General features: G+C 64.5%; 55 protein-coding genes (2 of these 55 cut by a window edge). 14 read left to right on the top strand and 41 right to left on the bottom strand.

Annotated elements, in window-relative coordinates:
* The 19 genes from urtE to cbiE all read right to left on the bottom strand — a co-directional run.
* On the bottom strand, positions 1 to 303 hold the start of the coding sequence (gene urtE, locus AC19YX_RS10070; RefSeq protein WP_201129228.1) for an urea ABC transporter ATP-binding subunit UrtE. 396 nt of this gene lie to the left of the window's left edge; only the first 303 of its 699 coding nucleotides appear in the window; its start codon is at positions 301 to 303; its stop codon lies off the left edge, out of view.
* 95 nt (positions 304 to 398) lie between these two features.
* The gene (gene urtD / locus AC19YX_RS10065; RefSeq protein ID WP_078469602.1) at positions 399 to 1,259 is read right to left on the bottom strand and encodes an urea ABC transporter ATP-binding protein UrtD; all 861 of its coding nucleotides are present in this window, start codon (positions 1,257 to 1,259) and stop codon (positions 399 to 401) included.
* Positions 1,256 to 2,335, bottom strand: a complete 1,080-nt coding sequence (gene urtC, locus AC19YX_RS10060; RefSeq protein ID WP_500606183.1) for an urea ABC transporter permease subunit UrtC — start codon at positions 2,333 to 2,335, stop codon at positions 1,256 to 1,258. The genes urtD and urtC overlap by 4 nt, the downstream gene beginning before the upstream one ends.
* Entirely contained in the window at positions 2,335 to 3,837 is a 1,503-nt protein-coding gene (gene urtB / locus AC19YX_RS10055; protein WP_500606182.1) for an urea ABC transporter permease subunit UrtB, read from the bottom strand. Before urtB ends, urtC begins: the two co-directional genes overlap by 1 nt.
* Positions 3,838 to 3,995: 158 nt before the next feature.
* Positions 3,996 to 5,261, bottom strand: coding sequence for an urea ABC transporter substrate-binding protein (urtA, locus tag AC19YX_RS10050; protein ID WP_020298745.1), 1,266 nt, complete (start codon positions 5,259 to 5,261; stop codon positions 3,996 to 3,998).
* Between the two features lie 226 nt (positions 5,262 to 5,487).
* Complete coding sequence (locus AC19YX_RS10045; RefSeq protein WP_201129232.1) at positions 5,488 to 5,787, bottom strand: 7(1) septoil knot domain-containing protein; 300 nt, start codon at positions 5,785 to 5,787, stop codon at positions 5,488 to 5,490.
* 97 nt (positions 5,788 to 5,884) lie between these two features.
* A complete protein-coding gene (locus AC19YX_RS10040; RefSeq protein WP_078469606.1) occupies positions 5,885 to 6,895 on the bottom strand; it encodes a FecCD family ABC transporter permease in 1,011 nt (336 codons plus the stop codon).
* On the bottom strand, positions 6,892 to 7,839 hold the full coding sequence (locus AC19YX_RS10035) for an ABC transporter substrate-binding protein (protein ID WP_078469607.1): 948 nt from the start codon (positions 7,837 to 7,839) through the stop codon (positions 6,892 to 6,894). The genes AC19YX_RS10040 and AC19YX_RS10035 overlap by 4 nt, the downstream gene beginning before the upstream one ends.
* Positions 7,836 to 8,624: an ABC transporter ATP-binding protein gene (locus AC19YX_RS10030; RefSeq protein ID WP_078469608.1), complete on the bottom strand. Its 789-nt coding sequence runs from the start codon at positions 8,622 to 8,624 to the stop codon at positions 7,836 to 7,838. Before AC19YX_RS10030 ends, AC19YX_RS10035 begins: the two co-directional genes overlap by 4 nt.
* 144 nt (positions 8,625 to 8,768) lie before the next feature.
* Positions 8,769 to 10,151: a PepSY-associated TM helix domain-containing protein gene (locus tag AC19YX_RS10025; RefSeq protein WP_500606181.1), complete on the bottom strand. Its 1,383-nt coding sequence runs from the start codon at positions 10,149 to 10,151 to the stop codon at positions 8,769 to 8,771.
* Between the two features lie 155 nt (positions 10,152 to 10,306).
* Positions 10,307 to 12,442 carry a TonB-dependent copper receptor gene (locus tag AC19YX_RS10020; protein WP_078469610.1) on the bottom strand — a complete coding sequence of 712 codons (2,136 nt, stop codon included), beginning with the start codon at positions 12,440 to 12,442 and terminating at the stop codon, positions 10,307 to 10,309.
* Between the two features lie 85 nt (positions 12,443 to 12,527).
* The gene (locus tag AC19YX_RS10015; RefSeq protein WP_500606180.1) at positions 12,528 to 12,938 is read right to left on the bottom strand and encodes a DUF2946 domain-containing protein; all 411 of its coding nucleotides are present in this window, start codon (positions 12,936 to 12,938) and stop codon (positions 12,528 to 12,530) included.
* Positions 12,939 to 12,993: 55 nt separating this feature from the next.
* Positions 12,994 to 13,488: a copper chaperone PCu(A)C gene (locus AC19YX_RS10010; protein ID WP_500606179.1), complete on the bottom strand. Its 495-nt coding sequence runs from the start codon at positions 13,486 to 13,488 to the stop codon at positions 12,994 to 12,996.
* Positions 13,489 to 13,536: 48 nt separating this feature from the next.
* Positions 13,537 to 13,935 (bottom strand): DUF2946 domain-containing protein, encoded by a 399-nt coding sequence (locus AC19YX_RS10005; protein ID WP_500606178.1) that lies wholly within the window; start codon positions 13,933 to 13,935, stop codon positions 13,537 to 13,539.
* Positions 13,936 to 14,033: 98 nt separating this feature from the next.
* On the bottom strand, positions 14,034 to 14,324 hold the full coding sequence (locus AC19YX_RS10000; protein ID WP_201129242.1) for an addiction module antidote protein: 291 nt from the start codon (positions 14,322 to 14,324) through the stop codon (positions 14,034 to 14,036).
* Between the two features lie 3 nt (positions 14,325 to 14,327).
* Complete coding sequence (locus AC19YX_RS09995; protein WP_078469615.1) at positions 14,328 to 14,630, bottom strand: type II toxin-antitoxin system RelE/ParE family toxin; 303 nt, start codon at positions 14,628 to 14,630, stop codon at positions 14,328 to 14,330.
* Between the two features lie 202 nt (positions 14,631 to 14,832).
* On the bottom strand, positions 14,833 to 15,549 hold the full coding sequence (locus tag AC19YX_RS09990) for a cobalt-precorrin-6A reductase (protein WP_500606177.1): 717 nt from the start codon (positions 15,547 to 15,549) through the stop codon (positions 14,833 to 14,835).
* Positions 15,546 to 16,643 (bottom strand): cobalt-precorrin-5B (C(1))-methyltransferase, encoded by a 1,098-nt coding sequence (locus AC19YX_RS09985; protein ID WP_421548841.1) that lies wholly within the window; start codon positions 16,641 to 16,643, stop codon positions 15,546 to 15,548. The genes AC19YX_RS09990 and AC19YX_RS09985 overlap by 4 nt, the downstream gene beginning before the upstream one ends.
* Before the next feature lie 54 nt (positions 16,644 to 16,697).
* Positions 16,698 to 17,903 (bottom strand): precorrin-6y C5,15-methyltransferase (decarboxylating) subunit CbiE, encoded by a 1,206-nt coding sequence (cbiE, locus tag AC19YX_RS09980; RefSeq protein WP_500606176.1) that lies wholly within the window; start codon positions 17,901 to 17,903, stop codon positions 16,698 to 16,700.
* A gap of 146 nt (positions 17,904 to 18,049) precedes the next feature.
* Here cbiE and cobG point away from each other — a divergent pair, with 146 nt between their 5' ends.
* Genes cobG through cobJ form a run of 4 tightly spaced genes read left to right on the top strand, consistent with a single transcriptional unit; the run spans position 18,050 to position 22,401 of the window.
* Positions 18,050 to 19,351, top strand: a complete 1,302-nt coding sequence (gene cobG, locus AC19YX_RS09975) for a precorrin-3B synthase (RefSeq protein ID WP_500606175.1) — start codon at positions 18,050 to 18,052, stop codon at positions 19,349 to 19,351.
* Positions 19,344 to 19,970, top strand: a complete 627-nt coding sequence (locus AC19YX_RS09970) for a precorrin-8X methylmutase (protein WP_078469620.1) — start codon at positions 19,344 to 19,346, stop codon at positions 19,968 to 19,970. The genes cobG and AC19YX_RS09970 overlap by 8 nt, the downstream gene beginning before the upstream one ends.
* Positions 19,970 to 20,701: a precorrin-2 C(20)-methyltransferase gene (locus AC19YX_RS09965; protein WP_020299137.1), complete on the top strand. Its 732-nt coding sequence runs from the start codon at positions 19,970 to 19,972 to the stop codon at positions 20,699 to 20,701. Before AC19YX_RS09970 ends, AC19YX_RS09965 begins: the two co-directional genes overlap by 1 nt.
* Positions 20,701 to 22,401 (top strand): precorrin-3B C(17)-methyltransferase, encoded by a 1,701-nt coding sequence (gene cobJ / locus AC19YX_RS09960; RefSeq protein ID WP_500606174.1) that lies wholly within the window; start codon positions 20,701 to 20,703, stop codon positions 22,399 to 22,401. Before AC19YX_RS09965 ends, cobJ begins: the two co-directional genes overlap by 1 nt.
* Positions 22,402 to 22,736: 335 nt before the next feature.
* Here the strand turns inward: cobJ and AC19YX_RS09955 are convergent, their stop codons facing one another.
* From AC19YX_RS09955 to AC19YX_RS09860, 20 genes are all read right to left on the bottom strand, one after another.
* Positions 22,737 to 23,180, bottom strand: coding sequence for an SMI1/KNR4 family protein (locus AC19YX_RS09955; protein ID WP_500606173.1), 444 nt, complete (start codon positions 23,178 to 23,180; stop codon positions 22,737 to 22,739).
* The gene (locus AC19YX_RS09950; protein WP_500606172.1) at positions 23,177 to 23,722 is read right to left on the bottom strand and encodes a CPCC family cysteine-rich protein; all 546 of its coding nucleotides are present in this window, start codon (positions 23,720 to 23,722) and stop codon (positions 23,177 to 23,179) included. Before AC19YX_RS09950 ends, AC19YX_RS09955 begins: the two co-directional genes overlap by 4 nt.
* A gap of 25 nt (positions 23,723 to 23,747) precedes the next feature.
* A complete protein-coding gene (locus tag AC19YX_RS09945; protein ID WP_500606171.1) occupies positions 23,748 to 24,719 on the bottom strand; it encodes a tetratricopeptide repeat protein in 972 nt (323 codons plus the stop codon).
* 58 nt (positions 24,720 to 24,777) lie between these two features.
* Positions 24,778 to 25,236 (bottom strand): hypothetical protein, encoded by a 459-nt coding sequence (locus tag AC19YX_RS09940; RefSeq protein WP_500606170.1) that lies wholly within the window; start codon positions 25,234 to 25,236, stop codon positions 24,778 to 24,780.
* A gap of 38 nt (positions 25,237 to 25,274) precedes the next feature.
* Positions 25,275 to 25,943, bottom strand: a complete 669-nt coding sequence (locus tag AC19YX_RS09935; protein ID WP_500606169.1) for a hypothetical protein — start codon at positions 25,941 to 25,943, stop codon at positions 25,275 to 25,277.
* 3 nt (positions 25,944 to 25,946) lie between these two features.
* Complete coding sequence (locus AC19YX_RS09930; protein ID WP_500606168.1) at positions 25,947 to 26,843, bottom strand: hypothetical protein; 897 nt, start codon at positions 26,841 to 26,843, stop codon at positions 25,947 to 25,949.
* Between the two features lie 33 nt (positions 26,844 to 26,876).
* Positions 26,877 to 27,473: a MarC family protein gene (locus AC19YX_RS09925; protein WP_020299145.1), complete on the bottom strand. Its 597-nt coding sequence runs from the start codon at positions 27,471 to 27,473 to the stop codon at positions 26,877 to 26,879.
* Between the two features lie 63 nt (positions 27,474 to 27,536).
* The gene (locus AC19YX_RS09920) at positions 27,537 to 30,326 is read right to left on the bottom strand and encodes a hybrid sensor histidine kinase/response regulator (RefSeq protein WP_500606167.1); all 2,790 of its coding nucleotides are present in this window, start codon (positions 30,324 to 30,326) and stop codon (positions 27,537 to 27,539) included.
* Between the two features lie 98 nt (positions 30,327 to 30,424).
* Positions 30,425 to 31,720, bottom strand: a complete 1,296-nt coding sequence (gene purD, locus AC19YX_RS09915) for a phosphoribosylamine--glycine ligase (RefSeq protein ID WP_078469629.1) — start codon at positions 31,718 to 31,720, stop codon at positions 30,425 to 30,427.
* Positions 31,721 to 31,909: 189 nt separating this feature from the next.
* Entirely contained in the window at positions 31,910 to 33,517 is a 1,608-nt protein-coding gene (gene purH, locus AC19YX_RS09910; protein WP_078469630.1) for a bifunctional phosphoribosylaminoimidazolecarboxamide formyltransferase/IMP cyclohydrolase, read from the bottom strand.
* A gap of 81 nt (positions 33,518 to 33,598) precedes the next feature.
* Positions 33,599 to 33,919 carry a DNA-binding transcriptional regulator Fis gene (gene fis, locus AC19YX_RS09905; RefSeq protein WP_003186237.1) on the bottom strand — a complete coding sequence of 107 codons (321 nt, stop codon included), beginning with the start codon at positions 33,917 to 33,919 and terminating at the stop codon, positions 33,599 to 33,601.
* Complete coding sequence (gene dusB, locus AC19YX_RS09900; protein ID WP_020299149.1) at positions 33,916 to 34,929, bottom strand: tRNA dihydrouridine synthase DusB; 1,014 nt, start codon at positions 34,927 to 34,929, stop codon at positions 33,916 to 33,918. Before dusB ends, fis begins: the two co-directional genes overlap by 4 nt.
* A 194-nt stretch (positions 34,930 to 35,123) precedes the next feature.
* Entirely contained in the window at positions 35,124 to 36,365 is a 1,242-nt protein-coding gene (locus AC19YX_RS09895; protein WP_500606166.1) for a DUF3426 domain-containing protein, read from the bottom strand.
* Positions 36,366 to 36,395: 30 nt separating this feature from the next.
* Positions 36,396 to 37,274 carry a 50S ribosomal protein L11 methyltransferase gene (prmA, locus tag AC19YX_RS09890; RefSeq protein WP_078469632.1) on the bottom strand — a complete coding sequence of 293 codons (879 nt, stop codon included), beginning with the start codon at positions 37,272 to 37,274 and terminating at the stop codon, positions 36,396 to 36,398.
* A gap of 201 nt (positions 37,275 to 37,475) precedes the next feature.
* Entirely contained in the window at positions 37,476 to 38,837 is a 1,362-nt protein-coding gene (gene accC / locus AC19YX_RS09885; protein ID WP_020299152.1) for an acetyl-CoA carboxylase biotin carboxylase subunit, read from the bottom strand.
* 17 nt (positions 38,838 to 38,854) lie between these two features.
* On the bottom strand, positions 38,855 to 39,313 hold the full coding sequence (gene accB, locus AC19YX_RS09880; RefSeq protein ID WP_500606165.1) for an acetyl-CoA carboxylase biotin carboxyl carrier protein: 459 nt from the start codon (positions 39,311 to 39,313) through the stop codon (positions 38,855 to 38,857).
* 24 nt (positions 39,314 to 39,337) lie between these two features.
* Positions 39,338 to 39,793 (bottom strand): type II 3-dehydroquinate dehydratase, encoded by a 456-nt coding sequence (aroQ, locus tag AC19YX_RS09875; protein ID WP_020299154.1) that lies wholly within the window; start codon positions 39,791 to 39,793, stop codon positions 39,338 to 39,340.
* Positions 39,794 to 39,937: 144 nt separating this feature from the next.
* Entirely contained in the window at positions 39,938 to 41,677 is a 1,740-nt protein-coding gene (locus AC19YX_RS09870) for a protein-disulfide reductase DsbD (RefSeq protein WP_500606376.1), read from the bottom strand.
* A 107-nt stretch (positions 41,678 to 41,784) separates the two neighbouring features.
* On the bottom strand, positions 41,785 to 42,828 hold the full coding sequence (locus AC19YX_RS09865; RefSeq protein ID WP_446739967.1) for a methyl-accepting chemotaxis protein: 1,044 nt from the start codon (positions 42,826 to 42,828) through the stop codon (positions 41,785 to 41,787).
* Between the two features lie 971 nt (positions 42,829 to 43,799).
* Positions 43,800 to 45,464, bottom strand: a complete 1,665-nt coding sequence (locus AC19YX_RS09860) for a response regulator (protein WP_078469635.1) — start codon at positions 45,462 to 45,464, stop codon at positions 43,800 to 43,802.
* A 281-nt stretch (positions 45,465 to 45,745) separates the two neighbouring features.
* On the opposite strand from AC19YX_RS09860, the gene AC19YX_RS09855 reads away from it, so the two are divergent.
* The 5 genes from AC19YX_RS09855 to AC19YX_RS09835 all read left to right on the top strand — a co-directional run bounded on the left by AC19YX_RS09855 (position 45,746) and on the right by AC19YX_RS09835 (position 51,092).
* Complete coding sequence (locus AC19YX_RS09855; RefSeq protein WP_020299158.1) at positions 45,746 to 46,813, top strand: DUF2333 family protein; 1,068 nt, start codon at positions 45,746 to 45,748, stop codon at positions 46,811 to 46,813.
* Between the two features lie 3 nt (positions 46,814 to 46,816).
* Entirely contained in the window at positions 46,817 to 47,353 is a 537-nt protein-coding gene (locus AC19YX_RS09850; protein WP_020299159.1) for an NUDIX hydrolase, read from the top strand.
* 197 nt (positions 47,354 to 47,550) lie between these two features.
* On the top strand, positions 47,551 to 47,922 hold the full coding sequence (locus AC19YX_RS09845) for a translation initiation factor Sui1 (RefSeq protein ID WP_500606164.1): 372 nt from the start codon (positions 47,551 to 47,553) through the stop codon (positions 47,920 to 47,922).
* A 223-nt stretch (positions 47,923 to 48,145) separates the two neighbouring features.
* On the top strand, positions 48,146 to 50,059 hold the full coding sequence (gene speA, locus AC19YX_RS09840) for an arginine decarboxylase (protein ID WP_020299161.1): 1,914 nt from the start codon (positions 48,146 to 48,148) through the stop codon (positions 50,057 to 50,059).
* Between the two features lie 157 nt (positions 50,060 to 50,216).
* Complete coding sequence (locus AC19YX_RS09835) at positions 50,217 to 51,092, top strand: alpha/beta hydrolase (protein ID WP_500606163.1); 876 nt, start codon at positions 50,217 to 50,219, stop codon at positions 51,090 to 51,092.
* Here the strand turns inward: AC19YX_RS09835 and AC19YX_RS09830 are convergent.
* Both AC19YX_RS09830 and AC19YX_RS09825 read right to left on the bottom strand, forming a co-directional pair.
* A complete protein-coding gene (locus AC19YX_RS09830; RefSeq protein WP_500606162.1) occupies positions 51,086 to 52,432 on the bottom strand; it encodes an MATE family efflux transporter in 1,347 nt (448 codons plus the stop codon). The two genes, AC19YX_RS09835 and AC19YX_RS09830, sit on opposite strands and share 7 nt — an antisense overlap.
* 95 nt (positions 52,433 to 52,527) lie before the next feature.
* Positions 52,528 to 52,821 carry a hypothetical protein gene (locus tag AC19YX_RS09825; protein WP_020299164.1) on the bottom strand — a complete coding sequence of 98 codons (294 nt, stop codon included), beginning with the start codon at positions 52,819 to 52,821 and terminating at the stop codon, positions 52,528 to 52,530.
* Positions 52,822 to 53,025: 204 nt separating this feature from the next.
* Between AC19YX_RS09825 and AC19YX_RS09820 the strand changes: the two genes are divergently transcribed.
* From AC19YX_RS09820 to AC19YX_RS09800, 5 genes are all read left to right on the top strand, one after another.
* On the top strand, positions 53,026 to 53,328 hold the full coding sequence (locus tag AC19YX_RS09820) for a MazG-like family protein (RefSeq protein WP_500606161.1): 303 nt from the start codon (positions 53,026 to 53,028) through the stop codon (positions 53,326 to 53,328).
* A complete protein-coding gene (locus tag AC19YX_RS09815) occupies positions 53,328 to 54,077 on the top strand; it encodes a methyltransferase (protein WP_078469639.1) in 750 nt (249 codons plus the stop codon). The genes AC19YX_RS09820 and AC19YX_RS09815 overlap by 1 nt, the downstream gene beginning before the upstream one ends.
* Before the next feature lie 11 nt (positions 54,078 to 54,088).
* A complete protein-coding gene (locus tag AC19YX_RS09810; RefSeq protein WP_078469640.1) occupies positions 54,089 to 54,697 on the top strand; it encodes a DUF4136 domain-containing protein in 609 nt (202 codons plus the stop codon).
* A 41-nt stretch (positions 54,698 to 54,738) separates the two neighbouring features.
* A complete protein-coding gene (locus AC19YX_RS09805; RefSeq protein ID WP_421548826.1) occupies positions 54,739 to 55,296 on the top strand; it encodes a DUF4136 domain-containing protein in 558 nt (185 codons plus the stop codon).
* A 133-nt stretch (positions 55,297 to 55,429) separates the two neighbouring features.
* Positions 55,430 to 55,501, top strand: the start of a protein-coding gene (locus tag AC19YX_RS09800) for a pilus assembly protein TadG-related protein (RefSeq protein ID WP_421548825.1). 1,923 nt of this gene lie beyond the right edge of the window; only the first 72 of its 1,995 coding nucleotides appear in the window; the start codon lies at positions 55,430 to 55,432; the stop codon falls past the right edge of the window.

The following is a 55,501-nucleotide window of genomic DNA, read 5'->3' as shown; positions in this document are numbered from 1 at the left end:
CAGCCCCATCAGCAGGTTCTCCTCCACCGTCAGGCGCGGAAAAATCTCCCGGCCCTGGGGCACATAGGCAATGCCGGCGTGCACCCGCTGGTGCGGTTTGTAGCCGGTGATGGCCTGGCCTTCCCAGGTGACCGTGCCTTCCTTGGTCGGCAGCAGGCCCATCAGGCACTTGAGCAGGGTGGTCTTGCCCACGCCGTTGCGCCCGAGCAGGCAGGTGACTTCACCCACCGTTACGTCAAAGCTCAGGCCACGCAGAATGTGGCTGCCGCCGTAGTACTGATGAAGGTGTTGGATCTGGAGCATGGAAGAACCTCAGATAGGAGAGCGGCAAGCTGCAGGAAAGAGCGGGTGTACGGTTTTGCTTTCAACTTGCCGCTTGAAGCTTTCAGCTGGCCGATTCATCGGCCCAAATAAACCTCGATGACGCGTTCATCGGCCTGCACCTGCTCCAGGGAGCCCTCGGCCAGTACGCTGCCCTGGTGCAGCACGGTGACGTGGTCGGCGATGGCGCCGACGAAGCCCATGTCGTGCTCCACCACCATCAGCGAATGCTTGCCCGCCAGGCTCTTGAACAGTTCGGCGGTGAACTCGGTTTCGGCGTCGGTCATGCCGGCCACCGGTTCATCGAGCAGCAGCAACTGCGGGTCCTGCACCAGCAGCATGCCGATTTCCAGGAACTGCTTCTGGCCATGGGACAGCAGGCCCGCCGGGCGCTGGACTGAGGCAGTCAGGCGAATGGTCTGCAGCACCTCGTCGATACGGTCGCGCTGTTCACCGCTGAGTCGGGCCCGCAGGCTGGCCCACACCGATTTGTCGGTCTTTTGCGCCAGCTCCAGGTTCTCGAACACACTCAGGGCTTCGAACACCGTGGGTTTCTGGAACTTGCGGCCGATCCCGGCCTGGGCGATCTGCACTTCGCTCATCGCCGCCAGGTCCAGGGTCTCGCCGAACCAGGCCTTGCCGTGGCTGGGCCGGGTCTTGCCGGTGATCACGTCCATCAGGGTGGTCTTGCCCGCGCCGTTGGGGCCGATGATGCAGCGCAGTTCGCCCACGCCGATGTACAGGTTCAGGTCGTTGAGGGCCTTGAAACCATCGAAGCTGACGCTGATGTCTTCCAAGGTCAGGATCGTCCCGTGGCGCGTGTTCAGGCCCTTGCCAGCGGCCTGACCGAGGCCGATGGCATCGCGGCTGCTGCCCTGGTCCTTGTTGGGTTCCAGGATAGGTTCGAGCATGAACTCCGCCGTCGCCGTGACTCTCATTGCTCACCTCGTTTTTTCAGCAGGCCGATCACGCCCTTGGGCAGGTACAGGGTCACCACGATAAACAGCGCCCCGAGGAAGAACAGCCAGCACTCAGGGAAGGCCACGGTGAACCAGCTCTTCATGCCGTTGACCACGCCGGCCCCCAGCAGCGGCCCGATCAGCGTGCCACGCCCGCCCAGGGCCACCCACACGGCAGCCTCGATGGAGTTGGTCGGTGACATTTCGCTGGGGTTGATGATGCCCACCTGGGGCACATACAAGGCCCCGGCCAGGCCGCACAGCACCGCGCTCAGCACCCACACGAAGAGCTTGAAGCCGCGCGGGTCGTAGCCGCAGAACATCAGACGGTTCTCGGCGTCGCGCAGGGCAGTCAGGACCCGGCCGAACTTGCTCTGCGCCAGGCGCCAGCCAATCCACAGGCTGGCCACCAGCAACAGTACGGTGGCGAAAAACAGCACCGCGCGGGTCCCGGGTTCGGTGATGCCGAAACCGAGAATGGTGCGGAAGTTGGTGAAGCCGTTATTGCCGCCAAACCCGGTTTCGTTGCGGAAGAACAGCAGCATCCCGGCGAAGGTCAGGGCCTGGGTCATGATCGAGAAATACACGCCCTTGATCCGCGAGCGGAAGGCGAAGAAACCGAACACCAGGGCCAGCAATCCCGGGGCCAGCACCACCAGGCACAGGGCCCAGAGAAAATGGCTGGTGCCGACCCAGTACCACGGCAGCTCGGTCCACGAGAGGAAGGTCATGAACGCCGGCAAGCCATCGCCCGAGGCCTGGCGCATCAGGTACATGCCCATGGCATAGCCGCCCAGGGCAAAGAACAGCCCGTGGCCCAGGGACAGCAGCCCGGCATAGCCCCAGACCAGGTCCAGGGCCAGGGCGACGATGGCGTAGCAGAGGATCTTGCCCACCAGGGTCAGGGTGTAGGCCGAGACGTGCAGCGGGTTGTCCGCTGCCAGCAGCGACAACAGCGGCAAGGCCAGCAGCACCAGGAGCAGCAGCGCACCGACGGTGAGCGTGACCCTGGGTCCGGCTTTCTGGCTGGCGGTAACGAGCAGTGGTTGATTCATCAGTCGATCACCCGTCCTTTCAGAGCAAAGAGGCCTTGCGGACGTTTCTGGATAAACAGAATGATCAGCGCGAGGATCAGGATCTTGCCGAGCACGGCGCCGATCTGCGGTTCGAGAATCTTGTTCGCGATGCCCAGGCCAAAGGCCGCCAGCACGCTACCGGCCAACTGGCCGACCCCGCCCAGCACCACCACCAGGAACGAGTCGATGATGTAGCTCTGGCCCAGGTCCGGGCCGACGTTGCCGATCTGGCTCAGGGCCACGCCGCCGAGCCCGGCGATCCCCGAACCGAGGCCGAAGGCAAGCATGTCGACGCGCCCGGTGGGCACGCCGCAGCAGGCGGCCATGTTGCGGTTCTGGGTCACGGCGCGCACGTTCAGGCCCAGGCGTGTCCGGTTCAGCAGCAGCCAAGTGAGCACCACGACAAACAGCGCGAAGCCGATGATCACGATGCGGTTGTACGGCAGCACCAGGTTGGGCAGCACCTGGATCCCGCCCGAGAGCCAGGCCGGGTTGGCCACCTCGACGTTCTGCGCGCCGAATACCAGGCGCACCAGTTGGATCAGCATCAGGCTGATGCCCCAGGTCGCCAGCAGGGTTTCCAGCGGGCGGCCGTAGAGGTGGCGAATCACCGTGCGCTCCAGGGCCATGCCGATCGCCGCGGTGACGAAAAACGCCACCGGCAGGGCAATCAACGGGTAGAACTCGATGGCCTGCGGGGCGAAGCGCTGGAACATCAACTGCACCACGTAGGTGGAGTAGGCGCCGAGCATCAGCATCTCGCCGTGGGCCATGTTGATCACCCCCAGCAAACCGAAGGTGATCGCCAGCCCCAGGGCCGCCAGCAGCAGGATCGAGCCCAGGGACATACCGCTGAAGGCCTGGCCCAGCACCTCGCCCACCAGCAGCTTGCGCTTGACCTGGGCCAGGCTGGTTTCGGCGGCGGTGCGCACCGCAGCGTCGGCTTCGACCCCGGGCTCGAGCAGGCCTTCGAGGCGGGTGCGGGCCAGCGGGTCGCCGGTTTCGCCGAGCAGGCGCACGGCGGCCAGGCGTACCGCCGGGTCGCTGTCCACCAGTTGCAGGTTGGCCAGGGCCAGGCTCAGGGCGGCATGTACGCTTGCGTCCGGTTCCGCGGCCAATTGCCGATCAAGGAATGTGAGTTGCGCCGGCTTGGCGCTCTTTTGCAATTGCTGGGCTGCCGCGAGGCGGATCTTGCTGTCGGCGGCAAGCAATTGGTGGCTGGCCAGGGCGGTGTCGATCAGCCCCCGCAAGCGGTTGTTCAGGCGCAGGGTCTTGGCTTGGCCATCGACCGTCAACTGGCCTTGCTGCAAGGCGTTGATCAGTTCGACGCGCGCCGGGTCGGGCTGCGCAGCCCAGGCTTCCAGCAGTTGAGCCTGCTGAGACGGGTTGGCCGCGACGAAGTCTTCGGCGTCACCGGCCCTGGCTGCCAGCGGCAACAGCAGCAGGCAGGCGAGGATAAAACGGTAGAGGGCAGTGGGCATATCGTTGGCCTTGCGCGGACAGGCCGGGGCCTGTGCGTGATCCTGTCGCCGTTGCCGAAGGCTGCGCTGACCCGGTTGGCCCGGGCTGGTCACAGCTTTCGGCAGCGGCGACAGAGGTTGTGCCGGACCGCAGACGGCGTCCGGCTTCCATCCCTTGCTTAGTTGCTCTTGACCGCGTAGTCCGGCTTCTTGTCGTTACCCGGAATGAACGGGCTCCACGGCTGGGCGCGGATCGGGCCTTCGGTCTGCCACACCACGTTGAACTGACCGTCGGGCTGGATCTCGCCGATCATCACCGGCTTGTGCAGGTGGTGGTTGGTCTTGTCCATGGTCAGGGTGTAGCCGGACGGCGCGGCAAAGGTCTGGCCGGCCAGGGCTTCGCGGACCTTGTCGACGTCGGTGGATTTGGCTTTCTCCACCGCCTGGGCCCACATGTGGATGCCGACATAGGTGGCTTCCATCGGGTCGTTGGTCACGGCCTTGTCCGCCCCCGGCAGGTTCTTGGCCTTGGCGTAGGCCTTCCAGTCGGCGACGAATTTTTTGTTGGTGGGGTTATCCACCGACTCGAAGTAGTTCCACGCCGCGAGGTTGCCCACCAGGGGTTTGGTGTCGATACCGCGCAGTTCTTCCTCGCCCACGGAGAAGGCCACCACCGGCACGTCGGTGGCTTTCAGGCCCTGGTTGGCCAGCTCTTTGTAGAACGGCACATTGGAGTCGCCGTTGACGGTGGAGATAACGGCGGTCTTGCCCCCGGCGGAGAATTTCTTGATGTTGGACACGATGGTCTGGTAGTCGGCATGGCCGAACGGGGTATAGACCTCTTCGATGTCCTTGTCGGCCACGCCCTTGGAGTGCAGGAACGAACGCAGGATTTTATTGGTGGTGCGCGGGTACACGTAGTCGGTGCCCAGGAGGAAGAAGCGCTTGGCGCCGCCGCCGTCTTCGCTCATCAGGTATTCCACGGCCGGGATCGCCTGCTGGTTGGGCGCGGCACCGGTGTAGAAGACGTTGGGCGACATCTCTTCGCCTTCGTACTGCACCGGATAGAACAGCAGGCCATTGAGTTCTTCGAACACCGGCAACACCGACTTGCGCGACACCGAGGTCCAGCAACCGAACACCACCGCGACCTTGTCCTGGGTCAGCAACTGACGGCCCTTCTCGGCGAACAGCGGCCAGTTGGAGGCGGGGTCGACCACCACCGGCTCCAGCATCTTGCCGTTGACCCCGCCCTTGGCGTTGATCTCGTCGATGGTCATCAGCGCCATGTCTTTGAGCGAGGTTTCGGAGATCGCCATGGTCCCCGACAGCGAATGCAGGATACCGACCTTGATGGTCTCGGCGGCCTGGACGGTCCAGGTCAAGCCCATCGCGGCAATGCTTGCCGTGAGTGTGAAAGCCTTGATCAAGCTGCGACGCTTCATTGTGCGATCCCCATGACTATTTGAGTTTTTCAGGTGGCAGATGCGAGCTACTGAAAAGCTGTTTTGCAAGGGGTGTGCCGAGTCTCTGCAAGGCATGAAAACGTCGCCTTGCGCGCACAGGCAGGGCAGGCGATGCCCCAAGACGAGGCCTTGAAAAGGGGGTGGTGCGTCAGGGTGCTTCATTGTGGTGCTGCCGCAGGGCGGCAGCCGAGGTCGCCAAGGAGCCTCAATTCACGCCGGGGAAGGAATCCACATACTCGATGGTGAAATCGGGAAAGGAGTCGACAATCTGGACCTTGTAATCCGGGAAGCTGTTGACGATTTTCCACTTGCCTGCCGAGTCGGGGAAGGCGCTGACCTGCTTCACCTTCAGGTCGGGAAAGGAGTGCACCACTTTGACTTTGTAGTCCGGGAAGCTGTTGACGAACTGGATGTTGCCGTAGATTTTCGAGACATCGACCGTGGTGTCGGCCATTGCGCAACTGGAGCCGAACACCAGCAGCGACAGGCAAAGATTTTTCAACATGAGACTCATCCTGAGCAGTGTGAGGCGCGCATTCTAGGGCGCGCCGAGCCGTTGTGGGAAATCGTCCTATCGCCGCCTATCTGTATGCCGAAGGCCTTCAGCGCCGGCGCATCAGCCCGATAAAGAACAACCCGCCGATAGCCGCCGTGGCCACGCCGATCGGCAGGTCTTCGGGGGCGATCAAGGTGCGTGCCGCGACGTCGACCCAGACCAGGAACAGGCTGCCCAGCAGCACGCACACCGGCAGCAGACGCCGGTGTTCGGCGCCCACCAGGCGGCGGGCGATGTGCGGCACCATCAGCCCGACAAAACCGATGGAGCCGCTGATGGACACCAGCACGCCGGTCATCAGGGAGGCGATCAAAAACACCCGCAGGCGCACGTTGCGGGCGTTCAGGCCCAGGGTCACGGCGGTCTGCTCGCCGGCCATCAGCGCGTTCAGTGGGCGGGCCATGCCCAGCAGCAACACCAGGCCGAGCAACACGCTGATGGCGGGGATCGTCAACAATTCCCAGCGCGCCAGGCCGAGGCCGCCCAGCATCCAGAACATCACCGCCGAGCTGGCGCGGTGGTCGCCCAGAAACAACAGCAGATTGGCGATCGCCATCATCACAAAGGACACCGCGACCCCACACAGCAGCAGGCGATCGCTGTCGAGACGGCCGTGGCGCGCGGCGATGCCGAGCACCAGCAGCATGCTCAGCAAGGCGCCGATAAAGGCCGCCAGGGGCAGGGTCAAGAGACCGATCACTTGCCCCACATGCAGCACCACGATCACGGCGCCCAGGGTCGCGCCGGACGTCACCCCCAGCAGGTGCGGGTCGGCCAGCGGGTTGCGCGTCACCGCTTGCAGCACCGCGCCGATCAGCGCCAACCCGGCGCCCACCAACGCCCCAAGCACCATGCGCGGCACGCGAATCAGCCAGACGATATGTTCCTGTCCGGCACTCCAACTCACCTCACCGATACCCAGGGCCTTGTGCAGCAGGATGCGCCACACCACGTCCAGTGGCACCGGCGCCGGGCCGAAGCCGAGGGAGACCACGCAGGACACCAGCAACAGCGCGCCCAGGAGCATCAGCAGCCCGGCATAACGACGGTTGATCATGGGCCGTGGAAACCCTTGGCCAGGGTCTGCACCGCCAGCACGTTGTCGATGCCCGGGGTGGCCTGGACGTAGGGGATCACGATAAAACGCCGGTTCCTGATGGCGTCCACCGACTGCAACGCCGGGTTGTCCAGCAAGAACTGCTGCTTCTGCTCGGCGCTGATTTCGCTGTAGTCGACGATCACAATCACCTGCGGATTGCGCTCGACCACGGTCTCCCAGTTGACCCGGGTCCAGCTGGTGTCCAGGTCAGCAAGAATGTTGCGCCCGCCAGCAGCATCGATCAGCGCCTGGGGCATGCCCAGGCGACCCGAGGTCATGGCGCGGTCTTCACCGCTGTCGTAGAGGAATACCCGTGGCCGGTCGGCGGGCAGCTGTCGTTTGACCTCGGCCACCTGCTGCTGCATCTGGCTGATCAACTGATTGGCGCGGTCCTGCACATCGAAAATGCGCCCCAGGTTGCGCAGGTCGTTGTAGGTGTCGTCGAGGCTGGCGGCCGGGCGCTTCATGACAAAAGCGCAGGACTCGGTCAGCTCATAGACGTTGATGCCCAGTGGCGCCAGGGTCTGGGGCGTGAGGTCGCCGCCGACGCGCATGCCGTAGTCCCAACCGGCAAAAAAGAAGTCGACGTTGGCGTTGAGCAGGGTTTCCACCGATGGGTATTTGGCCGCGAGTTCCGGCAGCCCGGCGAGGCTGGCCTGCATCTCGGGAGTCATGGCTTTCCAGCCGCTGATGCCGCTGTAGCCGACCATGCGCGGCTTGAGGCCGAGGGCGAGCATCATCTGGGTCATGTTGATGTCATGGCTCAGGGCGTGCCGGGGGGCCTGGTTGAAGGTCACTTCGCGGTTGCAACTGTGGACGGTCAGCGGGTAGTGGGTGGCCTCGGCCAGGGCTTGGCCGGCCGCCAGGGACAGGGCGAGGCACAGCAGGACGCGCAGGGTCATGGTTGGGTTATCCAGGTAATGCGTGGATGGTCGGCCAGCGGATGGCGATCGATCAGGGCCTCGACCCCGAACACTTCCCGCAGCAGTTCGGCGGTCAGGACCTCGGTCGGCGTGCCGCTGGCGACGATGCGCCCGTGATCGAGCACGTACAGCCGGTCGCAGAAAGCCGCGGCCAGGTTCAAGTCGTGGATGCTGGCCAGGGTGCCTACCCCCAGGCGTTTCACCCATTGCAGCAGCTGCAGTTGGTAGCGTGGGTCGAGGTGGTTGGTCGGCTCGTCGAGGATCAGCAATTGCGGCTGCTGGGCCAGGGCGCGGGCCAGAATCACCCGCTGCTTTTCACCGCCGGAGAGGGTGGCGAAGGCATGCGTTTCAAAGCCCAGCAGGCCTACCGACTGCAGGGCCTGGCGGGCCAGTTCGCGGTCATGGGCGGTGTCGCCATCGAACAAGCCCTTGTGCGGGGTCCGGCCCATGGCGACCACTTCTTCAACGGTCAGACCGAAGGCGTCGGGGAACTCCTGGAGCACCACGGCAATGCGCTGCGCGCACCAGCGTGGCGATTGCCGCCACAGGTCGTAATGCTCCAGGCGCACTTCGCCCTGCTGCGGTTTGCTGAAGCGATAGGCGCAGCGCAGCAGGCTGGTCTTGCCGCTGCCATTGGGCCCGATCAGGCCGACGAACTCCCCCGGTGCCACATGCAGGCTGGCCTCACGCAGCTGGAACTGGTGATGACAATGGCCCTGGCCCAGGGGTGTCCAGGCCAGGTTGGTGAGGTTCAGCGAGGTCATGCGCGATCCGTATTGATTGCCCGGCGCCGCGATGGGGCGGCGGGCAGCAAGCTTACACTTGTAGGTTACAAAGTAACATTGGCTCGGGTCGAACCGGGCCGCGCACAGTCTACAGAAGCGCAAACGCCGCGCATCTCGCCAGGTTCATGTTGAAGATGAGGCGGACTCAGAGGCACGGTTCCAGCGTGATAACAGCAGGCGATCGAGCAGCCATACCGCAATCAGCGACGCGCCCACCAGGGGAAACGCCAACGCCAGGGCCAGCATCACCCACATCGCGGTTTTCCACTTCGGCAGGTCATGGCGCAGCGGCGGCACGCCGAGTCGGCCAGTGGGGCGGCGCTTCCACCAGATCACCAGGCCGCTGACGGCGCTGAGCAGAATCATCAGACAGATCAACAGCACCGCCAACTGATTCAGCGGCCCGAACATCTTGCCTTCGTGGAGCATGACCCCGACCTCGGTGGCGCGGGCCACGGGGCTGTAGTCCTGCCAGCGCACATCGGCCAGGACCTGGCCGGTGTACTGGTCGATGTGCAGGGTGGCGTCGTTGCGCGGGTCGTCGGCGAACACCGCGACGGTGAACACGCCGCTGGCGGTAGTGGGCAGGGTGATGCTGTAGCCGGGCTCGACCTGGCGCTGGCGAGCGATGTCCTGCACCTGCTGCAAGCCGATGGCTGGCGCTGCCGGCGCATGGTCGGCACCACCGTGGGCCATGTGCTCGGCATGGTCGCCGGACATCGGCATCGGCGTGTTTTCCAGGGCCCAGGGCACGGTCTGGCGCGCGGCGTTATTCAGGGCGCCGGCCTGCTGGTCGGACTGCGGCACGTTGTTCCACATGGCCGCCGGGAAGCGGTTCCAGAGGTCGGCGTATTGCTTGCCCCAGAAGCCGGTCCAGGTCATGCCGCTCAACAGCATCACCAGCAGGAATGCTGCGCCCCAAAAGCCCACCACGCTGTGCAGATCGCGCCAGAACAGGCGGCCGCGGCTGCTCAGGCGTGGCCACAGGACCCCGGCCGTGGACTTGCCGCGCGGCCACCACAGGTAAAGGCCGGACACCACCAGCATCACGCCCCAGCCAGCGGCCAGTTCCACCAGGCGGTCGCCCAGGGTGCCGATCATCAGCTCGCCGTGAATGGCCCGGGCCACGGCTTGCAGCGTGCGCTTGGCGTGCTGCTCGCCGAGGATGTCGCCGTGGTAGGGATCGACGAACACGTTCAACTCGACGCCGGCGTTTTGCACCACGAACTGTGCGCTGCGCTCGGCATTGATCGGCGGCAGGTACTGTTTGACCTGGGCCTGTGGATAAACCGCCTGCACCCGCTTGAGCAGCTCGTCGGCGCTGAGGCTGTGGTGCCCGGCGGGGACGTTGAGCAGCTCGCCGTACATCAGCGGGTCGAGCTGGGGCTTGAACAGATAAATGATGCCGGTCAGGGCCAGCATCACCATAAAGGGCGCGACCAGCAGCCCGGCGTAGAAATGCCAGCGCCAGGCCAGGTTGTAGAAAGACACCTTGGGTTGAGTCATCGAATAAGGCTCCGCACGGCAGTGGATCTGTTGTTGTAGGGGCAGCTGTTGCTGCCAGTCATGCTCTGTAGCCGCTGCCGAGGCACGAGGCTGCGCTGGTCTGGGCGGATTCACTCGCTCATCCCCAACGCAGCCTGGCGGCAGCGGCTATGGGGTCAGAAGCTCAGGTCGACCTTGGTCCAGAGCGTGCGTCCCGGTTCGTTGATGGCTTGCGGGTCATTGGCCGGATAGCCGAACCCGGCATTGCCGGCCAGGTTCAAGTGCTCGGCGTAGGCTTTGCCGAACAGGTTGTCGACGCCGCTGCTGAGTTTCAGGTTCTTGTTGATGCGGTAGGCGCCGTTGAGCGAGAACACGCCGAAGCCGCCGCTCTTGTCGAAGTCCTTGCCGACCACGTTGCCCTTGTTCTGGTCGATGCGGTTCTGCGCCGCGACCACCCGCCACAAGGCGCCGGCGCTCCACTGATCCTGGCTGTAGGTCAGGCCCATGCGGGCGTCGAGCGGGGGCATTTGCGGCAGGGCCTTGCCATCGCTGCTGTTCTTGCCCCAGGCGTAGGCCAGGGTGGCGTCGGCCTTCCAGTTGGAGGTCAGCTTGTAGGCCGCCCCCAGTTCGCCGCCCATGATCCGGGCGTCGATGTTCTCGGCCTGGGAGGTGGTGCCCATCATTCCCGGGCGGTAGTTGAACAGGATGTAGTCGCGGATTTGACCGACATAGCCCGAGGCCCAGGCCTCCAAGTCTTCGCTTTTGTATTGCAGGCCGAAATCAAGCTGGGTGGTTTTCTCCGGCTTGATCGAATCGAAGGCGTTGACCGAACCGGCAGGGCCGGTATTGGGCGAAAACAGCTCCCAGTAATCCGGGAAACGCTGGGTATGGCCAAGGCCGGCGTACAGGGTGGTGGGGCTGTCGGCCAGATCATGCTCGTAACGCACAAAGCCGCTGGGCAGGGTGTCGGCGCGGGTGTTGTCGGCGGTGGGGTTGGGGCGGCTCATCATGTTGCTGGTGAGGCGCTGGCGATAGTCCTTGGCCGAGGCGCGGTCCAGGCGCGCGCCGCTGATCAGGCGATCACGGTCGGCGGCGTACCAGGTCAGCTCACTGAAGACTCCATAGTTGTGGAAGTCGGCGTCCTTCTCGCGGGGCAGTTGCTTGTAGGTGTCGACGCCGCTGCTGGCGCGTTGGCGGTGTTCGTTGGTCTGTGCATCCAGGCCGCTGATCAGCTGCACATCGGCCCAGCGCCAGGTGGCCTTGATCCGCGCGCCGAGGGTCCGGCGATCGACGTTGGACGCCATGGGCCCGGCCATCATCCCGGTGCCCGACGGCGTGCGCAGGCTGTAGTTGTCCATCACGTGGTCGGCGTAGTTGTAGTAGACCTGGGCCTCGACCTTGTCCAGCACTTCGCCGAGGTTGGACTTCTCGAAGCGCAGCCCCAGGCTTTCGCGCTTGAACTGCGAACCGTCCATGCCGCGTCCGGCGTAGCGAGCCTCGCCGTCGCCCTTGCCGGCGGTCAGCTCCAGCAGGGTGTCGGCGTCCGGGGTCCAGCCCAGGGCCACATCGCCGTTCCACTTGTCGTAGCGCGAGGCCACGGTGTCGTTGTTGCCGTCTTTGTAATCGTCGGCGTGGGCGGTGTTGCCGATCACCCTGACATAGCCCAGCGGGCCACCGGCAGCGGCATCCAGCACTTTGTCGAAACGACCGTTGGAGCCGGCCAGCAGGCTGGCATTGACCCGGGTGCCCAGTTCGCCGAAATGCTCGGGCTCACGCTCGAACAACACGGTCCCGGCCGATGCGCCCGGGCCCCAGAGCACGGTTTGCGGGCCTTTGATCACGGTCAGCTTGTCGTAGGTCTCGGGGGAAATGTAGGAGGTCGGAGCGTCCATGCGCCCGGGGCAGGCGCCGAGCATCATGCCGCCATTGGTCAGTATGTTCAGCCGCGAACCAAACATCCCGCGCAGCACCGGGTCGCCATTGGTGCCGCCGTTGCGCACCAGGGCAAAGCCGGGAATGGTCTTCAGGTAGTCGCCACCATCGCTGGCCGGCACTGGCTGACGCGGGTCCTTGGGGTTGGTGACCACGGTCAGCGGCGAGCTGGGGGCAATGGCGGTAATTACCGTGGGTGTGAGCTCTTGCGGATGCGGGTGCTGGTGCAGGTCCTCGGCAGGCTCGGCGGCCATGACCAAGGGGGCGAGCAGCGCCCCGCACATGACGCTGATGGCGCAGTTGAACCGCACACGGGACGGTTTCAGGGCAAAGGTGTTGCATGCCTGGGCGGCGCCCAGGCGAGTGTTGGCAGAAAACATAAATGTTCCATCAATAGGCACAAACGACACGGCCGAGTGCCTGTGACTGGGGGCGACAGTCGGCCGTGGGAGAGAAGCAAGGGGCCTAGCGGATGGCGGGCGGGGCGCGGGTCAGGGCGCCGGGGAACACGGTCTGCCGGGCATGACCCAGGCGCGGGGAGGGGCTGACAAAGGGGGTGTTGAGGGGTGTCGCCGCGATGCTGAACGACAACCCGCCGGGCAGCGCCGGGCAGTTGAACAACAGGCTGCAATAGCCGCATTTTTCCCAGAGCCCATGGTGCTCGCTCTGGGTCTTGCCTGGTTGCGCGCTGGGTTGGGTTTCGCCGTGGCAGCCGGGTTCGCCGCTGTGCATGTCCATCGACATGGACATGTTCATCGGCATGGCCTGATCCATCGGCATCGCTTGGGAAATCAGCGGACCGATAAAGATCATCAGCATGGCGAACAGGCTGATCCAGCTACCGCGACGCACTTTTATCGAGTGGCGAGGCGGCACGGATCGCCTGGCGCCGGGCGGGCGCAGGGCGTTCACGAACAGCGCGGGTCAGTGATTACTGGGCGTGCTTGTGCTCGGCCATGTTGTCGGGCGCCTGCTTCTGCACCGCGACCTCGACCGTTACGTCACCGGCCTTCTCGAAGTGCAGGGTCAGCGGGAAGCGTTTGCCGTCGCTCAGCAGGCTGCGGTCTTTAAGCTCCAGCAGCATCACGTGGTAGGCCATGGGCGCGAAGCTGACCTCGGCACCCGGGGCAACGGCCACCTTCGGCACTTGCTGCATTTTCATCAGGTCGCCCTGCATCACGTGTTCATGCAGCTCGGCTTTGCCGGCAATCGGTGTGTCGACGCTGAGCAGGGTGTCGGCCGTGCTGCCGGTGTTGTGCAGCACGAAGTACGCCGCAACGGTCGGCGCGTTCGGCGGCAGCTCCTGGGACCAGGGGTGGGCAATCTGAATCTCGCTGGCCTTGTATTCATGGGCATTGGCGAAACAGGCAGGTAGCAGTACAGCGGCCAGCAGCAGGGCTTGCTTGACCAGGGATGGTTTGAACATGGCAATTCTCCAGGGTGATTCAAAAACGCAGGTCACTTGCGAAAGGAATCACGCCAGGGGCGGTGCACCGGGGTTCAGGCTCGGCCATTGCTGGCGCGGCGTGGGGGTGTCGATCAGGGTGGGCGGCAGGCTGCCGTGGGTGGCGTAGCGTGCGAAATACGGCTGCGGCACATGCCCGGGCATGGCCATCAGGGGCGCTGAGCCCGAGCAGCACCAGCAATGCTGCATGTTGGAGTGATCGTCGTTCTGCGGGGCTTTTTGCTCGAGCTTGCCCAGGGAGATCGCCACCAGCTTGATGCCGGTCGAAGAACAGAAGCTGCCCCACAGCAGTTGCTCGGTAGCGCCCTGGTCATCCCGCGGCATGGCCCCGGAAAGCGGCATGGCAAGCATGTTGAACAGCACTGCGAAGCAGGCGATCCAGGCAAATGCGAGCCGTTGTCGGGACATGATGGACGATCCGTCGGGTTGAGCGATCAGGCGGGTATTTAGCCTGATCGCCGGGCATAAGTAAAAAAGCCGTGTGCGGTGTGGTGTCGCAGCGCGGCTCAGGCAGTGCTGGCGTGCAGCTTGAGGCCCAGGGCCTTCATCACCTTGATGATAGTCGCGAACTCGGGATTGCCCTGGCTGCCCAGCGCCTTGTACAGGCTTTCACGGCCCAGGCCGGTGTCGCGGGCGATCTGGGTCATGCCACGGGCGCGGGCGATGTCGTTCAGGGCCGCGCGAATCAGCACGCCGTCGCCGCTGTCTTCCTCGAAGCAGGCGTCGAGGTAGGCCACCATGTCTTCGGGTGTTTTGAGGTGCTCGGCGGCGTCGAAAGGGATCAGTGGGTGGTTCATGGTTCAGTCCTCGCTCTTGAGGTCATGTGCCAACTGCCTGGCACGTTGGATATCGCGCGGCTGGGTGGTTTTGTCGCCACCTGCCAGCAACAGGTAGATCACCTTGCCGCGCCGGGAAAAGTACACCCGGTACCCGGGCCCGCGATGGATGCGCATTTCGTAGACGCCCCCGCCGACGGCTTCGCAGTCTCCGAAATAACCAAGCTGCGCGGCCCTTACCCTGGCCAGTACCCGAGCCCTGACAGTGGAGTCTCTCAAGGCCTGGAGCCAGCGGACAAACACTGGGGTCTGTTCAAAGATAAGCATGGCGACTGTATTCCTTGGGATACGTCCTGGCAAGTCATTTGCCAGGTGACCAGCTCGCGAGGCGACGACCGGCCCTTCGGGGAGGCGGCCATGGCCGTCGATCTGGCTGTGCAAGGAACGTTAAAGCGTCGGCTTTTTTAAAGCTGTCAGGGGAATCCCAAGGGGCTGTGGGCCGGAGCTTTATTGTTTGTCAGGCGTGAGGCTAATCGCTCAACGCCAGCAGTAGCTCGGCCACGGAGGTAAAGCAGCGGTCGGCCTCGGGCAGCGCCGGGCGCTTGAGCACCAGCACCGGTATCCGACGTTCGCGGGCCACTTCCAGCTTGGGCTCGGTGGCGCTGCTGCCGCTGTTTTTGCTGATCAGCACATCGATTCGGCGTTGCTCGAACAGCTCGCGCTCGGCGTCCAGTTGGAACGGTCCACGGGCGCCTATGACCTCGCAGCGCGAGTTGCCGGGGTAGGCGTCGAGGGCGCGCAGGGTCCAGAACTGCCCCTCGGGGATCTCATCCAGATGCTGCAAGGGTTCGCGGCCCAGGGTGAACAGTGGGCGCTGGAACGGGCGCAGGGCCTCGACCAACTCGTCCCAGTCAGTGACTTCCCGCCAGTCGTCTGCAGGCTGCGGTTGCCAGGCCGGACGGCGCAGGGCCCAGCATGGAATGGCGCTGTGGCGCGCGGCCTGGACCGCGTTGTGGCTGATTTGCGCGGCGTAGGGGTGAGTGGCGTCCAGCAGCAGGTCGATGCCTTGTTCCTGGATAAACCGTGCCAGCCCTTCGGCGCCACCGTAGCCGCCGACCCGCACCTGGCAGTCGAGGTCGGTGGGCACCCGGCCGACCCCGGCCAGGCTGTAGATGTGCGCCGGGCCCAGGGTGCGGGCGATGGCCAGGGCTTCGGTCACGCCGCCCAACAGCAAAATACGTTTCATTGGAAGGCTCCGGCCCGGCCGACAATGCCGCCCTGGCGATCAATGGCAAACACCTCGACCTGCACCTGGGCCGGCACCACGCTGCGGGCAAACGCCAGGGCGTGCTGGCACACCGCGTCACCCAGGGCGATACCGGCGGCGCTGGCCAGGGCCAAGGCCTGCTGGCTGGTGTTGGCCTCGATGATGGCCTGTTGCAAGGCCCCGTCGGCGCCAATGGCCGCCGCCCAGGCCGCCAGTTGCGGCAGGTCGATGCTTGAATGGCGGCTGTGCAGGTCCATGTGCCCGGCGGCCAGTTTGCTGATCTTGCCGAAGCCGCCGCACAGGCTGAGTTTATCCACAGGCACTTTGCGCAGGTGCTTGAGCACCGCGCCGACAAAATCGCCCATCTCGATCAGGGCGATTTCCGGCAGGTCGTAGACCCGGCGCATAGTGTCTTCACTGGCGTTGCCGGTGCAGGCGGCGATGTGCTGGTAGCCGTTATGGGTGGCGACATCGATGCCCTGGTGGATCGAGGCGATATAGGCCGCGCAGGAGAACGGCCGCACGATGCCGCTGGTGCCGAGGATCGACAGCCCTCCGAGAATGCCCAGGCGCGGGTTCATGGTCTTCAGGGCCAGGGCCTCGCCGCCCTCGACATTCACCGTGACCTCGAAGCCGCCGCCGTAGCGTTGTTCCAGCGCCAACTGGCTCAGGTGATCGCTGATCATCTTGCGCGGCACCGGGTTGATCGCCGGTTCGCCGACCCCTAGCACCAGCCCCGGGCGAGTCACGGTGCCCACGCCGTTGCCGGCGATAAAGCGGATCCCCGGCTCCGGGGCCAGGCGCACCCGGGAGTAGAGCAGGGCACCGTGGGTCACGTCGGGGTCGTCGCCGGCGTCCTTGATGGTGCCGGCCTCGGCGCCGTCGGCATTGAGGCGGCAGAACTCCAGGCGCATCTGCACCTGCTTGCCCTTGGGCAGGGTGATCTGCACCGCATCGGCGTCCACGCCACTGAGCAGCAGGCGCGCCGCCGCGAGGCTGGTGGCCGTGGCACAGCTGCCGGTGGTCAGGCCACTGCGCAGGGGCGCGGGCTGTTCGGCGGTTTCGTCACGCATCGAGCGCTCCCGGCTGTGGCCGGACGCAGGCTGTTGCGCGTGGGGAATGCTGGCTCATAGCGGTTTGCCGAGGTCGAGCAGGGTGATCGGCAGTGCCTGGCGCCAGGTGTCGAAGTCGCCCAGGGGTTGGGCCTGGGCGATGTGGATTCGGGTCAACTCGCCGCCATGGCGTTCGCGCCAGGCCATCAGGGTCATTTCGCTTTGCAGGGTCACGGCATTGGCGATCAGCCGGCCGCCGGGCTTGAGCTGCTCCCAGCAGGTTTGCAGCACACCCTCGCGGGTAACGCCGCCACCGATGAAAATCGCATCCGGGCGCTCCAGCCCGGCCAGGGCCTGGGGCGCGCTGCCGCGAATCAGTTGCAGGCCGGGCACGCCCAGGGCGTCACGGTTGTGTTCGATCAGTTGCTGGCGCCCGGCATCGGCCTCGATGGCCAGGGCCCGGCAGCTGGGGTGGGCGCGCATCCACTCGATACCGATCGAGCCGCTGCCGGCGCCCACGTCCCACAGCAGTTCGCCGGGCACCGGTGCCAGGCGGGCGAGGGTAATGGCGCGGACATCGCGTTTGGTCAGTTGCCCGTCATGGGCAAAGGCGTCGTCGGGCAGCCCGGCCAAGCGTGACAGGCGCGGTGTGCCGGGTTCGGCGAGGCATTCGATGGCCAGCAGATTGAGGTCGGCGTGGGGCGTATCGTTCCACTGGTTGGCGATGCCGTCGATCCGCCGTTCGGCCTCGCCTCCCAGGTGCTCGAAGACGCTGACGCGGCTGGGGCCAAAGCCCCGCTCGCGCAATAAGCGAGCAACCGCCGCCGGGCTCTGGCCGTCGTTGCTCAACACCAGCAGGCGCACGCCGCTGAACAGCTGGGCACTGAGGGCGGCCACCGGGCGTGCCACCACCGACAGGGTCACCAGCTCTTGCAACGGCCAGCCCAGGCGGGCAGCGGCCAGGGAGTAGGAAGAGGGCGCGGGCAGCACCTGCATTTCGCCCTCGGCCACCTGGCGCGCCAGGCTGGCGCCGACGCCGAACAGCATCGGGTCGCCGCTGGCCAGCACGCACACTGCGTCGCCGTGCCGGCCGAGCACCGGCTCCAGGGAAAACGGGCTGGGCCACAGCTGGCGTTCGCCACGGATGCACACCGGCAATAAATCCAGTTGCCGCTGGCCGCCCACAATCCGCGAAGCACCCATCAGGGCCCGACGGGCATTTTTGCCCAGTCCCTTGAAGCCGTCTTCACCGATTCCCACTACCGTCAGCCAGGGCGACATCTATATTCCTCAAAAGCAAAGCGCTTGAAACTGGAAGATCCGACGGGCAGGCTTTTCATGCCTTCGGACAAAGCAGGCATAATACCGCGCCTTCGCCCGCTAAGCGCCTTTCCCACCAGCCGGTTGCCCCTTTGAATCAACGCCCGATGTCCACTGCCTTACGCCCCTCGGCCTGCCCGGGGTTGCTGCGTATTGTCCCGGCGCTGGACGGCGGGATCTGCCGCATCAAGCTGGCCGGCGGCGCCATCAGCGCGGCCCAGGCCGTGGCCGTGGCCCAGGCGGCCGAGCGCTATGCCGGCGGGGTGATCGAGGCCACCAACCGCGCCAACCTGCAAATCCGCGGCATTGGCGAGCAACAGTCGGCGCTGATCGCCGAACTGCTGGCCGCCGGCCTCGGTCCCAGCACCGCCGCCGGCGACGATGTACGCAACCTGATGCTCAGCCCGACGGCCGGTATCGACCCGCAGATGCTGATCGACACCCGCCCGCTGGCCGCGCAGATACTCGGCACCTTGCAAAACCACCCGCGCTTCCACCAACTGTCGGCCAAGTTCGCCGTGCAGCTGGACGGCGGCGAAGCCCTGGCCATGCTCGACCATCACCACGACCTGTGGCTCTCGGCGTTCGCCGGGGTCGATGGCCCGTGCCTGGCGTTCGGCCTGGCCGGCTGCCCGGTGGACCCGCCCCTGGGCGCGGTGGCGCTGGAGCATGGGCACCCATTGCTGGTGGCGGTGCTGGAGCTGTTTCTTGACCTGGCGCGTCCGGAGCAGACGCGCATGCGCCATCTGCTGGCCGACTATTCGGCGGCCGAGTTACTGGCGCGTCTGGACCTGCCGCTGCTCGAAATCGAGGCCTGGGCTCGCCCGACGACCCCAGCCGGTTTGCACATCGGCAGCCACCCCCAGGTCGGCGGCGGACGGGTGTATGTCGGCGCGGTGACCCCACTGGGCCGGCTCGACCCCACTCTGTTGCGGGGCGCCGCCCGACTGGCCAGTGAATGGGGGGATGGCAATCTGCGTTTCAGCCCCTGGCAGAGCCTGTTGCTGCCCAATGTCCGGGCCGAAGATGGGCCCGAGGTCTGTCGGCGCCTGGAGCAACTGGGGCTGCTGTGTTCGGCGGACCGAGCCCTGGCACACCTGGTGGCCTGCACCGGTTCCAGCGGCTGTGGCAAGGGCCTGTCCGATACCAAGGGCGACGCCCTGCAACTGGCCGCACTGCTGCAACGCCATGCCCGGACCCTGGAGGTGCACCTGTCCGGTTGCCCTCGTTCCTGCGCCTGCGCCCATGTTGCGCCGGCCACTTTGCTGGCCGTCGGCCCCGGCCGCTACGACCTCTATTTACGCGATGCAGGGCAGCCGGGTTTCGGCGCCCTGCACGCACGCAACCTTTCTATTGAAGCGGTAGGCGCATTGCTCGACGCCCGCCCACGGAGCAACCTTGATGCTTGATTACATCCGCGACGGTCAGGAGATCTATCGCAACTCCTTCGCCATTATTCGCGCGGAGGCTCGGCTCGACCGAATTCCGGCCGACCTGGAAAAACTCGCGGTGCGGGTGATCCACGCCTGCGGCATGGTCGACGCCATCGACGGCCTGGAGTTTTCCGAGGGCGCCGGCAAGGCCGGGCGTGATGCCCTGGCCGCTGGCGCGCCGATTCTGTGTGATGCGCGGATGGTTTCCGAGGGCGTGACCCGCGCTCGGCTGCCGGCCAACAATCAGGTGATCTGCACCCTGCGCGACGACAGCGTGCCGGAGCTGGCCCGCGAGCTGGGCAACACCCGTTCGGCGGCAGCCCTGGAGCTGTGGCGCCCGCACCTGGAGGGCAGTGTGGTGGTGATCGGCAATGCCCCCACCGCTTTGTTCTACCTGTTGGAAATGCTCGACGCCGGGGCCCCGAAACCGGCGCTGATCCTCGGCTTCCCGGTGGGTTTTGTCGGCGCTGCCGAGTCCAAGGCGATGCTCGCTGCCGACAGCCGGGGCGTGCCCTTTGTCATCATGCAGGGCCGCCTGGGCGGTAGCGCCATGGCCGCCGCAGCGGTCAATGCCCTGGCCACGGAGGTCGAATAATGCAGCAACCTGGACGTTTGATCGGCCTTGGCGTGGGCCCCGGTGACCCGGAACTGATTACCGTCAAAGCCCTGCGCCTGCTGCGTGAAGCGCCGGTGGTGGCGTATTTCGTGGCCAAGGGCAAAAAGGGCAACGCCTTCGGCATCATCGAAGCCCACCTGCAATCGGCCCAGACCCTGATGCCCCTGGTGTACCCGGTGACCACCGAAGTGCTGGAGGCGCCGCTGTCCTACGAGCAGGTGATCAGCGATTTCTACGACAGCGCCGCCCAGGACCTGGCCCTGCACCTGGATGCCGGGCGCGACGTGGCGGTGATCTGCGAGGGCGACCCGTTCTTCTACGGCTCCTACATGTACCTGCACGACCGTCTGGCCGAGCGCTACCAGGCCGAAGTGGTGCCGGGCGTGTGCTCGATGCTGGGTGGGGCCTCGGTGCTGGGGGCGCCGCTGGTGTACCGCAACCAGAGCCTGTCGGTGCTTTCCGGCGTGCTGCCCCATGACGAGCTCAAGCGGCGCCTGGCCGATGCCGATGCGGCGGTGGTGATGAAGTTGGGACGCAACTTCCCCAAGGTGCGCCAGGTCCTGGAAGAACTGGGTCTGGCAGAGCGTGCGCTGTACGTCGAGCGCGCGACCATGGCCAACCAGAAAATCGTGCCCCTGGATGAGGTGGTGCCGATGTCGTCGCCGTACTTCTCGCTGATCATCGTTCCCGGCGAAAGGTGGCAAGGTTGATGGCCCGTTCAACACCGGCCATCGTCATCCTCGGCCAGGGCAGCCTCGCGACCGCCCGCAGAATCCAGCAGCTGTACCCGGACGCGCTGATCCACGGCCTGGCCGAACGGGTTGAAGGCGCGGACCGTCCGTACCAGGATTTCGGCGCGACCCTGCGTCAGTTGTATCAACAGGACACGCCGATCATTGCCCTGTGTGCGGCCGGTATCGTAATCCGCACCCTGGCCCCGCTGCTGCTGGAAAAAGGCGCCGAGCCGCCGGTGCTGGCCGTCGCCGAAGACGGCAGCGCAGTGGTGCCGCTGCTCGGTGGCCTGGGCGGGGTCAATGTGCTGGCGCGGGAAATCGCCGCCGGACTGGGCGTGGCAGCGGCCATCACCACCAGCGGCGAACTGCGTTTTGGCACCTGCCTGCTGAACCCGCCCAGCGGCTATGCCCTGGGGGACCTGGAGCTGGGCAAACGCTTTGTTTCCGACCTGCTGGGCGGTGAAAGCGTGCGCATCGAAGGTGCCGCGCCGTGGCTCGCCGAGGCCCGGTTGCCCGAAGATCAGCAAGCGCGGCTGAGCATTCATGTGGGCTCGGCCGAGCGCGAGCCGGCGGCCAATGAACTGCTGATCTACCCGCGCTGTGTGCTGGTGGCGTGCAGCAGCCAGGGGCATGAAGACCTGGCGCTGCAGATTCGCCAGGCGCTGCACCAGGCGCGAATCGCCGTGCAGTCCGTGGCCTGCCTGCTGGCCGCGGACAGCGACATGGCCTGCCCGTCCTTGCGCGAGGCGGCCCTTGAACTGGGCGTGCCCCTGCGGTTTGCCCCAGCGGCAGAGAGTGTCAGTGCGCTGGCACAAAATGCGGTGCCGCAACTGTTGCCGCCACTGGCCGTTGGCGCTGGGATTGCCATCGCCGTCGCCAACCAGCCGCTGGACCCCGAGCAGATCGGCCGTCCTCGCGGGCGGCTGGCGGTGATCGGCCTGGGCCCGGGTGCGGCCGAGTTGATGGTGCCGGCGGTGAAGGCCGAACTGGCACGAGCCAATGACATTCTCGGCTACGAAACCTATGTGCGCATGGCCGGGCCGTTCCGTGCCGATCAGGTCATGCACTGCACCGACAACCGCGAAGAAATGCAGCGCGCCCGCCACGCTTTCGAACTGGCAGCCCAGGGCCGCTCAGTGGTGGTGGTGTCGTCCGGCGACCCGGGTGTGTTTGCCATGGCGGCGGCGGTGCTGGAGGCGCTGCACGAGTCTGCGGACCCGGCCTGGCACAACGTCGAGCTGGAAATGCTGCCGGGGGTTTCAGCCTCCCTGGCCACCGCCGCTCAGGCGGGGGCGCCGTTGGGGCATGACTTCTGCGTGCTGTCGCTGTCGGACAACCTCAAGCCGTGGGCGATCATTGAGAAACGCCTGGACCTGGCGTGCGAGGCCGATCTGGCATTGGCCTTCTACAACCCGATCTCCCGTTCGCGACCCTGGCAATTGGGGCGAGCGCTGGAGATCGTGCGCGAGCACCGGACCCCGCAAACGCCGGTGGTGCTGGGGCGCGATATTGGCCGGCCGGGCCAGACCCTGCGCGTCATCACCCTGGACGAATTGACGCCGGAGCAGGTGGATATGCGGACCATGGTGTTGGTGGGATCGTCGACGACCTGCACCTTCCCCAAGGCAGGGGGCGGCGAGTGGGTCTATACGCCGCGTTGGTATAAAAGCAGCTGAAAGCTACACGCTAAAAGCGGCTACAGGTGACCCCCCGTGGCGAGGGAGCTTGCTCCCGCTCGGCTGCGCAGCAGCCGTAAACCCTGCCGGCCGGTTCTGCCTGAATGCACGCGTTGCCTGCTTTGGGGCCGCTTCGCGCTGGAGCGCCAGCCCGGCCCAGCGGGAGCAAGCTCCCTCGCCACAGAGAGGTGCCCGGCCAACGTCTTGATTGCCCAGTGTCCGGGGTAGGGGCGATCAGGATTTGATTCACTTCGTCAGCGTGGCCCATTTGCAGTGGCGTATCGCAAGCTGACGGACCCTGAGTAGAACCGGCCGCTCATCCCAGGGCGGCGGTTTTAGTCTTCCTCTGCTTCGGCCGTCAGCAGCCAGGTGATGAATTCAAAGAAACCGCTCCATCTGGCCGGGATACGGCCGGCGGTGAAGTCTTCCCAGTGGGCCAGGTCGAAGTCCCAGACGCCGCCGCTGTCTTTGTCCAGCAGGTAGCCGCCTTCGCCTTGTAGCGAAGTGAAGGCGACGAAGTTCTGCGGCAGCTCCCACACCTCGTGAATGAACTCGGTGCCCATGAGGATTTGTTCGGTGGGCTCGGCGATGTCGGAAATCATTTCGTAGCTGGCCCGGCTTTCGAAGTCGCCGGGGTGGCAGGCCAGGTAGATCTGGGCAAATTCGCTGTCGAGGGCGATGCCCAGTCGGTTCAGCGCCTGGGTCGCCCTGGCGATATCGGTGCGGGAGCGGTGGTCGGGTTGGGCTTCGATCAGGGCAGCCAGTTGCGCAGGGATCATGGGTGGGCCTCAAGGGCTCGCGGCCATTTGTCCAGGGTCAGCTCTCCCTGGTGGCGGGCGAAGTGGTCCCGGGCCTGGGCCAGGGTCATGTGGTTCGGCCCGCTGTACACATCCGGTGCCTGGCTGCCGTCATCTTCCCAATGGCACAGGTCGCAGATTTCATACTCGGCCCGTGCGCCCAGGGTCAGGTAACCGCAGCAGGGGCAGGCCAGCAACGGCTCGACGGGCCCCTCGACCCGATGCTCTGCGCCCCCGGCTTCTGCCTGGCAGCGGCTCAGGTAGCCGTTGGTGACGCCGTGGTATTGCGCGCGCAGGGCGAGCAGCAGTAATGGGTCGTAGCACCGGTCCTGCGCATCTGCGGGTGGCTCGGGGTGGTCGAACATCAGCTGGCGCAGTGTGGGCGGCAGCCCGGCAAACTCGGGATGCTCGTCAGCCAGGCCCCACCAGTCCAGCAGCAGCTCGGCGCGAGCGCACGGGTCGAGGGTCAGCAGGCGCTGCCGGCTCAGACGGTCGATGGCGACGGGGCGGGTCAGGGTGGACATGGCGGCGGGTGCTCCGGGCCGGGGTTCAGTAGCCATAAATCGGGTCGTAGTAGGACAGTGGCGGGTGGGTTTTTTCCCAGCCCTTGGCAAATGCCAGGCCTTGCTCGATTTGCGCCGGGGTCATCTTCGCAGCGATTTCATCCAGGGTCAGCTTGGCTTCCCGGGGCGAGTTGCCGCCGCCTTCCAGGTGGGCCACCAGGTACGTCAGGCCGTAGGCCTTGACCAGGTCATGGGGATGGCCGAAGCGGTTGGGCTGGTCGGACAATTCGCTGGCATAGGTGGCCACCGAGTCGATGTGTCCACCCTCGGCGGCCTGTTCGAGCCAGTGGCCGATTTCCCGGGTGTCGCCGTTGTTGTCGTACAGCAGGCTGGCATACAGGAACATGCCCTTGGGGTTGCCGCCCTCGGCCGAGGCCTTGTACCACTTGCGGGCAGCCATTTCGCCCAGGGCGGGAATCACGTACCAGCCACCGCCATCCTTGTAGATCCCCGCCAGCCACTCCTGCGCGCGGCTGTCCCCGGCCTCGGCGGCCATTTGCAGCCAGCCCAGGTCATGGCGCGTGATAAACAGCACGGTCATGGCCTCGGTATCGCCCTGTTGTGCACGGGCATAGGCCTGCTCGGTGGCGACCTTGCGCCATTGCATGTCGTTTTCGCCGTCGCAGTCGCCCAGGTATTTGCAAAAGTCATCGGCGTTGCCCAGGCGCAGCATGGCGTACAGATGGCCTTGGCGCGCCGCCGCTTCATACCATTTGCGGGCGTCTGGCGTGCTGTAGCGGTTGCTCAGGCGCAGGGCTTCGCCCAGGTAGTACTGGGCTTGCGCATCACCGGCTTCGGCGGCGGTTTTCAGCAGCGGCTGCGAGTCGTACCAGTCACTTTGCTTGTACAGGGCAATGCCCTTGTCCCGGGCGTTTTGCTGCGCGGGAGTCAGTTGGGCCAGGGCCGGCCCGGACAGGGCGAGGGTCAGCAGCAGGGTGCTTGTCAGAAACTTGATCAAACGCGGTTCTTCCATGGGACGGTGTGTTTATTGCCTGGAGCGTGAGCCGGCCGCGCGTTCAGTCGTTGGGCCAGGCCAGGGTCAATTGGTCGGGGCGGTCGACAGGGATCCGGGCGATGACGCCGCAGGTGGAGTGGGCATGCACCGACCCCTCACGGATTTCAATCCGGCTGAAGGGGTTGGTGTCACGCAAGACCAGCAACCAGATCAGTCGACCCGATTCCTTGTCCTGCAACGCCACAAAACCATCGCCACCATAGGCGGCGCATTCACCGCCCCTGGCCTGAAACGGCTGCGGGCCGTCGGCTGCGATGCCCAGGGTCGCCAGGCAATCGCAGGTTTCCTGGGCACGGTAATCCAGGGCCGGCAGCCACACCTTGTTGGTCAGGTGCGGGTGTTGATCAGGCAGGTCGAACAGGCAGTAAAAGCCATTGCCCAGGGTCAGGCTGTTTTCCCGAGGGTAGGCTTCATCCCGCCACTGTTCCTGGATAAAAGCCATGTCGGCGCTGTAAGGCATTGAGGTTCCTTGATCCATCAGGAGAGGCATGGGCTGCTCTATAGGCTCGGCACCAGCAAGAAGCCGGAGTAGTAGGCGCAGTGCCCGGGGTAGCCGGGGCGTGCATCGCAGGGCTTGAGGCAACCCTGGGCGCCGCCGGGGAAGCGTGCCGCCACCGACATGGCAAAGCCGTAGGTCGGGGTGGTCACCGCAAAGCTGTTATCGCACGCGGCCTTGGTGGTGTAGGTGAAGGCCATGGCCTCGCGCCTGCCGTTGTGGGCAAAGGCCACCTCGAAGCTGTTGAGGCTTTTCCAGCCGGACAGTGGCAGCACCACAAAGCGATAACGGGTGCTGTCCAGGCGCTGGCCCATGACCCGCAGCGAACGGGTCGAGGAATCGGTTTTGGGTGACGGGTAGGGCAAGGCCAGCAGCGCCCGAGGGTCGCCGAGCACACCCAGCTCGAAGCCGATGCCCTTCTGGTAGAACGGAATTTCGATGTTCGGGTAACCCTCGATCTTCACGTAGCGGCTGGGCGCGTAAGGCCCCGAGGTATCGGGCTTGTAGTCCGGCGCCTGGGCAAAGGTCACCTCAAGCTCCAGCACCGCGTCGGCGGCCTTGGCGTCTTCGCTGCGAATATCGCTGGGCTGCTCGCTGCTGTGGCTGACACAACTGGCCAGCAGTACGCTGCAGGCTAGCTGAAGCAGGCGTTGCAATAGGCAAGTCGGCATCACTCAGTGCTCCGTCTTGAGAGGGCTGGAGGTCAGGCCCAGGCCCTTGAGTTGCCAGGTCCCTTGTACCTGCTGCCAGCTGAATTGCCGGCCCACCCACTCCACTTCGAGGGCGCGTTGCAGGCGCCTCTGGTCGATGCGCCGGCCTTCGTCCAGGGCTTTGCGGGCGCGGGCGCTGGCTTCTTCGTACAGCGGCCAGAGTTGGCTCAGGTTCAGCTCCTTGCTGATCGGCAGTTGGGCGTAGACGCCTTTCTCCGTCGAGCTGAGCAGCAAGCCCTCCTTGGCCAGGAACGCCGCGCTGCGGTTATCCGGCGCCACCGAGACCAGCATCCCGTAGTGGGAAAAACCCCAGCCCGGCAGGCGCTCGTCAAACCACAGGACCTGTCCGGTCGAGGGCACAAAGGCCCGTGCGCCCTCGGGAAACAGCAACAGGTCGCTGCGCCCGGCTTGGGCCTGGCCCCAGTCGGGTTCGTCGCGGCTTTTCACCGGGCTGAGGATGCGTGCCAGGGGCGTGTCGTTCTGCACCGCGATCACCACCGTGCCGACGCCCATCCATTCGATGGTGGTCGCCAGCAGCACCGGCTGGCCATTCTGGATCGCGCCGGTGGGGCGCACATCGGTGATCTGCCAGGCGTTCAGCGGCCGATAGGGCCGGCCCTTGTAGGTGATTTCCAGGGTGCTGATGGACGACTTGCCGCGAAACACCTGGAAGTCGCCAAACTGTTCGCTGTAGCCGCTGAGGTAATCGAGCTTGGCCTTGGCGGCGGGGTGTGCCGGGTCGGCGGCGAAGCCCGGCGCTGCCATCAGCATCAGCAGGCAGGCCGCCAGCAGCGATCGTGGCCGCGTCACAAAGGGCTGGCGCGTCGAGGTGGAGTCCTTGCTGCGAGGTCTCTGAAGCATGTGCATTCCATTGCCTGTGATTGCATGAGGGCGCTATGGCACCAGGTAGCCGCGAACCCCGGTGAAGATGATCTGCGCCGCCAGGGCGCACACGAACAGCCCCATAAGCCGGCTGACGATCTGCAAGCCTTGCTCACCGAGAATGCGTTCGATGCGGTTTGACAGGTAGAGCACCACGCCGACGGTAAAGCTGGCCAGGGCGATGCTGAGGATGGCGGTGAGTTTGTCGTCCCAGTGCGGCTGGCTGACCCCCATCACCAGCAACGCACCGATGGTGCCGGGGCCTACGGTCAGGGGGATGGTCAGCGGGACGATGGTCACGTCCTGTTGCACGTTGTCGGTCTGCACCGCGGACTTGCCCTGGGCCATGCCCAGCGCCGAGATGAACAGCACGCTGCCGGCGCCGATGCGAAAGGCGTCGACGGTAATCCCGAACACACTGAAGATCACGCGTCCGAACAGGTACAGTAGCACGCTGGAGACCAGGGTCGCCAGGGCCACCTTCCAGGCCAGGCGCCGCCGCTCCTTGCTGGAGTAACCACGGGTCAGGCTGATAAAGCAGGACAGGACGAAGAAGGGGCTATAGAGCACCAGCATCTTCAGGTAAACGCTGAACAGCACGTGGAGCATGGTGGAAGCTCGCAGCGAAGGAGGGCGAGCGCGAGTTTAACAGGCGCCGCGCAGTCTGTCGGCTCAGCTGGCAGGCTCGGCGCTGCGATTGTGCTGGTCGCGCTGGGCGACCCAGTGCTCGATCAGTTCGCGCAATTGCGAGAGCTCCACCGGCTTGGCCATGTGCCCATCCATGCCGGCCTGGCGCGCGCGTTCCTTGTGTTCGGCGAGGATGTGCGCCGTGAGGGCCACCACCGGGGTGCGTACCCGTTGGTTGCCGACTTCCCAGGCACGCAGTTGCTGGGTGGCAGAGAAACCGTCGAGGACCGGCATCTCGCAATCCATCAACACCAGGTCGTAGCGCTGGGCTTTCATCGCCTGCAGGGCTTCTTCGCCATTGCTGGCGGTGTCCGGCTGCAGGTTGAGCTTGCCCAGCATGCCGCGGATGACCTTGGTCGAGATGCTGTTGTCTTCGGCCACCAGGATGCGGAAATCGCTGGGCACGGTGATGGGCGTCGCGGCTGGCGCCGTGGTGTTGCCTGGCAGGTAGTGCGGGGTAACCAGGCCTTTGTTGCGCTGGGTCAGCTCGTCGGCCAGGGTGGTCTTGAGGGTGTAGCCGGCCACCGGTTTGGCGAGGATGCGCTTGATCCCGGCATTGCGCGCGATGACCTTGCTCGGCGCGTTGCTGATGCCGGTGAGCATGATCAGCAGGATGTCGTGGTTCAGGCTCGGGTCTTCCTTGATCTTGGCCGCCAATTGCATGCCGGTCATGCCGGGCATGTTCTGGTCGAGCAGGACCACATCGAAGTAATCGCGCAGGTGGGCCTTGGTCCGCAGCAGGGCCAGGGCTTCCTTGCCCGACGGCACGGCACTCACGTTCAGGCCCCAGGCGCTGCATTGCTGCACCAGGACTTTGCGGCAGGTGTCGTTGTCGTCCACCACCAGCACCCGCGCGCCTTGCAGCGGGCCGTCGAGGTCCGAGGTCGGGTGTTCCAGGCGTTGCGGGTCCAGGGGCAGGGTCAGCCACAGGGTGCTGCCCTGGTTGGCGCTGCTCTTGATGCCGAATTCGCCGTGCATCAGCAGCACCAGTTGCCGCGCGATCACCAGCCCCAGGTTGCCCCCCAGGCGGGTCGCGGCGAGGAAGTTCTTGCTGTGCAGTTCCGAGTGCAGCAGGGCGTCGCGCTCTTCGGCGTCCATCGGCTGGCCGCTGTCCTGCACGGCGATGCGCAGGCGCGGCTTGCTGCTGCGCTCATCGAGGGCGACCACGATCAGCACTTCGCCTTCGTCGGTTTTCTTCAGGGCGTTTTCCAGCAGGCTGAGCAGGGCCTGGCGCAGGCGGGTCGGGTCACCGCTGATCACCCGTGGCACTTGCGGCTGGATAAAACTGATCAGCTCGACATTCTGCTGTTCGGCCTTGGCGCGGAAGATGCTCAGGCAGTCTTCGATCAGCGCATTGAGGTCGAACTGCACGTCGTCCAGCTCGATCTGCCCGGACTCCAGCTTGGTGATGTCGAGGATCTCGTTGATCAGGGTCAGCAGCTCGTTGCCGGCGCTGTGGATGGTCTGCACGTAGTCGCGCTGCTTGACCGACAACGGCGTGCCCAGCAGCAGCTCGGTCATGCCCAGCACACCGTTCATGGGGGTGCGGATTTCATGGCTGATCTTGGCCAGGAACTCGGCCTTGGCGTTGACCTCGGCATTGCTCGCGGCCAGGTCGCGGCTGACGCTGAAGCGGTTCTCGGTGATGCTGCGCTGGCGCTCGCCGAGGGCGACGCTCATCAACAGGCCGCTGATGCAGATCACGCTGAGCAGGGTGATGATCAAACCCTGTGGCGCCACCAGGGTCAGGCCGAGCAGGGCCGGGAGAATTACCAGGGTGCCGAGGTTGAAGATCACCATGGCCGCGACGAACAGCCGCGCCGGGCGGTAGCCCTTGTGCCAGTGGTAACCGCCCACCAGCAACATGCTCAGGCCGGCCAGCGCCACCAGGGCGTAGGTGATGATGTTCAGCGGCAGGGTGTTGACGAACAACAGCAGCAGCCCGCAGAGGATGATCAGCAGGATGTCGCCCAGCAGCAGCTTGTTCAGCGGGTGCGGGCCCAGCGGGGCGAAGTAGCGGTAGGCAAACATCAGCCCGCAGGGGGCGGTCAGCAACAGCGCCAGGTAAGCCCCCGGGGTTTGCAGCGCCTGCCAGTTCGGCAACCAGGGGCCGGCCAGGTTCAGCAGCATCAGCAGGCTCAGGGACAGCAGTACCTCACAGGCGGCGAGCCACAGGCTGCTGCGGGAGCGGGTGTAGGCATAGCGGGTGAGGTTATGCAGGATCAGCATCGCCATGCAGCCGAACAGGACGCCGTAGATCAGGGTCTGGCTCTGGTTGGCCGCGGCCATGACTGCCGTTTGCAGGGTGATGTAGGGGCGCAATTGATGGTCGGAAACCAGGCGCAGGTAGACGTCGAGGGTTTTCTCGTTCTGCGGCAACGGCAACATGAAGTCGTTGCTGGGCAGGTTTTTTTCGGTCTGGGGCTGATGGGTGCCGGTGTTCACTTGCTCGATCAGGCGGTCGCCGTCGAACACATACAGATTCAGCTGCGACAGGTCGGGAGCGAAGATTCGCAGCAGTTGTTCGTGCTGATCGGGATGCAGTTTGAAGCGTACCCAGAGCGCGCCGTCGGGTTCGGCAGCGGTCAGCTTGTCGAGTTCGATCGGGCTGAATTGTGTGGCGTAGCGTTGGGAGCGGATGTCACTGAGCTGCAAGCTGGCCTGTTCATCGAGCAATACCGCCCAGCCACTGCCTTGAGCGGCCAGGGCCGTGTTCAAGCAGAGCAGGGTCAGCAGTGTAGCGATGAAGCCTGTGGCAATCCTGAGCCAGCGCACGGCGAAATCCCTTCGTAGGTTGATGCCAGGTTGTAACTATGCGCGGGGGCACGCCGCTACGGCAAGGGCAGGGACCCTTGCCGAGCGATAGGGCCGCCTTATTGCTGTTCTTCGCCACGCTCGCGGGCAATGGCACGGTAGCCGATGTCCTTGCGGTAGAAGCAGCCTGGCCAGTCGATCTTGGCGGCCAGTTTGTACGCTTGTTGCTGGGCGGCGTCGACACTGTTGCCCAGGGCCGTGGCGCACAGCACGCGACCGCCGGCGGTCACCACCTGGCCGTCCTTGAGCGCAGTGCCGGCGTGGAACACTTTGCCTTCCAGGCTGGCGGCGGCGTCCAGGCCGGTGATGGCTGCGCCTTTGGCGTAGTCACCCGGGTAGCCACCGGCCGCGAGCACGATGCCCACGCTCGGACGTGGATCCCATTGAGCTTCGACCTTGTCCAGGGCCTGGGCCAGGGCGGCTTCCACCAGCAACACCAGGCTCGACTGCAGACGCAGCATCACCGGTTGGGTTTCCGGGTCGCCGAAGCGGCAGTTGAACTCGATGACTTTCGGATTGCCGGCCTTGTCGATCATCAAGCCGGCGTACAGGAAGCCGGTGTAGACGTTGCCTTCGTCGGCCATGCCGCGCACGGTCGGCCAGATCACCAGGTCCATCACCCGCTGGTGCACTTGGGCTGTGACCACTGGCGCCGGGGAGTAGGCACCCATGCCGCCGGTGTTCGGCCCGGTGTCGGCGTCGCCGACGCGCTTGTGGTCCTGGCTGGTGGCCATGGGCAGCACGTTCTTGCCGTCGACCATGACGATGAAGCTGGCTTCCTCGCCGTCGAGGAACTCTTCGATCACCACCCGCGAACCGGCTTCGCCGAAGGCATTGCCGGCCAACATGTCGCGTACCGCGTCTTCGGCTTCGCCCAGGGTCATGGCGACGATCACGCCTTTACCGGCGGCCAGGCCGTCGGCCTTGATCACGATCGGTGCGCCTTTTTCACGCAGATAAGCCAGGGCCGGCTCGATCTCGGTGAAGTTCTGGTAGTCGGCAGTCGGGATCTTGTGGCGGGCCAGGAAATCCTTGGTGAAGGCTTTCGAACCTTCGAGCTGCGCGGCGCCGGCGGTTGGGCCGAAGCAATCCAGGCCACGGCTGCGGAACAGGTCGACCACACCGGCCACCAGCGGCACTTCCGGGCCGACGATGGTCAGGGAGACATTCTTCTCCGCGAAATCGGCCAACTGCTCCAGGGCCAGAACGTCGATGGCGACGTTCTCGCACTTGGCTTCAATGGCGGTACCGGCGTTGCCCGGTGCCACGAAAACTTTCTGGACGCGTGGGTCCTGAGCGACTTTCCAGGCCAGGGCGTGTTCACGACCGCCGCTACCGATGATCAGTACATTCATTTCAAAAACCTCGGATGACGCTAATTCTGTTTTAGAACCTAAAGCGCTTCACGCCGTAGGAGGCTGCAATGACACCGCTAGATGCAAGGCGGAGCCCACCTCGATGAGCGGAGTTGCCTGTTGGCAATGAGCATCATCGGGGTGGGCTCCAACGCAGCAGATGCCGGTGTCAGTGCGACCGTTGTCGTATCAGTGACGGAAGTGGCGCATGCCGGTGAATACCATGGCAATGCCGGCTTCGTCGGCTGCGGCAATCACTTCGCTGTCGCGCATCGAGCCGCCTGGCTGGATCACGGCGGTGATGCCGACCTTGGCTGCGTTGTCCAGGCCGTCGCGGAACGGGAAGAACGCGTCGGAAGCCATCACCGAACCCGCGACCTGCAAACCGGCGTGCTCAGCCTTGATCGCGGCGATGCGCGCCGAGTTCACGCGGCTCATCTGGCCGGCGCCGACACCGATGGTCTGGCGGTTCTTGGCGTAGACGATGGCGTTGGATTTAACGTACTTGGCCACTTTCCAGGCGAAGATCAGGTCGTTGATTTCCTGTTCGGTCGGGGCGCGCTTGGTCACCACCTTCAGGTCCTGGCTGCCGATCATGCCGATGTCGCGGCTCTGTACCAGCAGGCCGCCATTGACGCGCTTGTAGTCCCAGGCAGCGGCACGTTCAGCCGACCATTCGCCGCAGGCCAGCAGGCGCACGTTGGCTTTGGCAGCGACGATGGCGCGGGCTTCTTCGCTGACGCTCGGGGCGATGATCACTTCGACGAACTGACGCTCGACGATGGCCTTGGCGGTCTCGGCGTCCAACTCACGGTTGAACGCAATGATGCCGCCGAAGGCCGATTCGGTATCGGTGGCGTAGGCCAGTTCGTAGGCCTGGCGAATGCCGCCTTCGGCGTCCGGGCTCACGGCCACGCCGCACGGGTTGGCGTGCTTGACGATCACGCAGGCCGGCTTGACGAAGCTCTTCACGCATTCCAGCGCGGCGTCGGTGTCGGCCACGTTGTTGTACGACAGCTCTTTGCCTTGCAGCTGGGTCGCGGTGGCGATGCCGACTTCGGCAGGCTTGGCTTCCACGTAGAACGCCGCGCTCTGGTGCGGGTTCTCGCCGTAGCGCATTTCCTGGGCCTTGATGAACTGGCTGTTGAAGGTCCGCGGGAACTGGCTGCGGCCGGAAGTCGACAGGGTTTCAGCCGCCTGGTTCACGGTGCCCATGTAGTTGGCGATCATGCCGTCGTAGGCGGCGGTGTGTTCGAAGGCCTTGAGCATCAGGTCGAAACGCTGGGCGTAGGTCAGGCCCCCGGCTTTCAGGCCTTCCAGGACACTGGCGTAATCGCTGGCGTTGACCACGATGGCCACGTCTTTGTGGTTCTTGGCCGCCGAGCGAACCATGGTCGGGCCGCCGATATCGATGTTCTCGATGGCCGTCGGCAGGTCGCAGCCTGGCTTGTTGATGGTGGCTTCGAACGGGTAGAGGTTGACCGCGACCAGGTCGATCGGCTTGATCCCGTGTTCGCTCATGATGGCGTCGTCGATGCCGCGACGGCCGAGGATGCCGCCGTGGATTTTCGGGTGCAGGGTCTTGACCCGACCGTCCATCATTTCCGCGAAGCCGGTGTAATCCGCGACTTCCACTGCGGCCACGCCGTTGTCGCGCAGCAGCTTGAAGGTCCCGCCGGTGGAGAGGATCTCGACGCCCAGGGCTTCCAGCTCCTTGGCGAATTCGAGGATCCCGGTCTTGTCGGAAACACTGATCAAGGCGCGGCGGATCGGCAGGCGGGTGGTCTGGTCGGTCATCTCAATTTCCATCAAAAGCAAAGGAGTCAGCAAAAAAGGCGACCGGTTTTACGCGGGCGCCTTTCTGGTTTGATTGAATGCTTACAGCAAATCGTATTGTTTGAGCTTCTTGCGCAGGGTGCCGCGGTTCAAGCCCAGCAGCTCGCTGGCCTTGGTCTGATTGCCCTTGACGTAGTTCATCACGCTTTCGAGCAACGGGGCCTCGACTTCGGAGAGCACCAGGTTGTACACGTCCGTGACGGCAGCGCCCTCAAGGTGGGCGAAATAATTGTGCAGCGCCTTTTCGACACTCCCGCGAAGGGTCTGGCCTTCTTCGCTCGGCGTATTGAGGTGCTGTTTCAAATTCACGTTGTCGCTCACGGGTGTTGTTCCACTCACTAAAGTCTCGGTCATCATCGTCATGCGGCCACCCCTTCTCCGTCCCCTGTCACCAGGCTCTTGTAACGCTCGGCAAAGAACTCACGAACGTTGGCGCACTGTGCTTCCGTATCTTCCAAACGATTGAAGTGGGCGCGAAACTCCCTGGCGCCCGGCAGGGTTGCGAGATACCAGCCGACATGCTTTCGAGCAATGCGTACGCCCATGACATCTCCATAGAAGGCATGCAGCGCGGCCAGGTGCTCTAGCAGAATACGTTCCACTTCAAACAGCTCCGGTGCCGGAAGAATTTCGCCGGTACGCAGAAAGTGCTCGATTTCACGAAAAATCCATGGCCGCCCCTGGGCGGCCCGGCCGATCAACAACCCGTCGGCTCCGGTGGCATGCAACACCTGCCGGGCCTTTTCGGGTGAGTCGATATCGCCGTTGGCGAAGACCGGAATCGACACCGCCTGCTTGATCGCGGCAATGGTGTCGTACTCGGCTTCACCGGTGTACAGGTCGGCGCGGGTCCGCCCATGGACCGCCAAAGCCGTAATGCCTGCCTGTTCGGCGATCTTCGCCACCGTCAGGCCGTTCTTGTTCGCCCGGTCCCAGCCGGTGCGGATCTTCAGGGTGACCGGCACATCGACCGCAGCCACCACGGCCTGCAGGATCTCGGTCACCAGCTCTTCATCTTTCAACAGTGCGGAACCGGCGGCCTTGTTGCAGACCTTCTTGGCCGGACAGCCCATGTTGATATCAATAATCTGTGCGCCCAGCTCGACGTTGGCCCGGGCTGCATCCGCCAGCATCTGCGCATCACCACCGGCGATCTGTACCGAGCGCGGCTCGGGATCACCTTCGTGAATCATGCGCATCCGCGATTTGCGGGTGTTCCACAAACTCATGTCGCTGGTGACCATTTCCGAGACTACAAGCCCTGCGCCCAAACGCTTGCAAAGCTGACGAAAGGGCTGGTCGGTGACACCCGCCATGGGGGCGAGAATCAAGCCGTTGTGCAATGTATATGGGCCGATGCGTACCGCCGACATAGGACTTCCCTGTTGTGGGGCCGGATCATGAGAGTTCGAAAAAGGGTTGGCATGATACCCGCTCTCGATGACTGGTTAAAGGCTGAATTGGATAAAATCTGAACAGTTATTCCTTTATCGCCAGCGGTTTGGTCGGCCGGGGCTATCGGAAAACTGCCGTCAAAAGTGTGCCGCCTGTGCGGCCAGTGACCGGATCACTCGGGAGAGTGGAAGCTCAGACTGTAGTTCACGGCCTTGGGGCCCGGATCAAGAATGTCCAGGGCGATGTGGATTGGCGTCTGCGGTGGCATTTCCGACAGGCCTTCGAGCTCGCCGTTGAGGTACTCGCCGGGCTTGAAGCGTCGACTGGCGATCAGTTGCCCATTGAGGTCGGCGAAGCGCAGTTCCAGCAGGGGGAACGGCTGGGAGAACGGCGCGCGGTTATAGATGATGGCGTCCACCACCAGCGCGCCGCTGAAATCCGGATGGCTGCGGACCACCAGGTTGCTGCTCTTGATTCGGGCGATATCGACCTTGGACGGCACGGTGCAGCCCATTTCCGGGCACAGTTGCTGGAACCAGGGGCGGTACTGGTCCTGGCGCGCCAGTTCGTCGAAGTGATAGGCAATGTACTGCCCGGCCAGGGCCGCGGCGGCCAGCAGGATCAACAGGCTCCACAGCAGGCGCCGGCCCCAGGGCGAGCGACGCTTTTGCCAGTCGAGGTGAATCGGGTCGTCGACCAGGTCCAGCAGCACGTCGTCCTGGACGCCGGGTTCGCTGCGGCCGCGCTTTTGCTTGCCGTTGACGGGCACCTCGACGTCGTCCTCGTCGCGCTCGGCGGCGATCGGCGCGGTTGGATGCGCAGCTGGTTCGAGGTCGTTGTCGTGCTCGATGTGGCGTGTGTTGGGTTCGTCTTCGAGGTCGGCCAGGTTGAATGACAGCGAAGGCTCGGTGCGTCCGGGTTTCTGCGGCTCGGCGGTCGGGGCCGGGTGCTCTTGCGCCTTGCTGCTGGTATCGAGCTCGTCGCGCTCGCCGGCGGTGGCGCTGAACAGGCTGTCGGGCCAGTGTTCGTCTTCGGCGTCCGGTTGATCGCGGCGGGCGCTCAGCGACTCTTCGCGGTGGCCGCGGTCCTGGCCGAAGGCCTTGGCGGGCTGGATTTCCCGTTGTTCGAGCTTGGCCAGTTCCTCATCGAGGTCCAGGTGATCCAGGTCGAGTTCGCTGGCCGACCATTGCTTCTGGCTGATGGCGCGCTGCGGGGGAGGGGAAACGGGCGCCACCGGTGCCGGAGTGGCCGCGGCGTCCCGGTTGGCGCGTTGTTCCAGCAGTTGGCGCGCCGCGTTGAACACCTGCAGGCACGAGCCGCAGCGCACCACGCCACGGGCCACGCTCAACTGGGCGTGGCTGACGCGGAAGCTGGTCTGGCAATGCGGGCACTGGGTGACAAAACTGTCGGTCATGCGGCCATCCGGATTATGCAGGCGGCCATTCTAGCGCCGACGGCCGCTGATGCGCACCCAGCCATCGCGATTGGCGATGGGGTCCAGGTCGAAGTCCTGGGCATAGGCTGCGGCGACTTCTTCGCCCTGTTCCGCCAGGATCCCCGACAGTGCCAGGCGACCGCCGGGCTTGACCAGGCTCGACAGCTGCGGGGCCAGGGAGACCAGGGGGCCGGCGAGGATATTGGCCACCAGTACATCGGCCTGGACCTGGGGCAGATCCTGCGGCAAGTACAGCGGGAACAGCGCTTCGGCGATATTGTTGCGCCCGGCGTTATCGCGGGAGGCTTCCAGGGCCTGGACGTCGATGTCGGTGCCGACGGCTTCCTTGGCGCCCAGCAGCAGGGCGGCGATGGCCAGGATCCCCGAGCCGCAGCCGAAGTCGAGCACGTTGCAGTCCTTGAGGTCCTGGCCATCCAGCCATTCCAGGCACAGTGCGGTGGTCGGGTGGGTGCCGGTGCCGAACGCCAGGCCCGGGTCCAGCAACAGGTTGACCGCGTCCGGCTCCGGCGCGGCGTGCCAGCTCGGGACGATCCACAGGCGCTGGCCGAAACGCATGGGCTGGAAATTGTCCATCCAGCTACGCTCCCAATCCTGGTCCTCGATCACTTCGCTGTGGTGCTCGGGCAGCGGGCTGCCGGTCAGCAGCTCGAGGTGGGCCAGTACGCTGGCCGGATCGGCGCCGTCTTCGAACAGGGCCAGCAGGTGAGTGTGGGACCACAGCGGGGTGGTGTTGAGTTCCGGTTCGAAGATCGGCTGATCCTCGGCGTCCATGAAGGTGACCGAGACGGCACCGACTTCAAGAAAAGCGTCTTCATAGGTTTCGGCTTGTTCTGGGCTGATGGCGAGACGGACTTGCAGCCAAGGCATGGCGGGCACCTTTGAAAATATGTGTTGTGCAGCCTAGCGGGCCGCGAGAAGCGCGCAAGTTTACGCGAGCCAGGACCGGGTTGCACAGGATATCCCGGTGGCGACGGAGCGTGCCCTTCGCCACGGCGGCGGGGGGCATGTCTGTGTTTCAGAAACAACAAAGCCGCTCGAAAGCGGCTTTGTCGGTGTGGCGTGTGCCGATCAGTGTTGCTCGGCCAGCTTGTGCTCCAGGTAGTGAATGTTCACTCCCCCTTTGCAGAAGCCTTCGTCACGGGTCAGGTCGCGGTGCAGCGGGATGTTGGTCTTGATCCCGTCGACGACGATTTCGTCCAGCGCATTGCGCATGCGCGCCATGGCTTCGTCACGGGTCGCCCCGTAAGTGATCAGCTTGCCGATCAACGAATCGTAGTTCGGTGGAACCGCATAACCGCTGTACAGGTGCGAATCGACACGTACGCCATTGCCGCCCGGAGCATGGAAATGCTTGACCGTGCCTGGGCTTGGCATAAAGGTTTTCGGGTCTTCGGCGTTGATCCGGCATTCCAGCGCGTGACCGCGGATGACCACGTCATCCTGGGTGAACGACAGCTTGTTGCCGGCGGCGATGCTGAGCATCTCCTTGACGATGTCGATGCCGGTGACCATTTCCGATACCGGGTGCTCTACCTGGACACGAGTGTTCATCTCGATGAAGTAGAAGCTGCCGTTCTCGTAGAGGAACTCGAACGTGCCGGCACCACGGTAGCCGATGTCGATGCACGCCTTGACGCAGCGGGCGAAGACTTCCTGACGCGCTTTCTCGTCGATGCCCGGTGCCGGTGCTTCTTCGAGAACCTTCTGGTGACGACGTTGCAGCGAGCAATCGCGGTCGCCCAGGTGGATGGCGTGGCCCTGGCCATCGGAAAGCACCTGGACTTCCACGTGACGTGGGTTGGTCAGGAATTTTTCCAGATAGACCATCGGGTTGCCGAACGCTGCGCCCGCTTCGGAGCGGGTCAGCTTGGCCGAGGAGATCAGGTCTTCTTCTTTGTGCACCACACGCATGCCGCGACCACCACCGCCGCCGGCGGCCTTGATGATCACCGGATAGCCGACTTCACGGCCGATGCGCAACGCGGTTTCTTCGTCTTCGGGCAGTGGGCCGTCGGAGCCTGGAACGGTCGGTACGCCGGCAGCGATCATGGCGTGCTTGGCCGAAACCTTGTCGCCCATCAGGCGGATGGTTTCAGCTTTCGGGCCGATGAAGGCGAAGCCGGAGTTTTCCACCTGTTCGGCGAAGTCGGCGTTTTCCGCGAGGAAACCGTAGCCTGGGTGAATCGCCGTGGCGCCGGTGACTTCTGCTGCCGCGATGATGGCCGGGATGTGCAGGTAAGACTGTGCAGCTTGCGCCGGACCGATGCAGACGGATTCGTCTGCCAGGCCCAGGTGCATCAGCTCTTTGTCCGCCTTGGAGTAAACGGCGACAGTCTTGATTCCCATTTCCTTGCAAGCGCGCAGGATCCGCAGTGCAATTTCACCGCGGTTGGCAATCAGGACTTTTTCCAACTTCGCAGGGGTCGGCATCAAAGGCACTCCGCGGCTCAAACGATGGTGAACAGCGGTTGGTCGTACTCAACCGGCTGGCCGTCTTCGACGAGGATGGACTCGATCACACCGCTGGTTTCAGCTTCGATGTGGTTCATCATCTTCATGGCTTCAACGATGCACAGGGTGTCGCCTTTCTTCACGCTCTGGCCAACTTCAACGAAGGACGGCGAGGACGGGGAAGACTTGCGATAGAAAGTGCCAACCATTGGCGAACGGGCAACGGTGCCGTTCAGCACTGGGGCTGCGGGTGCGGCTGGTGCAGCAGCGGCGGCCGGAGCAGCGGCTGGAGCGGCAACCGGAGCAGCCATTGGAGCCGGTGCGTAGTATTGCTGGGCTGGAGTCTTGCTGTGGCGGCTGATGCGTACGGACTCTTCGCCTTCCTTGATATCCAGCTCGTCGATGCCGGACTCTTCCAGCAGTTCGATCAGTTTCTTAACTTTACGGATATCCATGAATCATCAACTCCCAAGGGTCGGTCAGGGGCGTTTAGCTTGTTGTTCAAGCTGCTCTAGTGCGGCCTCCAGGGCCAGTCGGTAACCGCTGGCGCCAAGGCCGCAGATCACTCCCACCGCAACGTCGGAGAAGTAGGAGTGATGGCGGAATGGTTCGCGTTTGTGCACGTTGGACAAATGCACTTCGATGAATGGGATGCTCACCGCCAGCAGCGCGTCACGTAATGCGACGCTTGTATGCGTAAAAGCTGCTGGATTGATCAAAATGAAGTCCACGCCTTCGCCACGGGCAGCATGGATCCGGTCGATCAATTCATACTCGGCGTTGCTTTGCAGGTAGAGCAAATGGTGCCCGGCATCACGGGCCCGCTGTTCCAGGTCTTGATTGATCTGGGCCAGGGTCACTGCACCGTAGACGCCCGGTTCACGGGTGCCGAGCAGGTTCAGGTTGGGTCCGTGCAGAACCAGTAGGGTCGCCATCTGCTGTTCCTTGTTGTCGCGCCGTTATTAGAGTGAGCAGTGCCCAGAACTGCGCGACTATGCCGCAAAGCGTTTATGACTGTCCAGTTCTCTGCAATAGCCAGCACGATGACCGATGTTTGCGCAAAATATGTGACTGGGTGTTTAAATCCGGTCATTCGCTTTGGCGACACGTTCGGCGAAGTCCGCCGCGTTGATTTCACCAATCACCCTGACTTCTGCACGTTCGGCGCCATCTTTGCCAAAAAACAGCAAGGCCGGTGGCCCGAACAATTGGTAGCGATCAAGCAGGGCGCGTTGCTCGGCATTGCTGGCGGTCATGTCGAAGCGGACCAGGCGATAGCCCTTGAGCCGGTCGACCACCTGGCTGTCGTTCAGCACCTGGTGCTCGATGACTTTGCAGCTGATGCACCAGTCGGCGTACCAGTCGAGCAACAGCGGCTGGCGCGCCGCCTTGGCCTCGGCCAGTGCCTGCTCCAGCGCGGCCGGCGTATCGATGGTTTGCCAGGCGCCGTTCGACGCCTGGGTGGCCACCGCAGGCGTGCCGCCGGGAAGAGGGCGCAGCGGGTCGGTTTGACCGCTGAGCGCGCCATACCAGCAGGCCAGTGCATAAAACATCAGGAACAGACCCAGCAATTGCGCCAGGCGCTGGCGGGGCGCCTTGTAGATAAACTCCAGCGCGCCGAGGAACAGCCCGACGCCAGCCGCCAGCGCGCCCACCAGCAGCAAGGTGATCTGCCCCGGCAATACCCGGCTCAGCAGGCCGATGGCCAGGCCCAGCAGGAGAACGCCAATCGCGTTTTTCACGTAGATCAGCCATGAGCCGCTTTTCGGCAGCCAGGCCGCGCCGCCCGTGGCCACCACTACCAGCGGCAGGCCCATGCCCAGGCCCAGGGCGAACAGTTTCAAGGCCCCGCCCAGGGCATCGCCGCTGGCGCTTATATACAGCAGGGCGCCGGCCAGTGGCGCGGATACGCAGGGCGATACCAGCAGGCTGGAAACCACTCCCAGAACCGCTGCGCCCCACAGCGACCCGCCTTGGGTACGCCCGGCAATGTGTTCCAGTCGGTTGCTGATAAAGCGCGGCAGCTTGAGTTCGAACACGTCGAACATCGCCAGGGCGAACAGCGCGAAGAACAGCGCGAAAGGCCCCAGCACCCAGGCCGATTGCAGGCGCGCCTGCAAGTTCAGTTGTGCGCCGAACATCCCCATCAGAGCGCCGAGCAGGGCAAAGCAGGCGGCCATCGGCAGCACGTAGGCCACCGAGAGGGTGAAACCGCGCCAGCCACCCACCTGGCCACGCAACACCACCCCGGACAGAATCGGCAGCATCGGCAGGACACAGGGGGTAAAGGTCAGCCCGATGCCGGCGAGCAGGAACACCGCCAGTTCGCGCCAGCTCCAGTGTGTTGCAGGGCTGCCTGTCGGGTCGATCTGCAGGCGTTCGGTTTCCGGTGGATAACACAGGCCCTTGTCGGCGCAGCCCTGGTAGGTGACGGCCAGGGTAAAGGCCCGTGGGTCGTTGGCCGTGCGTGGCAGCTCGACGTCGAGAATGCCGTGATAGACCTCGACATCGCCGAAGTACTCATCGTGTTTCTGCTCGCCTGCGGGCAACTGCGCCGCGCCGAGGCCGATATCGGCTGGCTCGCTGCGAAACTGAAAGCGGTGGCGGTAGAGGTAATAACCGTCGGTGGCGACGAAGCGCAGCTTGATCGACTCGGGCGTGCTCTGCACCAGGCTCAATTGGAAGGCTTGGCGCACCGGCAGGAAGTCGGCGCTGTTATTGACCGCGCCCAGGGTCGAGCTGGGGCGTGAATCCAGAAGCCCGGCGGCGGTTGCCGGCAGGGCGAGCATTAGCAGCATCAGGCAGAGCAGGCGGCGCATGGCGATCTCGCGAATCGAAAGTGTGCGCATGATAACGGACGCCGGCCTTCATGGCCGCTGTGGCGTGCCTGTGGCCGCAGCCTGGCGGCAGCGGCTATGGGGTGGGGTCACACGCGAAAGGCCTGCACGGCGGTGTGCAACTGACCGCCCAGGGTCAGCAGGGTGGCGCCTTGTTCGCGGCCTTCGCCGATGCGCAGCAGGTTGTCGCCGCCCAGTTGGTGGATGCGTTCGCTGTGATCGCGGATCTCGCTGACGGCGCCGCTTTGCTGGGCAGTGACGTCGGCGATGCGCACGGCGGTATCGGAGATGGTCTGGATCGCGCCGACGATCTTGTCCAGCGCGCCATCGGCGGCCTGGGCCTGATTGGCCGTGGCTTCGGCGTGTTCGACCTGGGCGCGCATGCCTTCCACCGATTGCCGGGCGGCGGTCTGCAGGCCGGCGATCAGGGTCTGGATCTCGGCGGTGGCGCCGGCGGTACGTTGCGCCAGGGAGCGCACTTCCTCGGCCACCACGGCAAAACCACGGCCCATTTCCCCGGCCCGAGCCGCTTCGATGGCCGCGTTAAGGGCCAGCAGGTTGGTCTGGTCGGCGATCGAGCGGATCACCGTCAGTACGCCGCCGATGGTCGCCGACTCTTCAGCCAGGTGCTCGATCATCTGTGCGTTGCCTTGCACTTCATCCACCAGTGCGTGGAGCCCGGTCAGGCTCAGGCCAATCACTTTCTGCCCGTGCTCCACGGCGAGCCCGGCGCTGCGGCTGGCGTCGGCGGCCTGGCTGGCATCGCCGGCTACCTGCTGAATGGTGGCTTCCAGTTCGCCCAGGGCATCGCGGATCTGCGCGGTATCACCCGCCTGGCGTTGCGCGCCGCTGTGCAAGCCGCTGCTCAACTCGGCCAGGGCTCGGCTGCTGCCGGCGACCTGCTCGGCGTTCTGGCGAATGGTGCCCACCAGGTCCACCAGATAGGCCCGCAGGCGATTCAATGACTCCTCGATCGCATGCAACTCACGGTTGGTCTTGCCCAGGTGGATGCCCTGGCTGAAGTCGCCCTCGGCCCAGGTCGACAGCGCCGGGGCCAGGTTGGTCAGGACCCGCGCCAGCTTGCGTTGCAGGGTGTCGATCACCAATGCGATCAACAGGATCAGGCCGATCATCAGGCCTTGCATCAGCCGCACTTCGCCCTGGATCTGCCCGTGCTGGGCTCGCACCGCCGGCTCCAGCCCGGCGATGGCCTGTTGCACGGTGGCGATTTTCAGGTGGGTGGCGGCGCTGAGGTCGGCGCGTTTCTGGATCTGTTCGCGGGTGCGGTTCAGCTCGGCCGGGTAGCGGGTGAGCAGGCTGTTGAGTTCCCGCTTGAGGCCGACGCCGGTGTCTTCGGCGACGGCTTTCACGCTGTTGTCCAGGCCCATCAGGGCGGCGAAGTCATCGGTGTTGGATTCACTGCTGCTGGTCACGCCCAGCAACGGCAGGGCCTCCAGGCGCTCGGCCTGGCTGCGGATGTTGTTCACCTCGCGCTCGACATCGGCGGCCAGCTCGCTGCGTCCGCTGCTCACCAGTTTGTCCCGGGCCAGGGACAGCTTGCCCAGGTGCTGCGCGGCGCTCAGCAGCAGCGGCAGGTAGGCACGGGCGTTGGCGCTGTCGGTGCTGCTGGCGTATTGGCTGAGCTGTTCAAGGTTGGCCCCCAGCTCGCGTTCGGCCTGCAGCAACAGGGCCTGCGGGTCGCCGGCCAGCTTGCCTGCGGCCAGCAGATCACTCTTGCTGAACTGGTCGAGGCTGGCCAGGCTCGGGCGCAGGCTTTGCGCCAGTTCCGGGGGCAATTGGCCGAGCTCGTTCTGCAGGGTTTCGACGGCCTGGCTGGCGCTGCTCAGGCGCAGGGCGTCGCCGCTGGCCAGGTAGTCCTCGATATTGCGCGCCACGTCGCTCTGGAACTGCTGGGACAGGCCCAGGTAATGCTCCATCAGCAGATAGGGGCGCTCCAGGGCCCGCTGCGACCACCACAGGGTCGCGCCCAGGGCCAGGCACACGGCAACGAGTAACAGGGTATTGAGATTGGTCAGCAGCTTCAGGCGCATCGGGGCTCTACCAACGACTTGAATGGTAAGCGCCTGAATTTATTGCGTTTGTGTTACAGGGTTATGACCGAATCGGCCGATTCGGTGGAAAAGATAGCACTTTGATGTCGCGCTGCCTGGACCCGGTTGCGGCCGCTGTTCTTGGCGCGGTAGAGCGCTTCATCGGCCTGGCTGGCCATCATCAGGCTGTCGGAATCTTCGCGCAGTTCCACCACCCCGGCGCTGAAGGTGCACCACAGGTCCTGGGGCTGCGCGGGGTAGTGGATTTCGGCGAAGCGCTGGCGGATTTCGTCCAGCACCTTGCAGGCCGATTCGACGTCGGTGTCGGGCATGACGATGGCGAATTCTTCACCGCCGTAACGGCCGATAAAGTCGGTCTTGCGCAGGCGTTGCTTGAGAAACAGCGCCAGGCTCTTGATCACCCGGTCGCCCATGGGGTGGCCGTGGCTGTCATTGACCCGCTTGAAGTGGTCGATATCGAGCATGGCAAAGCTCAGCGGCTTGCTTTCGCGGCGGGCGCGGAAGCTGCAGTCTTCGAGCAGTTGCAGGATATGGGTGTGGTTGTACAGCCCGGTCAGGCTGTCGCGGACCATCCGCGCCTTGAGGTTGCGTGCCCGTGCCGCGCGGTTGCGCACGGTAGTGATCAGGTGGCGCGGCTTGATCGGCTTGGTCAGGAAGTCGTCGCCGCCTTCGCTCATGGCGTCGAGTTGCTTGTCCAGGTCGTCTTCGGCCGACAGGTAGATGATCGGCACGCTGACATAACGGTCGTTATGGCGGATCACCTTGGCCAGCTCGGTGCCGGTGCAGGCCGGCATGTACATGTCGAGGATGATCAGGTCCGGCTGGAAATCCGCCAGCTCGGCCATGGCCTGGATCGGTTCGATCAGGGTGCGGGTGACAATCCCGGCGCTGTTGAGCAGGCGCTCGGTGTGCATGGCCTGGGCCCGCGAGTCGTCGATGATCAGCACCTTATAGGGCTCGTACTGGGCGACGCAGGTCAGGACTTCGATTTTCTCCAGCAGGCTCGAGGCTTCCAGGGTTCCGGTGAGGAACTCCTGGCCACCGGCACGCACCGCCGCGAGGCGGGTCGGGGTGTCGGTTTCGTGGAGGCTGAAAAACAGCAGCGGCAGTTTGTGTTCCAGGCCTTCCTGGGCTTCGGCCGCCAGTTTCAGGCCTTGGCCGGCGCCGCTGAAGTCGACGTCGATGACGATCGCCGCCGGCAGGCGCTCGACCATGGAGGCGCGAAACGCATCGACGCTGTCCAGGGACTGGGCACTGAGACCGAAGAACTCCAACTGCTTGGCCAGGCGTTCGGCGCGATCGTGGTCTTGCAGCATCACGTAGATCGGCTTGCGCAGGGGCGGCAGGAAGGTTTGTTCCAGTTGGTCGCCGTGGCGCAGGCCGGTGCGCGACAGGCGTTGCATCAGGCGGTTGAGGTCAGTGATCAGGCCACTGCTCAGGCGTCCGCGATTGGCATCCACGGCGCTCAGCGAATCGCTGATGCTGCGGGCCAATTGGCTGTGTTCGGGTTGTTCGAAACGTTCGGCGAAACGCAGCAGGCGCAGGTTGGCCTCACTGAGTTCGGACATGTCGGCGGTGGACCATTCGCTGCGTTGCAGGCGTTGCCATATCTCAAGAATCTGACGTGCCTGATGAATTACCCGCTGGGCAAAGTGGTGCTTGAGGCGCTCACGGCTGGGGTCTTCTGGCTCGGTCATATCCTGACTACTAGTTAGGCTGCATGCTGAGGTCGACTGGTGGCTCTATGCTAGCACCTCTTTTCAATCCTATGAGTGTCGTACGTCAATAATCTGCAATGCGACCTGATTCATTTCGCGACCGACTGGTCGCATAGGCTGTGGGCTGTGCTTCATTTATAGTGGCGCGTCGATCTGCGGCGGTGCTCCGGGTCACGGGCGATTAATCCGCTCGGTGCCCGGCACGATGGAGTAGGGTTGTGGTCGAACCGATGAACTCAAGTGATTGAAAGGATATAGCCATGCTGGACTGGAAGAATCGCGCAGGCAGCGCGCCGGATCGTGCTGCCGAACCCAAGTCGGCGACACGCAGCTATTTCGGTGGCCTGCTGTTCAGCCGCGCCCTGGCCACCCTGGTGGGGCTCTACCTGCTGGTGACCATTGCCCTGGGCTGGTATTGGAGCCAGGAGCCGGCTCTGTTTCCGGTGCAGCAGAATGCCCAGATCGCCGCCGAGAAAGAAGGCAAGCAGATGGTCATCGGCTACACCACGGTGGAAACCCTGAAGACCGTGGCCGGGACCCTGCTGGACAAACCGGGTGGCTATATTTCCAACGACCGTTTTCCGCCGGGCCTGTGGATGGACAACATGCCGAGCTGGGAGTACGGCGTGCTGGTCCAGGTCCGCGACCTGACCCGCGCCCTGCGCAAGGATTTCGCCCGCTCGCAGTCGCAGTCCGCTGAAGATGCCGACCTGGCCAAGGCCGAGCCGCGCTTCAACTTCGACAACAAGAGCTGGGTGCTGCCGTCCAGCGAATCGGAATATCAGGATGGCATCAATTCCCTGAGCCGCTATCAGGCTCGGTTGTCCGATCCGAACCAGAAGGGCGCGCTGTTCTATGCCCGCGCCGATAACCTCAACAACTGGCTGGGCGACGTCGGCACCCGCCTGGGTTCGCTGTCCCAGCGTCTGTCGGCCAGCGTTGGCCGGGTCAAGCTCAATACGTCGCTGAAAACCGAAGCGCCGGCCGTGGGCCAGGTGCCGCAGGTCGATGAAGAAGTGGTCGAGACCCCGTGGATGCAGATCGACAACGTGTTCTACGAAGCCCGTGGCCAGGCCTGGGCGCTGTCGCACCTGCTGCGCGCCATTGAAGTCGATTTCGCCGACGTGCTGGCGAAGAAGAACGCCACCGTCAGCGTGCGTCAGATCATTCGTGAACTGGAGGCTTCGCAGGAGCCCGTATGGAGCCCGATGATCCTCAACGGCAGCGGTTTCGGGGTATTGGCCAACCACTCGCTGGTCATGGCCAACTATATTTCCCGCGCCAACGCCGCAGTCATCGACCTGCGTCAACTGCTGAACCAGGGCTGATTCATGTCCGCCTCCCACGACGAGGCCGCGCACCGTGCGGCCTCGGATGCAGAACATATCGCCTGGGTCGACGGTGAAGACCAATTGCTCGGGGCCATGGTCCGCTCGCAGTTGCGCGAGCGCGGGCTGATCGGCCGTGGCACCTATATCCTGCTGTTCAACTCAGCCGGTGAGCTGTGCGTGCACCGCCGTACCCTGAGCAAGGCCATCTACCCGGGTTACTGGGACGTGGCGGCAGGGGGCATGGTGCTCGCCACCGAAACCTACGCCGAGTCGGCGGCCCGTGAACTGGAAGAAGAGCTGGGGGTGGGCGGCGTCGAGCTGACCGCCCATGACCACTTTTACTTCGAGGACACCGGCAACCGCCTCTGGTGCTCGGCGTTCTCCGCGGTGTGGGACGGTCCCCTGCGCCTGCAGCCCGAAGAGGTGCTGGAAGCGCGGTTTCTGCCGATCGATGTGGTGCTGCAGGAAATCCAGGAAAAGCCCTATTGCCCGGACTCTCTGGCGGCCCTGCAACGCTATCTGGCCCGACGTCGTTAAAGTTGCATAAATTGACGCTGATTGGCTCTTAGCAACGGGGCTTTTTGCCGTTACACTGCGCGACTTTTCAAGCTGAACCGGCGGTGCTTTTATCGGCGCCCCGGTCCAGTAGCGCTGCCCCTGCCTGAGTGGGGCTTCGCGGTCGATGGCACGGCCTTGTGCTTCGACCAGTCTTTGTCCTCCCAAGAGGATTGCCGGTGGCCAAAAAAGCCGCATCCTTCGCCGCCCTTGGTGGCCTGGTATTTTCCACCGACGCAGGTCGACATTGCCCGGACTGTAGCCAGCCGGTGGCAGCCTGCATCTGCAAACAAACCGCTATCCCAGCCGGCGACGGCATTGCTCGCGTGCGTCGCGAAAGCAAGGGCCGTGGCGGCAAGACGGTGACCACCATCACCGGCGTGCCCCTGGTCGAAGACGCGCTCAAGGATCTGGCAACGAGCTTGAAGAAGCGTTGCGGCACCGGTGGCGCGTTGAAAGACGGCGTGATCGAGATCCAGGGTGATCATGTCGAGCTACTCTTGGCCGAGCTGATCAAACACGGTTTCAAAGCGAAGAAGTCCGGCGGCTAGCAGCCTCTGTGAAAACCACCCCCTCGACTTGATGCAGCCGGTTCATAGCGGCTCGTGCGTCGTCTCCATGGTTTTCACAGAGCCTGTTCATGACCGGTTTCTAAACTCGGCACGGCAACTGAGGTCTACCCCCTCGTTGCAGGCTAATCGTCATTTTCATTCTTTAGACTGCGCCAGCCTTCGATAGGGGTGGCGCTCTATGACTTCTTTATAGGGGACTTCGATGTCCGTACGACGCACACGCAAAGACGATGGCAGCCAATGGACAGTTGCGGACAGCCGCAGTGTTTATGGGATTCGCCATTGGGGGGCCGGGTATTTCGCGATCAATGACGCCGGTCGCGTCGAAGTTCGTCCGAACGGTCCGAACAGCTCGCCCATCGACCTCTACGAGCAAGTCGACGAGCTGCGCAAAAGCGGCCTGTCCTTGCCGCTGCTGGTGCGCTTCCCGGATATCCTGCAGGACCGCGTGCGCCAGCTGACCGGTGCCTTCGACTCGAACATCGAGCGCCTGGAATACCAGAGCAAATACACCGCGCTGTACCCGATCAAGGTCAACCAGCAGGAAGCGGTGATCGAAAACATCATCGCCACCCAGGACGTCTCGATCGGCCTGGAGGCCGGCTCCAAGCCCGAGCTGCTGGCGGTCCTGGCCCTGGCACCGAAGGGCGGCACCATCGTCTGCAACGGTTACAAGGACCGTGAGTTCATCCGCCTTGCGCTGATGGGCCAGAAGCTGGGCCACAACGTATTTATCGTGATCGAGAAAGAATCCGAAGTCGGCCTGGTGATCGAAGAAGCCGCCAATCTCAAGGTCAAGCCGCAGGTTGGCCTGCGAGTGCGCCTGTCGTCCCTGGCGTCGAGCAAATGGGCCGACACCGGTGGCGAGAAGTCCAAGTTCGGTTTGTCGGCGGCGCAGCTGCTGTCGGTGGTCGAGCGCTTCCGCGCGGCCGGCCTGGACCAGGGCATCCGTTTGCTGCACTTCCATATGGGTTCGCAGATCGCCAACCTGGCGGACTACCAGCACGGCTTCAAGGAAGCGATCCGCTACTACGGCGAGTTGCGCAACCTCGGCCTGCCGGTGGATCACATCGACGTCGGCGGCGGCCTGGGCGTGGACTACGACGGCACTCACTCGCGCAACGCCAGCTCGATCAACTACGACATGGACGACTACGCTGGCGTGGTGGTGGGCATGCTCAAGGAATTCTGCGATGCGCAGAACCTGCCGCACCCGAACATCTTCTCCGAAAGCGGCCGCTCGCTGACCGCGCACCACGCCATGCTGGTGGTGCAGGTGACCGACGTCGAGAAACACAACGACGACGTACCGCTGATCGAAAACAAGGAAAGCCTGCCGGAAACCGTGCAATGGCTGGTGGACCTGCTGGGCCCGACCGATATCGAGATGGTCACCGAGACCTACTGGCGCGCGACCCACTACATGAGTGACGTTGCGGCCCAGTACGCCGACGGCAAGCTGACCCTGGCAGAAAAAGCCCTGGCCGAGCAGTGCTATTTCGCCGTGTGCCGCCGCCTGCACAACTCGCTGAAAGCCCGCCAGCGTTCCCACCGTCAGGTGCTGGACGAGCTCAACGACAAGCTGGCCGACAAGTACATCTGCAACTTCTCGGTGTTCCAGAGCCTGCCCGACACCTGGGCCATCGGCCAGGTGCTGCCGATCCTGCCGCTGCACCGCCTCGACGAAGAGCCGCTGCGCCGTGCGGTGCTGCAAGACCTGACCTGCGACTCCGACGGCAAGATCAAGCAGTACGTCGACGAGCAGAGCATCGAGACCAGCCTGCCGGTGCACGCCCTGAAAGAAGGCGAGGATTACCTGCTGGGGATTTTCCTGGTGGGCGCCTATCAGGAAATTCTTGGCGACATGCACAACCTGTTCGGCGACACGGACTCGGTGAATATCTATCAGAAGGCCGACGGCTCGGTGTACAGCGCGGGTATCGAAACCCACGACACCATCGAAGACATGCTGCGCTACGTGCACTTGTCGCCCGAAGAGCTGATGACCCACTACCGGGACAAATGCGCCAGCGCCAAGATCAGCGCCTCGGAGCGCACCCAGTTCCTCGACGCCCTGCGTCTGGGCCTGACCCGCTCGTCGTACCTGTCGAGCTGATAAAGCCCTTACACGGCTGAACGATCGCGGTCTTTGCCGGTTCCTACCTTGTAGGTGCCGGCGCAGACCGCGATTTTTTTTGCCTGTGCATCCCTGCACGCCAGCTAGCCTGCTGCATAGGGCCTGGCGCCCGAACCACCGAACCTGGGGTAGCGCGATGTCGAATAAACGGATGCGGGTGTGGGTGCTGGCGGTCAGTGGGGTGCTGATGGCGATACTCAGTGGGTGTTCGCCGCTCAAGGTGCTCAATGCCCTGACCCCCAGCAGTTCGTTCAGCAAAGTCAGTGGGATTGCCTATGGCAGCGATCCGCGGCAGAAGCTCGACATCTATCAGCCCAAATCAGCAGTGCCGAATGCCCCGGTGGTGGTGTTTTTCTACGGGGGCAGCTGGAACAGCGGCTCGCGCGAAGACTACGGTTTTGTCGGCGAGGCCCTGGCCTCACGGGGCATGGTGGTGGTGCTGGCCGACTATCGCCTGTACCCGCAAGTGCGTTACCCGGCATTTTTGCAGGACGGGGCGCAAGCGGTGGCCTGGACCTACCGGCATATTGCCGACTACGGCGCCGACCCGGCGCGCCTGTATCTGATGGGCCACAGCTCCGGTGCCTACAACGCGGCGATGCTGGCCCTGGACCCGAGCCTGTTGGCGGCGCAGGGCCTGAGCCCGGCACTGATCAAGGGCTGGATCGGCCTCGCGGGCCCCTATGACTTTTTGCCGATCGCCAACCAGGACGTGCGCCCGGTGTTCTTCTACCCGGACTCACCGCCCGACTCGCAGCCCATCAACCATGTCAGCCGTGGGGCGCCGCCGGCGCTGTTGATGGCGTCCAGCAAGGACTCCCTGGTCAACCCGCAACGTAACACCGGTGGCCTGGCCACTACCTTGCGCCGGGCCGGGGTGCCGGTGCAGGAGTTCTACTTCTCCAGAACCAATCACGGCACCCTGGTGGCGGCGCTGTCGCGGCCCTTGCGCGGCCTGGCGCCGGTGCTCGAGCGAGTGACCGAATTCGTCGGCGCCACGCCCGCTCAGTGAGCCTTGGCGAACCAGCCGTCGGTTTTCTCCAAGTGCCAGGCAAAGGCCGCCAGGGTCAGGCTGCGCAGGGCCATGAACAGCAAAAAGGTCAGCCACAGGCCGTGGTTGCCGAAACCGCTCAGGGCCCAGGCGAAGGGCATCAGCATCAACACGCTGAGCAGCATGCCGTTGCGCATCTCACGGGCGCGGGTGGCACCGATGAACAGGCCGTCGAGCAGGTAGCTCCAGACCGCGATCAGCGGCAGGGCAGCGAGGTAGGGCAGGTAGATAAAGGCGGTCTGGCGCACCTCGGGGATGTTGGTCTGCATCTCGACAAACAGATGGCCAGCCAGCATGAACAGCGCGGCAAACCCCAGGCTGGCCAGCAGCGACCAGCCGCAGGCGACCACCAGTGAGCGGCGCAGGGCGCGTCTATCATGGGCGCCGATGGCGTGGCCGCACAGGGCTTCCACCGCATGGGCCAGGCCATCCAGGGCATGGGCGGTGAGCAGCAACCCGTTAAGCAGCAGGGCATTGGCCGCCACCGTGGCATCCCCCAGGCGTGCTCCCTGGACCGTGATCAGGAAAAACACCGATTGCAGGGCCAGGCTGCGAATGAAGATATCGCGATTGACCGCCAGCAGCGGGCGCCAGCTCTGCCAGCGGCGCAGCGCCTGCCAGGCGATCTGTCCCGGGTAGGCGCGCAGGGCCGGGCGGGTCATGGCCAGGCCGATCAGTGCCCCGGTCCACTCGGCGATCACCGAAGCCCGCGCCGAGCCGACCACACCCCAATCCAGGCCCAGCACGAACCACAGGTTGAGGGCGATGTTCACCAGGTTGGTGCTCAGCAGAATCGCCAGCGGCGCCCGGGCATTCTGGGTCCCGAGGAACCAGCCCACCAGGGCGAAACTGGCCAGGGCCGCTGGCAACCCGAGTAGCCGGGTGTGGAAAAAGGCGCGGGTCATCTGGTCGAGTTCCGCCGAGGGCTGCATCAGCTGCAGGGCCATGCCGCTCAGAGGAACACCGATCATCCCCAAAAGCAGCGCCAGACCTATGGCCAGCAACAGGCCTTGCAGCAGAATCTGCCGCAGCGCGGCGCCGTCGCCACGCCCGGCGGCCTGGGCGGCAAAGCCGGTGGCCCCCATGCGCAAAAAGCCCATGGCCCAGGCGAGGAAGGTATAGAGGCTGGCGCCGACGGCCACCGCGCCCAACTGGTGGGCGTGGGGCAGGTGGCCGATCACGGTGCTATCGACCAGGGCCACCAGGGGCACGGAGATATTCGAGAGAATCATCGGCGCAGCCAGCGCCCAGACCCGCCGGTGGGTCGGGCGGTGGCGCCAGTCGTTAATCAGGGGGGGCATGCAGGCTCCTTGCGAGAGCGGGCATTGTAGCCGCAGCGCACCTCGTCGCGGCGGCCGGAGGGCATTTTACCGGTAAGCGCGGCTCAGGCCGTGGCTCAGTGGACGACCCAGCTCAACAGCCACAGGCCTAGCATCAGCCAGATGATGCCCATGATGATCGAGGCCCGCATAAAGGCCCGCACGGCCGAGTACAACAGCATCAGGCCGATGATCAGTGCGGCGATGCTGATGATCGAGGTGTCCATGCCCAGGGTCCGCGACAGCCCGTCGACGAAGTTGCCGCCGGCGTGGGTCAGGGCGTTGAACAATCCGCTGAGGCCATCGACGATAAAACGGATGACCGAGCCCAGGGCCTGGCCGAGCCATTCGAAAAAGCTTTCTACCTGCATGGGGGTGTCCTGATCAGTGAGCGGCGTACTTGCCGGGTCTGTGCCTTGGGCCGTTGGATCGTCTGCCGAGTTCCCTTCAAGCATAGAACCGCTGGCGCGCGACAGCTGCCGGGCATTCTGTAGCAGGCGCCGGCCCGGCGATAGTGCGCGGTGCTTGCGTCCCATGGCCATCCCCCGGAAGCTATACGCCTTCAGGAGACCCCGATGAACCTAGACGAACTGACCCAACGCCTGCACGCCATTCGCGACCGCAATGACTGGCGGCAATTTCACAGCCCGAAGAACCTGGCCATGGCCGCCAGCGTGGAGATGGCCGAGCTGGTGGAAATCTTCCAATGGCTGAGCGAAGACCAGTCCCGCCAACTGCCTGCCGACAAGCTGGCCCATGCCGGCCAGGAAGTCGGCGACATCGTGCTGTATCTATTGCTGCTGTGCAGCGAGCTGGGGTTGGACATGGAACAGGTGGTGCGCAGCAAGCTGGCGGACAACGAACGGCGGTTCAGCTGATGAGCGACCGTCATTTCGATCAGTTGGCGACCCGTTTCGCCGAAAAAATCTACGGCGGTGCCAAGGGTGCGATTCGCCTTGCGGTGTTGCAGGCGGATCTCGCCGAGGTGCTGCCGGATCGCCCATTGCGGGTGCTGGATATCGGCGCCGGGCTGGGGCATATGTCGCTGTGGCTGGCCGAGCGTGGGCACCAGGTAACCCTGGCCGAACCCGCAGCACCGATGCTTGAAGGGGCACGCCAACGTTTCGCCGATGCCGGGCAGGTGGCGACCTTTATCCAGGCGCCGTGGCAGGAGCTGCTGGGCCAGCTCACCGAACCCTACGACCTGGTGCTGTGCCATGCCGTGCTCGAATGGCTGGCCGAGCCTCACGCGATCCTGCCGGTGCTGCATCAGCTGACGGCCCGCGATGGCTGGTTGTCGCTGGCCTTCTATAACCGCGATGCCTTGATTTACCGCAACCTGCTCAAGGGCCACTTCCGCAAGATGCGCAGCAACGACATGGCCGGCGAGAAGCAGAGCCTGACCCCGCAGCGGCCCCTTGATCCGCGCGAACTGGCGGCGCAACTTGAGGGCCTGTGGACGGTCGAAACCCAGAGCGGGGTCCGGGTGTTCCACGATTACATGCCGGTGGAGTTCCAGGCCCGTGCCGAGCTGGTGGATTTACTGGAAATGGAACTGGCTCACCGTCGTCACCCAGGCTTTGCCGGGCTTGGGCGTTATCTGCACTGGATGTGTCGTCCGGTTTAACGGAGCGCAAAATGAACCGCCGTCTTGCTCTGATCCTGTTGTGCACCGGGCTTGCCGCCTGCCAGGGCAGCAATCCTTACGTCGCCAGCTCCACGCCGATACCGCCGGCGCCGCCGCAAGCGGCCACCACCTTCGACCGCAGCGCCTACCCGGCGCCGCAGCGTGACTACGGACGCTACCGCAATTGGGCCTGGCTCAACGGGCGCCTGCCCAGCGGTTCGGCCTGGGCCGACTCGGCGCAGGTGGCCGAAGCGGTCAGCAATGCCCTGGATCAGCGCGGCTTGCGCCCCGTGCATGACAACCGGCCGGCCGACCTGTGGGTGAGTGCCGACCTGCATCTGGAGAAGCGCCTGCGCCAGGAGCGGGACGACTACGGTTACGGCGGCTATGGCGGTTATAACCGGTACGGCAACGGTTACGGGATGTATGGCAGCGTGCCGGTGGTGCGCACCTACGAGGTGGAAGTGGTCGTGGTGCGGGTCAACCTGTTCGACGGCGGCAGCGGGCAGCCGGTGTGGAGCGCCAGCGCCGAGACCAGTAGCCGCGGCAGCTTGAGCGAACGTGCCGATGCGTTGCGCAAGGCTGTGGAAAAGGCCATGCAGGCGTATCCTCCCAGCTAGTGGCAACTGTTCAGGTCCCTGTCTTGAGCCGGAGAAAAATCATGTTCCGTCGTCTCGCTTTACTGGTCGCTGCCGTGCTGCTCAGTGCTTGCGCCGCCAACCAGATCAACCATGACTTCGACGCCAGTCGCGACTTTGGCGCGTACCGCAACTGGAGCTGGAAAGAGCCCGGCCTGCAGTACCGGCCCGATGACCCGCGAATCAAGAGTGACCTCACCGAGCAGCGCATCCGCCAGGCGGTGGCCGATCAACTGGACCAGCGTGGCCTGCGTCCGGCCGCAGCGGGCACCCGGCCTGACCTGAATGTGCAGGCCTACCTGATCGTCGAAGACCGCCAGCAGCAAGTCACCACCAATTATGGCGGCGGTTGGGGTGGGCCCTGGAATGGCTACTGGGGCGGGCCGATGTACAACGAGACGCGCAATATCACCTACAAGGTGGCGACCATCCAGATTGACCTGCTCGATGACAAGGACGGCAAGCTGGTATGGCGCGGCAGCGACGAGCAGATGCTCAGCAGCACGCCGAACCCGGCTGACCGCAGCGCCGCAGTGCGTGCCACCGTGGCCCGCATCCTGAGCAACTACCCACCCCGCTAAGCCTTCCCACCCGCCCGCAGGCACCGCCAGTCGCCTGCGTCGGCCCCTTGCCTGCGCGCTGTCGCGGGCTTGACTACACTGCTGAACATCCAGGGAGATGGCACCCGGCATCGCGCCGGTAAAGGAGTGCTCCGTGTATCGGTGTGTGCAGTTTTCCGGGCCGGGCCACCAACGTGGCGCCATCGGCCTGATAGCGGCGGTGACC

This window comes from Pseudomonas sp. MF09150 (genome assembly GCF_059862355.1).
Note: the sequence above shows the minus strand (reverse complement) of the source record. Positions and strands in the feature narration are given on the sequence as shown.

Excerpts from the sequence above, each read along its gene's own strand:
- AC19YX_RS09805 (WP_421548826.1), top strand. The coding sequence starts at position 54,739 with ATGTTCCGTCGTCTCGCTTTACTGGTCGCTGCCGTGCTGCTCAGTGCT.
- AC19YX_RS10030 (WP_078469608.1), bottom strand. The coding sequence starts at position 8,624 with ATGACCTCGCTGAACCTCACCAACCTGGCCTGGACACCCCTGGGCCAG.
- AC19YX_RS09820 (WP_500606161.1), top strand. The coding sequence starts at position 53,026 with ATGAACCTAGACGAACTGACCCAACGCCTGCACGCCATTCGCGACCGC.
- AC19YX_RS10025 (WP_500606181.1), bottom strand. The coding sequence starts at position 10,151 with ATGACTCAACCCAAGGTGTCTTTCTACAACCTGGCCTGGCGCTGGCAT.
- cobJ (WP_500606174.1), top strand. The coding sequence starts at position 20,701 with ATGGCCCGTTCAACACCGGCCATCGTCATCCTCGGCCAGGGCAGCCTC.
- AC19YX_RS09955 (WP_500606173.1), bottom strand. The coding sequence starts at position 23,180 with ATGATCCCTGCGCAACTGGCTGCCCTGATCGAAGCCCAACCCGACCAC.
- accB (WP_500606165.1), bottom strand. The coding sequence starts at position 39,313 with ATGGATATCCGTAAAGTTAAGAAACTGATCGAACTGCTGGAAGAGTCC.
- AC19YX_RS09940 (WP_500606170.1), bottom strand. The coding sequence starts at position 25,236 with ATGCCTTACAGCGCCGACATGGCTTTTATCCAGGAACAGTGGCGGGAT.
- AC19YX_RS09935 (WP_500606169.1), bottom strand. The coding sequence starts at position 25,943 with ATGCCGACTTGCCTATTGCAACGCCTGCTTCAGCTAGCCTGCAGCGTA.
- cbiE (WP_500606176.1), bottom strand. The coding sequence starts at position 17,903 with ATGTCGCCCTGGCTGACGGTAGTGGGAATCGGTGAAGACGGCTTCAAG.
- purD (WP_078469629.1), bottom strand. The coding sequence starts at position 31,720 with ATGAATGTACTGATCATCGGTAGCGGCGGTCGTGAACACGCCCTGGCC.
- AC19YX_RS09965 (WP_020299137.1), top strand. The coding sequence starts at position 19,970 with ATGCAGCAACCTGGACGTTTGATCGGCCTTGGCGTGGGCCCCGGTGAC.
- AC19YX_RS09990 (WP_500606177.1), bottom strand. The coding sequence starts at position 15,549 with ATGAAACGTATTTTGCTGTTGGGCGGCGTGACCGAAGCCCTGGCCATC.
- AC19YX_RS09860 (WP_078469635.1), bottom strand. The coding sequence starts at position 45,464 with ATGACCGAGCCAGAAGACCCCAGCCGTGAGCGCCTCAAGCACCACTTT.
- AC19YX_RS09950 (WP_500606172.1), bottom strand. The coding sequence starts at position 23,722 with ATGTCCACCCTGACCCGCCCCGTCGCCATCGACCGTCTGAGCCGGCAG.
- urtD (WP_078469602.1), bottom strand. The coding sequence starts at position 1,259 with ATGAGAGTCACGGCGACGGCGGAGTTCATGCTCGAACCTATCCTGGAA.
- AC19YX_RS09810 (WP_078469640.1), top strand. The coding sequence starts at position 54,089 with ATGAACCGCCGTCTTGCTCTGATCCTGTTGTGCACCGGGCTTGCCGCC.
- accC (WP_020299152.1), bottom strand. The coding sequence starts at position 38,837 with ATGCCGACCCCTGCGAAGTTGGAAAAAGTCCTGATTGCCAACCGCGGT.
- AC19YX_RS10000 (WP_201129242.1), bottom strand. The coding sequence starts at position 14,324 with ATGAACCACCCACTGATCCCTTTCGACGCCGCCGAGCACCTCAAAACA.
- AC19YX_RS09995 (WP_078469615.1), bottom strand. The coding sequence starts at position 14,630 with ATGCTTATCTTTGAACAGACCCCAGTGTTTGTCCGCTGGCTCCAGGCC.
- AC19YX_RS10020 (WP_078469610.1), bottom strand. The coding sequence starts at position 12,442 with ATGTTTTCTGCCAACACTCGCCTGGGCGCCGCCCAGGCATGCAACACC.
- AC19YX_RS09870 (WP_500606376.1), bottom strand. The coding sequence starts at position 41,677 with ATGCGCCGCCTGCTCTGCCTGATGCTGCTAATGCTCGCCCTGCCGGCA.
- AC19YX_RS09925 (WP_020299145.1), bottom strand. The coding sequence starts at position 27,473 with ATGCTCCACGTGCTGTTCAGCGTTTACCTGAAGATGCTGGTGCTCTAT.
- AC19YX_RS09825 (WP_020299164.1), bottom strand. The coding sequence starts at position 52,821 with ATGCAGGTAGAAAGCTTTTTCGAATGGCTCGGCCAGGCCCTGGGCTCG.
- AC19YX_RS09855 (WP_020299158.1), top strand. The coding sequence starts at position 45,746 with ATGCTGGACTGGAAGAATCGCGCAGGCAGCGCGCCGGATCGTGCTGCC.
- aroQ (WP_020299154.1), bottom strand. The coding sequence starts at position 39,793 with ATGGCGACCCTACTGGTTCTGCACGGACCCAACCTGAACCTGCTCGGC.
- AC19YX_RS10035 (WP_078469607.1), bottom strand. The coding sequence starts at position 7,839 with ATGACCCTGCGCGTCCTGCTGTGCCTCGCCCTGTCCCTGGCGGCCGGC.
- urtC (WP_500606183.1), bottom strand. The coding sequence starts at position 2,335 with ATGAATCAACCACTGCTCGTTACCGCCAGCCAGAAAGCCGGACCCAGG.
- AC19YX_RS09850 (WP_020299159.1), top strand. The coding sequence starts at position 46,817 with ATGTCCGCCTCCCACGACGAGGCCGCGCACCGTGCGGCCTCGGATGCA.
- AC19YX_RS10045 (WP_201129232.1), bottom strand. The coding sequence starts at position 5,787 with ATGTTGAAAAATCTTTGCCTGTCGCTGCTGGTGTTCGGCTCCAGTTGC.
- cobG (WP_500606175.1), top strand. The coding sequence starts at position 18,050 with ATGTCCACTGCCTTACGCCCCTCGGCCTGCCCGGGGTTGCTGCGTATT.
- AC19YX_RS09865 (WP_446739967.1), bottom strand. The coding sequence starts at position 42,828 with ATGATCGGCCTGATCCTGTTGATCGCATTGGTGATCGACACCCTGCAA.
- urtA (WP_020298745.1), bottom strand. The coding sequence starts at position 5,261 with ATGAAGCGTCGCAGCTTGATCAAGGCTTTCACACTCACGGCAAGCATT.
- AC19YX_RS09970 (WP_078469620.1), top strand. The coding sequence starts at position 19,344 with ATGCTTGATTACATCCGCGACGGTCAGGAGATCTATCGCAACTCCTTC.
- AC19YX_RS10010 (WP_500606179.1), bottom strand. The coding sequence starts at position 13,488 with ATGTTCAAACCATCCCTGGTCAAGCAAGCCCTGCTGCTGGCCGCTGTA.
- AC19YX_RS10040 (WP_078469606.1), bottom strand. The coding sequence starts at position 6,895 with ATGATCAACCGTCGTTATGCCGGGCTGCTGATGCTCCTGGGCGCGCTG.
- AC19YX_RS09815 (WP_078469639.1), top strand. The coding sequence starts at position 53,328 with ATGAGCGACCGTCATTTCGATCAGTTGGCGACCCGTTTCGCCGAAAAA.
- purH (WP_078469630.1), bottom strand. The coding sequence starts at position 33,517 with ATGACCGACCAGACCACCCGCCTGCCGATCCGCCGCGCCTTGATCAGT.
- fis (WP_003186237.1), bottom strand. The coding sequence starts at position 33,919 with ATGACGATGATGACCGAGACTTTAGTGAGTGGAACAACACCCGTGAGC.
- AC19YX_RS09830 (WP_500606162.1), bottom strand. The coding sequence starts at position 52,432 with ATGCCCCCCCTGATTAACGACTGGCGCCACCGCCCGACCCACCGGCGG.
- dusB (WP_020299149.1), bottom strand. The coding sequence starts at position 34,929 with ATGTCGGCGGTACGCATCGGCCCATATACATTGCACAACGGCTTGATT.
- AC19YX_RS09930 (WP_500606168.1), bottom strand. The coding sequence starts at position 26,843 with ATGCTTCAGAGACCTCGCAGCAAGGACTCCACCTCGACGCGCCAGCCC.
- AC19YX_RS09985 (WP_421548841.1), bottom strand. The coding sequence starts at position 16,643 with ATGCGTGACGAAACCGCCGAACAGCCCGCGCCCCTGCGCAGTGGCCTG.
- AC19YX_RS09835 (WP_500606163.1), top strand. The coding sequence starts at position 50,217 with ATGTCGAATAAACGGATGCGGGTGTGGGTGCTGGCGGTCAGTGGGGTG.
- urtB (WP_500606182.1), bottom strand. The coding sequence starts at position 3,837 with ATGCCCACTGCCCTCTACCGTTTTATCCTCGCCTGCCTGCTGCTGTTG.
- AC19YX_RS10005 (WP_500606178.1), bottom strand. The coding sequence starts at position 13,935 with ATGTCCCGACAACGGCTCGCATTTGCCTGGATCGCCTGCTTCGCAGTG.
- speA (WP_020299161.1), top strand. The coding sequence starts at position 48,146 with ATGTCCGTACGACGCACACGCAAAGACGATGGCAGCCAATGGACAGTT.
- AC19YX_RS09895 (WP_500606166.1), bottom strand. The coding sequence starts at position 36,365 with ATGACCGACAGTTTTGTCACCCAGTGCCCGCATTGCCAGACCAGCTTC.
- prmA (WP_078469632.1), bottom strand. The coding sequence starts at position 37,274 with ATGCCTTGGCTGCAAGTCCGTCTCGCCATCAGCCCAGAACAAGCCGAA.